We start from the raw sequence: 56,253 nt of genomic DNA, 5'->3' as shown, positions 1-56,253 counted from the left end.
CCCCCTACAAAGAAAGTTAATACGCTTGAAGCTATTTTCATTTGAGCCATGTTGATTTCTTGGCCTTGCAACACAAACTCATTTTGAAGGCGCTCAAAACGAACATTATCAAAATTTCTTCTTTTGAAAAACACTCGTTGCATTTTTTTGAGCGGTTCAAAATGGTTTAGTTCTGCATCCACAAGCTCAAAAGCCAAGCGCCCATTCATGGTCGAGGGAATCAATTTGAAGTCTTTGTTGAGCTGACTTGAGTAGGAAAAAGAAGCACTTATTTTTCCTTTCAGATTCTGGTCGGAGACCGTCTCTTGCCCAAAATTTTCAAAACCATAAAAGACTTTTTGAACGTTGGCATTGTTGAGACGTCCTTTTGCATACAGTCGATGAATCGCTTGGTTGAAGTTATCGATGCCTCCTGTCACCTCAAAAGTTCCTCCAAAAGCATTCATTCGCACATTTTCACATCTGATAGCTTTTTCACTAAGATATACTTTGCCCTTTACGTTTTCGGCCTGAAAATTTCGATAATGTACTTTTTTAGCAAGCAACAATGTCTTCAACTCTAAATGAGAAAGGATTTTGTCTACCAATTGCGTAAAAAACTTTCCATTGCTTCTTCCTGCATGTTTATAGTTACGAATCCAGTCAAGTCCCAAATCAGGGGTAAATACGGCGATATCCCCTATTACTTTACCCGTAGAATTAAAAGCATAAGGCAGTAACCCTTGCACCTTACCACTCATTTTTATTTGGTTTTTTTGATGCTTTAGATGTAAGTATGATATTTCGACCTTCTTACCATTAAAACGCATCCCACTATTCATTCCACTAAAACTAAGACGGTGAGGGAGATACACAAAAGCCCCATTTTCAAGCTTGGCATGACCGTCAAGTTTGCCATTGAGTTGTTTGGTATTGGGGTCAAAAATAGGATTCATACTTCCTTCATAGCAGTAATCTACCCATACATTGCCCGATATTAGTTTGAAATTACGCTCATCAATCAAGTCATTGCATTCTTTCAACTGTGCCCTAAAATTCCCCTCCATCACCAGCATTGGCTCATCCAAATCTGATACTGTAAAAGCAGTATTCATCGGAATCACCCCATTAAATAAGGCACTTACATTTTTTGCGACAATGTGCGAATTCTGATTGCCAATGGGCAGCAAAGAATCTACTTGATTTGTAAAGTGCCCCGTCGCTATTACTTCCGACAAAGGTCCAATAGGGCTTTGGTATTCGAAAGTATGGGTTTGAAAATCGACCACCACCAATGGGTCAGTACCTCTTTGACGTAGAGGAGCATCTAAGTATACGTGTCCTGTTACAATGGGTAAAATTTCAAATTGGCTTATTTTTTTTTCCAACGTTTTAGGCAAAATAGCCAAAGCGCGAGGCGCCGCGATGGTATCTGTATCTATTTGAAGTTTGAGATGCCCTTCCGACGAAAAATCTACACTACCTTCCAAAGAAAATACATCTTGAAAAACATGCACCGAAGACGGTAAAACTTCTAGGACAGAAATCTCAGGGTTAAATACCAGTTCTAAGGCCAAGGTAGTTTTTTTATTTTCTAAAAAAGCCCCCCTTTTTACATTGAAAGCCAGTCCCTCAAAATAAACTTCTCCTTTGAGCTTCATTCTCCAAAGAGAATCTATTTGAGAAAACTTATTGGCGAGGTCTTCAGCCGTAAAGCCAATTCTTTGATTTTTAGGGGAATTTTGTAGCGAAAACGCTACATCTTTCAAACAAACCTCCTTTAAATTGCCGAAAATTTGGCGTAGCATAGGAGACTGCGAAGAAACCTGAGTGGTATCTAGAGAATCTATCTGACTAAAAACACTTAGATTACTGTAGCCATTTCTGTCCACAAAAACAGAAATTTTTCCTTCTTTTAAACAAACAGAAGTAATTTTCAATTCTCTACTTAAAAGCTTACGGGCGTCTATTTCAAGCGTAAGCTGCTCAAGTGATAGCAACTTCGTTTGATGACGTACAAAAGCCGTATCTTGCAATTGAACTCCAAACAACGAAAAAGTAAATCCTATACCATTGGCAAAAGGAGTAAAACCAAAATCCTTGATGCTCACTCGTCCATTGATATGCTGATTGGCTTCTTTGACAATGTAGCGAAACAAATCATCACGGTATTGATATGCCCACATACCTATCCCACTTATCAAAACCACGAAAGCTCCAATAAGGTATAAACTTATTTTGAGTATTTTAGGAATAGCCATAGCTTATCAAAAATAACATTCCAATATACGTTAGTTTTTCTTTTAAAAATATCATACCAAAACAATGCAATATCGAAGATTTGGAAAAACCGACTGGCAAGTAAGCGAAATCGGTTATGGCATGTGGGGCTTAGCGGGCTGGACAGGCTCAGAAGAAGCCGAGTATAACACCGCCCTCAATCGTTCAGTAGAACTGGGGTGTAATTTTTTTGACACCGCTTGGGGCTACGGGGCTGGTTTAAGTGAACAAATACTCGGCAAAATTGTAAAGCAACATGCAGACAAACGTCTGTACATTGCAACCAAAATCCCACCAAAAAACTTTAAGTGGCCTTCTAAACCAGAATTTAGCCTCGACGACTGTTTTCCCGCTAGTCATATCATTGAATACACCGAAAAAAGCCTCAAAAATCTGGGAGTCGATACTATCGATTTACAGCAGTTTCATGTATGGGAAGACCATTGGGCACAGCGCGAAGAATGGCAAAATGCCATTGAAAAGCTAACTCGCGATGGCAAAGTGCAGCATTGGGGAGTAAGTGTGAACCGTTGGGAACCTGACAACGTTCTCAATACCCTCCGTACGGGAAAAATCTCCGCAGTGCAAGTCATTTATAACATCTTTGACCAAGCTCCCGAAGACAACCTTTTTCCGCTTTGTAGAGAGCTAGATGTGGCGGTCATTGCGCGCGTGCCCTTCGATGAAGGTACGCTCACAGGGACATTCACCAAGGACACGAAGTTTCCGGCAGATGATTGGCGGAGTACTTACTTTGTGCCCGAAAATCTCATTTCGAGCGTCGAACACGCTGATGCACTTCGCCCGCTTATTCCTTCTGGAATGAATATGCCTGAAATGGCACTACGATTTATTTTGGCCAACAATGATGTAGCCACTACCATACCCGGTATGCGTAAAGTTCGGAATGTAGAAGCCAATATGGCCGCAAGTGACGAACGGCTTCTACCCGAATCGCTACTAGAACAACTTAAAACACATCGTTGGAATCGTAGTCCTACAAGCTGGAGTCAGTAGTATTTCCACTTTCTGAGCCGACAAAAGAAGTTTATATCGACTTTTTTTGTCGGTTATTTTTTGCCTTTCCACCCTATCAAAAACACCCCCAGTAGCACCAGCAATGTACCTAAGATTTGGGGTATTGAGATATTTTCATCTAGGATATAAGTAGCCAAAAAAATTGTAAAAATAGGCCCAATACTGGCAATAATAGACGCATTGCCCGAGCCGACTCGTTTGATACCTTCGGCAATAGCAAAAGTAGGCAATACCGTCACCAAGATAGCCATCGTAATACCAATCCAATAGACTTCGATTGGATAATGCCAAATTTGGAAACGATTGACGATAAAACAATGTATCAACACAGGCACAGTAGCCGCGATAAGAGCGTAAGTCGTAAACTTTTGGGGGCCCACTTGCGGAATAATTTTATCTCCTCCTACCAAAAACAATGAGTAAGCCAGACCACTACAAATCACCCAAAACGCACCTAAAAACAGGTTTGTTTGTTGGGCAGAGTCAATATTTTCAAAAAAAGCTAGCAAAATACCCGAATACGTCAATCCCAAAGCGAGGAGCTGAAGTTTAGAAACAGGTTTTTGACGAAAAAAAGCATTGATAAGCAACACAAAGGTGGGGTAAATAAAAAGCAGAATTCGTTCAAGGCTCGCAGTGATGTAGTTGAATGCCTCAAAATTGAAAAAACTAGCTACATAATACCCCATGATTCCCAATATCGATACCCACCCCCATTCGCGAAGAGAGAGCTTTACATTTTGCTCTCGAGCCGCCAATCGCCACGCTATAAATAGATATATGGGGAGCGAAAAAACCATCCGCAATGTTAGTAAGGAAATAGAGTCTATGTTATATCGAAACGCGAGTTTGATAAAAATACCTTTCAACGCAAAACAAAATGCCGCAAAGAAAACCAAAAAAGCACCTAACCAGTAATACATTCGAGTCATATCAACTAAACCAAAAATGATTTAACTTTGGTTCTTGCTTTTTGAAAAGGAGCCATTTGTCAGATAGTATTTTCAAGAAATTTTCTACCTTGGGAAGTAGTCTATGTATTTACAAAAATCATCAACAACATGAAAGCAGTATATTTAGTATCAGCCGTCCGAACTCCCATTGGTAGCTTTGGAGGAAGTTTGTCGGGAGTTTCGGCTACACAATTAGGAGCTACCGCCATCAAAGAAGCCGTATCGCGCGCCGGGATTGAGCCCGCTTTGGTAGAAGCCATTTATATGGGAAATGTAGTATCGGCCAACTTGGGTCAAGCTCCCGCCCGCCAAGCTGCTTTAGGGGGTGGCTTAAGCAAAAATGTAACATGTACCACTATCAACAAAGTATGCGCCTCTGGCATGAAAGCCATCATGATAGCCGCTCAAGATATCATGCTCGGGCAAGCCGATGTCATCGTAGCAGGTGGCATGGAAAACATGTCACAAATCCCTTTTTATCTTGATAAAGCGCGTTTTGGAGGATATGGCTATGGCAATGGGACGTTTATCGATGGACTAGCCAAGGATGGCCTTACCGACGCCTATAGTGGCATGGCTATGGGAGTATGCGCCGATGCTACTGCCCAAAAATATCATTTTAGCCGTGAAGAGCAAGATGCTTTTGCGATTGCGTCTTATCAGCGTAGTGCTGCGGCTTGGGAAGCGGGTTATTTTTCAAAAGAAGTAGTACCGGTACAAGTTCCCCAAAAAAAAGGAGAACCCGTCACAGTTTCTCAAGACGAAGAATACAAGAATGTAAAATTTGACAAAATCCCTTCTTTGCGCGCTGCTTTTAGCAAAGAAGGAACCGTAACCGCCGCCAATGCCTCTACTATCAATGACGGAGCCGCCGCTACCATCTTAATGAGCGAACAAAAAGTAAAAGAATTAGGTGTAGAACCGCTGGCAAGGATTGTGGCTTTTGCAGACGCAGAGCATGAGCCAGAGTGGTTTACCACTGCGCCTACCGTAGCTGCGCCCAAAGCCCTGCAAAAAGCTGGCTTGACCGCGTCTCAAATCGATTACTTTGAAATCAACGAAGCTTTTGCGGTAGTTGCGTTAGCATTTATGAAAGAAATGGGAATCTCGCATCAACAAACCAACGTCTTTGGCGGAGCGGTATCTCTAGGGCATCCTCTTGGCTGCTCAGGTGCTCGGATTATCGTAACTCTCCAAAATGTACTGACTCAAAAAGGAGGGAAATACGGATTGGCCGCTATCTGCAACGGCGGCGGCGGTGCCTCTGCCATGATTATCGAAAACCTTTAATAAAAGCACAAAAGTCAGATGAAAAACGCTTGTATCTCGTCTGACTTTTTATTTTTAACAATCTAGTGAAAAATCGTTATTTTCTTATTTACAAACCTTTCGGGATGCTTTCACAGTTTTCGGCTGAAGGAGATAAACTCACTTTGGCCGATTTGCCGCATGAGTTCTCAAAAGATATTTATCCGGTGGGGCGTCTTGATGCTGATAGCGAAGGTTTGTTGTTGTTGACCAATGATACTAGCCTCAATCATCGTCTACTCAACCCCAAGTTCAAACATCAGCGAACCTATTTTGTACAAGTAGACGGGCAGATTAATAATGAGGCTCAAGAAGCGCTAAAAAAAGGAGTTACGATTTCGATTGATGGAAAGCCCCACCACACACAGCCCGCCAAGGTACAACTGTTGGTAGTTCCTCCACCTTTACCAGAACGTGTACCTCCGATTCGGGTTCGACAAAACATTCCTACAAGTTGGATAGCACTTACCTTATATGAAGGCAAAAATCGGCAAGTTCGTCGTATGACTGCTGCCGTGGGGTTTCCTACGCTTCGTCTTGTACGCTGGTCTATCGAAGACATCAAACTTGGTAATCTCCAACCCGCCGAAGTATTGGAAGTAGAAAAAGAATGGCTTCTTAAAAAGCTAAAAATCAACCAAGTATAAAATAAAGCTGCCTACTTTTTGAGTTTTTTTCTTTGATTTAAGCCAAAATACCGAACTCTTGTAGATGTTTTTCCATTTCTTGCTGCATTGCTTTGGCTTCTGCTGCTGCTTTTTGCGGAAAATCAACCCCTGAAGAAGCATATATGATACTTCTAGCGGCATTTACTAGCAGGCCACAGTCTTTGTTCATTCCATATTTACACACCTCCTCCATACTCCCTCCTTGTGCCCCTACTCCCGGAATCAACAAAAAATGATTGGGCGCTAGACGGCGTATTTGCTTTAGCATCGGCGCTTTGGTCGCTCCTACCACATACATCAAGCGGTCGGCGCCGGCCCATTGCTGAGATACTTTAATAACCCGTTCAAACACAAACTCATTTTCATGGTCTAGCACTACTTGGCTATTCATAAGCCCCAAGTCGTCCTCATCGTTTCGTGTCAGTCTAGGATTGAGCAAGTTCATCTGAAAGTCGGCACTGCCTTCATTGGAAGTCAAAGCCAACAATATCACCCACTTATCCTTAAAATCTAAAAAAGGAGTAACCGAATCGCGCCCCATGTAGGGAGCTACTGTGATACTATCAAAAGACATTCCCGAAGAGCTTTTATCAAAAAAAGCCTGTGCGTACAACGAAGATGTATTACCAATATCCCCTCTTTTGGCGTCAGCAATAGTAAAGCATTCTTTGGGAATATACCCTAAAGTTCGTTGAAGGCTATTCCACCCACGCGGCCCAAGTGCTTCATAAAAAGCGATATTGGGTTTATAAGCTACCGCATAAGGTGCTGTAGCGTCAATGATTCTTTTGTTAAATTCAAAAATGGCATCAGGTTCACGCAAGATGTGTTTGGGTATTTTTTTTAAGTCAGGGTCAAGCCCCACACACAGAAATGATTTCTTACGCTTGATTTGTTCAATGAGTTGTTCGCGGGTCATGTTTATAGGGTAGTAAGTTCAGACTTGATAAGAAATAAACTACACCACAATATTGACTAAGTGGGTAGTATCATTTTCTTTTTCCAAAGAAAAACGCTTGGTAGGATAGTCATAATGAAGCAAATACAACCCTAAATTGGTATGCAAATAATCATCCATTTGATGGAGAGGTTTTTCAAACAAGGTAGCCAACAACACCCTCATAGCTCTTCCGTGCATAGCTACCAAAATGGTACGTTCTTCAGGTCTTGATAAAATCAAATCAATCACCGGAAGCTGTCGATTTTTGACATCGACGGGACTTTCTCCACCTTCGGCCTGCAAGTCAATTTTTCCTCCTTGCCAACTTGTTACTAATTCGCGATAGTAGTCATTGTCCATACTAGTAGGCGTACGTCCCTCTCTTATTCCCCAACTAATCTCATTAAGGCCTTCATAGGCTTCATGAGGTAAGCCTCTATCCAAAAAACCCCGAACGCTCTGCACTGTTCGAATGAGTTTAGAAGTATAAATTTTATCAAAATTCAGGTGCTGATAGGCTTCATAAAAAGCGTTAGCTTGTGCATGACCTAGGGCATTAAGCTCGGCATCTATGCCACTTCCTTGCACTACGCCGCGACGATTGTAGTCAGTTTCGCCATGACGAATGAGGTAAATAGTTTTAGAAGACAATTTGTTAGGTAGGTTATATTTTATAATAATTTTGACTCTCATTACAAAATTACCCCTTTTCCCGATGTTCAACAAAAATATTACCATCGAACAAATCCAGCAATGGAATAAAAATACCATTGCAAATCAGCTAGGTATCGAATATGTAGAAATAGGCGAGGATTTTATTACGGCCAAAATGCCCGTGGATCATCGTACTCATCAGCCTTTCGGGCTTTTGCACGGGGGTGCTTCCGTAGTGCTTGCCGAAACCCTCGGGAGTGTGGCTTCCTTCCTGACACTTGCACCTAATTCGGGTCAGCAAGCGGTAGGTCTTGAAATCAACGCCAATCATATCAGAGGCGTCAAAAGTGGATGGGTATACGGCACTGCTACGCCTATGCATATAGGGCGGAGTACCCAAATATGGGAAATCAAAATCACCAATGAAGAGGGGAAATTGGTATGCGTGAGTCGGCTTACGATGGCGATTATATCAGCAAATTAATGCCGTTTTTTGTAAAAATACTTTCTAAGTTTAAGGCACCCCTAATTCTTAGAAAGTCTTTTCATTACAACTCCGCCACATTAAATCGCACTTGTATACCTCCTGCTGTGGTAGCCCTACGGTACGAATTGAGTACATAAGGATTGTTGAAAGTTCGGTCAAAATAAAACTGAATACTCCACAATTTGCTCACGGTATAGTTGACTTGCGGGCGTAGTTGGAAGTTATAATTCCCCATGATAGCCGTAGGAGGCTCATCAAAGCGACGCTGAACCGTACGAGTATCTCGGATAGTGAAATTACACTGAAACAAAAGGTCGTTTTTGAGTTTTTTAAATTCCCCGTTGATTCTGAAAGGAATCCGTACGTTGTTGCGCGTAAAACCTACTGTAGCCGTAATATCACGATTAAACATTTCGGCCAATTGAGCATTTGATAAATTGAGCGAAATCGTTCGGTCTTGGTTATAAGTAAGACGCAAATCGATTTTGTTTTGAGTACGTGCTCGGAACCCAATCAATGGAGAAAACCGTTCGGCAAGCGTAATGGTACTCATTACAAAAATAGGGATAGCATTGTTGCCTTCTCCTCCCAACAGCGCCAACTGATAATCACGGTTGTCGAGCGTGAGGTACTGAGTATAGGCTTCGTTGTAGTCCAAAGCAGAAGTAAAATTACCAACACTGTAGGTAGATTGGTAGCTATGCTCCAAAGTAAATGCACTGAAGATTTTTTTGAAAAAAGGAATCTGCGACAATCCGCCATAATCTACCCGCCAGTTGGGCAATGGAAATCCAAGGAAGGGGTTGGTTCTTACTTCATTAGCATCCTTGCCATTATAAGCCGCAAAAAATGCTGCAATCAGTACATCTTGAGAGTTGAGGTTATACTCAACATTGTCTGGCTTCCCTTCCCTTGTATTTAACCTGTTTAGCACGATTGCTCTATTGGCTTTAAATTGGTCAAAAATAGGTGACGAATTGTCTTTGTTGATTTTGGCAAAGGCCGTTCTGAAAGACATGAAAGACATTTGAAAATTACCGCTTCTTACTGGGCTTTGAACTCTATAGGTAGTTCGGTCGGTAGAGTCAGTGACGCGATAAAACATACGGTATTCATCGCCTCGCTTGAGTTGGGCATTGATTTGTATTTTAAAATCTTTGAATGGCTCCAAACGCGTATTGATTCTAAACAAGCGACCATCGGTCTGCACAAAAGGCACATTAAGCATGGTACTTCTGGTCAAATCTCCCTTTGCGGCTGCGTCGTACAAAACATTAGGACTCTGACTACCCAAAATAAAATGAGTCAAAGACGTGACTTTTGTACCCTCAAGTCCCCATATACCTTGACTTCCAGGCAAATACCCAGGCAACATCGTTGTTTTTTGGATAGTATAATCCACATCTATTCCGCGTACTGTCATCAGTAAGCGAGTGAGATTTTTCAACAATTTACTTGGTTCTCGCGCCACATCTTCATCGTCGCCCGGGCTACGAGCAAAGTTTTTGCGAGGAGGCGAAGGATTGTTGGCAAATCTTAGATAACGTAGTTTGTTGTATAATTTCACAAAATCTACTTTCCCTCTTATGGATTGTTCTCTTCCATTTCGAATGCTATTTCCCAAAAGATAGTTATCAGTATCCGTAAGGCGATAGCCCCCCGCAGTAAAAGCTGAACTTTGATTAGAGGTATTTGTATTGTAGGTAGCATTGTTTAAACCACTACTATTCAACCCATCTGTACCACTGTACAAAGAAGAAGAGAATGAAGTAATAGGCGAAAACTGATAGTTGATGTTGTGGTTATAATCAGCCGTCATCCAGTCGAGGAGGGGAATTTTTTCGAGCGGAAGTCTATAAGTCAGTTTTATCTTTTGGTCATAATTTTTCATCCGACCAAAACTTCTGAAGTTACGCCAAACCGAATCTCTTTTGATTTCAGTATCAATATTTCCAAGAGGCTCATCTATCACAGCGTTGGCTAAAGCGCTGTAGGTTAGAACCACATTTTTGGTCAAGTTCCAGTTGAGATCATAAGCTCGATTGAACAAGAAATATTTTTCAAACAAAGGATATTGACCCACATCTGAAAGGTCTCCACTGCGATATTGCGTACGAATAAAACTACGGTCGGCATCAAATCGTATTGCTATCTGAGTGGGCAAAAGAGAAAGATTAAAATCTTTAAGTAGCTCTAAATAGGGACGGTCAAACCCTTTGATATTTCGTAATGGTTCCCAAGGCCGCTGAGGGAAGCCATATTGGTATACAATTCCTCCCCGATATTGTCTTTGAGTATAATCAGCAATCATACTACTGCGGCGTGTTTGCTCATTGTACGCATACGTAAAAGCAAAGTTTTCAAAATCCCAGAAATGCCGCTTAGCGTTAGGATTTGTTTTGGTTTTACGAACATTTGAAAAGTTAAACCCTCGTCGTTCGGCCTTTTCGATAGCAGCGTTTTCGAGTTGTAATCGTCGGGGGTCATTTTCGGCGTAATTAGCCAACGACATCGCCAAAGGTGTATCAGGGTCGTAGGGATTGAAATGAGGGCTGATTTGCTTAATATCATAATTGACATATAGCGGAATTTTGAAGCCCCACTTTTCATCCAACAATTTATCTAATGCTATAGCCGATGAAATACTAAACTCGGTGGTATTGTCGCGAGAGCGGTCAGCGAGTTTTTGTTGGACTCCCCCAAACCCAAAAGTAGTCCATTTTCCAGCCATTTGGACGGTAGCAAAATCAGCTAATTTAATATCTGCCCGCGCAATGGCAGCCGTTCCAGACTGATTATCAAACCCTTGTACATGAAGTTCATTGACCCATATACAAAAACTCTGAGAAGACTGATCTACCGAACGTGGATTGCGCATTCCAATCATAATCACCATCACATTGCTCAAATCTGGTCGCCCCACTACCGTAATCCGGTATACTCTTCCTAGATTGTCCGTTTTTGTAACCGTATAAGGAGCACTCAATGAAGGATTAGGCTGACGGTCTCTTTCGGCTTTGGCCTCTATCAACCAAGGGATTTCGACATCAATTTCATTTTGAGCAGGCCACACCTCCTCCGGAATATCTCTGTTGGGCAGTGTAGGTTGGAGGTTTGTTACTTCTATCTCGTAATAGTGCTCTGTCACATCTGTTCCCAACCGCATGAAAGCCGATACCTGCCCGTTCTCTACGCCGTGCATGTGCACATACATTTTGAGCCGCTCGCGAAAAAGTAAATTTTGACTCTGCACATTTTTGAAAGCTGCTCGAGAGTCACCATCACGCAAATCAGTTACACACAAGCTCATCGCCTGCTCGTTGAGAGGGCGCTGATTAGGAGTGGTAAAGTCTACATCCCGCTGTACTCCGGGAGGAACCGTATAAATGTACCTTTGAGCTTTGGGGTCAGTAGGAGCTGTTCCATTTTCTTCTACACTTACCGTGGCTATCTTAAACTGCGCATCATAAGGTTCGGGTACTTCCTGAAGGCCACGCGCATTGAGGTCACCAGTGTATTTGCGGTATTGGGTAGCCACCATCTGAAGTTGTGCAAAACGCAAAACTACCGGCTCCGCCCAACCAGTAAGGTACATTCTGATAAAACGAATAGATTTAAAGCCATTGATATTACCAACTTTCTTGGTGTATTCTCTAACAGGCACGCGAAACAAATACCAGTTAACAAAATCTCCATTATCATTTGGAGCAGTTACGACATCCACGATGTAAGGCTTGCCTACTCCCAATTGGTCTTTCTGTAAATCTATTTCGTATTCATAATAAGCTTCTTGGTCGTTGATGGTATTGTCGACGTTTAGATCTTCAATATCTGGCAAGTTAGTAGAGGCAGGAGTAATCTCACTTGTGCTATTAAACTCAGGGGTGTTGTTTTCCATACCCATGTAGTTTTTATAGCGTTCCACTATTTTTTTGTTTGCACTGTCGGCTTTGGCACTAAAATAAAACTCAAAGTCGTCGCCTGAGGGGTCAGCCAATATTTGATTGCGGGCCTCTGTCGTTAGATTGGTGGGAAGACGTTGGATATACTCGCTAAAAAAATCACGTTCCTCCAAACTACTTAACCCATCTAGCCCAATGTCCTGCTTGGCACGGGCTTCTGGCTCATTGGTAAAGGCATTGATGATATATTGCTGACGCGTCGAATATCCCCAAGCCGTTTCGGCTACATTGGATGGTTGGTCTGGAGTGGATGTGGCTACTTTATCTACCAGAGGCAGCCCATTTTCAAAATCATAGCGTCCGTTTTTGATTACATCTTCCGAAATCTCCCCTAAGTTGAAGTAAAGTTTTCCGCCAGTGGTGTTATTCCGATTTACAATACCATCCTTAACCACTCCATTGGGACCTTCTTTGAAAGGATCCATCAGCCAAAACTCCACAATTTCGACATTGGCATTGTCAAAATCTACATCAGAACCGATAGCCCGCGTTATCGCCCCAAAATTATTGCGTGGATTACGAAGCAAGCCATTGGCATCTAAATCGGTAGTGTAATTGTATATCCCTCTTTCTTGTGGGAAATAAGCTATGTCTAAGATACTTTCTGGAAGATTAACCAAATACTGTCCTCTTCCTTTAAATATATCTTGAGGCCGAAAAAGACGCTCGTAAAAATTGTTAAAATCCTGAGGCGTAATATTTTGTGGTCGCTGACGCAATCCCGCTTGCGCTTGCGGCGAAAAAGATATATCAATTGTATAAGCCGAAATTTTAGCACGATTATAAGCGTATGGGAGTGGGTCAGTAGGCGTACCTTGAGGGAATTGCGCTGGCGTAGCTCCTAATCGCCAACGGTTGGGCTGACGTGTAAGGTCAAACTGCGTACGAGCCGCCTCAAAATCGTCAATGTAAATTCGGTTTCGAACTTGCGGATGCAAACCAGCAAACGATTGTGCCACCTCTCCCTGAAACTGCACACTTGATATTTCTTTGGTTTCGAGCAAAGGGAGCTTATCAAGCAGTTTTGTCAACAACCGAGACTCTTTGCGAAACGTCAAATCTGCGCCAATGATTGAGTTACTGACGGGGTCGTTGCCCAAAGAAGCGCGGGTCAAAAAACCAGGCGGCGTTTCTCTCAACCTCATAGCAGTTACGCCTACTTGCATATCACGGTTGACGGTGTAGTTGAGGCGTGTTCCGAGCAGTGTCCTGATTTGATTTTGAAACAAATCAGGCTGCTCGTAGCATATTTCAATATCACGGCCGGAGTTAGTGACGCTTTCATTGATGATACGTACCGCTCCCGATTGCCCCTCTACACTATAGTCAATACCTTGCTGTAGCTGTACGCCACCTGCTCTTACTGTTACAGATTTGTCGGATACTCCAAAGGGTAATTGAACCGTAGAACCCCCTGCGGCTCCTTGAAAAGAGCCTTTCAGAAAATATTTATTTTTTTCAGTAATCTGCTGTGCGTCAATCTGTGTACTCCGATAAAGCTCATTAAAAATATACTTATTAGCCAAAACTTCCTGCCCTACAAACTGTTTAGCAAGGTTAGTACCAAATGGTTCCAAAACCGGGAATATTACTCGTCCCATACGGCTATCTATCGTGACTCCTTCAATAAAATCGAAGTTTCCATCTCCCACGGGATTTCTTTGGCTATCAAAGACAGGGTCATTTAAAGAATTGAGTCTATCAAGTCCCATTACCTTCACCAATGGGATATTGGCAATAGGCCCTTCTTGTAGGTTAGGATTGTCAATCCCTGTTAAATCATCTTTATAAATGACTCTCAGCTGAAAGTTTTGTTTAGCAACCTGAGTGGTATTCAATGAATAAATGTTTTTCATCATCAAATTCCACATAGGATGAGCCGTGTTATTACGAATCGTTGAAGACTTCAATAGTTTAAGTACCAAAACTTCATCATCGCGACGAGATTGATAATCTTCGGTGAGCTCTCCTACTTTGTATTTTTGGCCGTTGAAGGTGTACTCATAGGCTACTGCCAATATTTCATCGTTGCGTAGAGGCGTTAGCAATGATATGTAACCCAGCTCAGGCTGAAACTTATATTCACGTTCGGAGAGTTTACGCGCTCCACGTAACAGGTCATAATCCGTACCCCGCTGAAGATTGTAACGGCTATCAAGCGCAAAGCTTGTTTTATCAGCTTCTCGGAGTTCGCTATCAGTGGTCACTTTTGCAAACAACCCATTGCTTCTATTATTGATAGGTTGGTTTGCTGAGATTGGTTGCAAGTTTGGATTGGTGGTATTGGCAGGAGTAGATTCTCCTAAGTCCGAAAAACCGACTATATTACGTAGTGTCTCGGTATTGTTTGTACGGTTGGTGACGTACACTTCTAGACGTGTGACTGTTATGCCCGACATAATCATGGGCAAGTTACCAAGCCATCTTTCGTAATTATTTCTAAAAAAGTATCCTAGAAAAAAGTGTCGGTTTTCGTCATAAGCATCAGCCCGAATCTCAAAAGCACGGTTTTGAACGCCACCTCGCAAGGTAATACATTGCTGACGGCTACGCTGCTGAGATGCTACTACTGTAGCTGTTAAACGTCCAAAGCGTAAATCAACTTTTGCGCCAAATAGATTTTGAACTCCTGGAATCAACTGAGAAGGCAATTGCCAATTGACATTCCCCGCCTGCACCCCTTGAATGATACTCTCATTTTCAGGAATATAACTCTGAGGGCCGAACCCCTGACCAAAAGTACTATTTTGGCCTAGTCCTCCTACGCCCGTTTGGCCCATTCCCGGTACATTGGGTACATTGGGAGTGGTAGGTAAATTAGCCTTCCCGGGGCGGTAATCCAATTTGAGTTGGTTTTCAAAGTTGAAGCTCGACTTAGTATCGAAATTAGTCAACATCCCAAGTTTATCTCCAATCTTTCCGTTGAAGTTGATGTTAATTTGCTCATTAAATAAGAAGTTGGTCTGATTTCGTTGCCGAATCGGGATATTAGGATCTTGGTTTTTTTGGTTAATTACTCCAAAATCTAACAATACGAAACCATTGGGTTTGAAATCGACAATATTACTTCCAAAAACCCGATCAAATCCTGGAGGCAAATCCAATTTAGGAAGAAGTCCTCTAGCCCCAAGTGCTCCTTTACCATCTTGCTTGGCTGAGTATTCGCGACGTAGATATTCAAAAACTCGCTTATCTTGTAGTTTTTGAAAGTCTTCATAACTCATCGTCAATGGATTACGATAATTCAGGGGAGGCAATTTAGTATCTCCAATGCGTTCATAAACCGACATACGACCCGTAGAATCTAAGCGAAATTCATTGGAGAGGCTTTTGGGGTCGCGCAAATAAAGCGATGAACGTGAGGGTACATAGTTAAACCGATTACCAAATCGATCCATCCAAGTCGAGTACAACAGTCTGCGGCTTTGGCGATTGCTATGACTGGTATCGGGCGTAGTGGTTCGTCTATTGGTAGGTTGTGACTGAGCCACAGCCTCTTGGCTAGTCAGCCATAGAAAGCATGACAACCCAAAGATAGCGAATGATGTTATTGAAATAAGGTATAGGTTTTTGTTAATAAGGCCCACGATTCTTCAACGGTCAGCGTACTCAAATCCTTAACGGCTAAAACCTTGCCAATCGTCTTTGAGTAGAAAAAAAATTTTATTGAAAGTGAGGTAAATATAGGAAGCCACTTTCTAAAAACGCAATTTGTGGGCAAAAAAGCCATATTTAGCCCCATTTTGCTCCTAAAAATATTTACGCTATTTTCTTCAAAAACAGTAGGCTATTATTCCTTTGTAGTATTCCTTAGAGATTAATTATCCCCAATTTTCTAAAACATTCTGATTTTTCATTTGATTTAATAGTAGAAAAAGGCGTTACATTTCTCTTTGTTGTCCATCCCAGCATCTAGCTTCTTCGTACATTTGCATCATGGAATCACTAAAAAACGACTTACTTCTGCGTGCCGCACGCGGAGAACAAACCGAAAGAGTACCGGTTTGGATGATGCGCCAAGCAGGGCGTATATTGGCCGAATACCGCGCAGTGCGCGAAAAAGCCGGAAGTTTTATTAAACTCGCTACCAATCCCGAGCTAGCCGCCGAAGTGACGATCCAACCCGTGGATTTGCTAGGGGTAGATGGTGCCATCATTTTCTCAGACATATTAGTCATACCCGAAGCGATGGGGCTTCCTTATGAAATGGAAGAAAAGAAAGGGCCTGTATTCCCTAAAGTAGTGCAATCAGTGGCCGATATTGACAGTCTACGTATTGCTGAACCTGAAGCTGATTTAGCCTACGTACTGGACGCTATCAAAATCGTAAAACGAGAACTAGATGGCCGCGTCCCTCTAATCGGATTTGCCGGAGCGCCATTTACTATCTTCTGCTATATGATTGAGGGAAGAGGCTCTAAGACTTTTTCAGTGGCAAAAAAAGCCTTGTACGCAGACCCTGAATTTTCGCATAAACTATTACAAAAAATCACCGATAGCACGATTGCTTATCTAAAAGCTCAAATTGCCGCAGGAGCCAATCTTGTACAAATTTTTGACTCTTGGGCGGGTATTTTATCACCCGCTCAATACCGCGAGTATTCACTACCTTATATAAAACAGATTTGCGATGCCATTTCAGAAGCACCAGTGACAGTTTTTGCCAAAGGAGCTTTTTTTGCCCGTCAAGAAATCGGTAATCTCAATTGCTCTGTAGTTGGATTAGATTGGAATATGGATCCTACCGAATCACGAATGTTGGTACCAAACAAAACTTTACAAGGCAATTTAGATCCTTGCGTTTTGTATGCTTCCTATGACCAAATTAGGAAAGAAGTCCGTAATATGATTGAAGCATTTGGAACTCAGCGCTACATTGCAAATCTGGGTCATGGTGTTTATCCAGATACCAATCCCGACAAAGTAAGATGCTTTATCGACACCGTTAAGGAGTTTGCAACCACATCGGCTTTATAATTAACTTTTTTTAACGTACCCTGAGCACACTTACCCAAGTTTGGAATCGTTTTTGTATTAGTGCTTTGTATCATCCCAAACCCGTTTAAAGCTATGAAAGAATGTGTGGTAGTGATTCCAACTTACAACGAAATTGAAAACATCGAAGCTATTGTCCGTAACGTATTTAGCTTGGCACAGCCTTTTGATATTTTAATTGTTGATGACGGTTCGCCAGATGGTACAGCTTTGAAAGTAAAACAACTCCAAAGTGAATTTAGCGGTCAGCTTCATTTGCTTGAGCGCAAAGGCAAACAAGGGCTAGGTACGGCCTACATTCATGGTTTCAAATGGGCGCTCAAAGAAGGGTATCGATACATGTTTGAAATGGATGCCGATTTTTCTCATAATCCCAACGACCTCGTACGCCTTTATGAGGCTTGTGCTGTCGAAGGTCATGATGTCGCTATCGGTTCACGATATATCAAAGGCGTAAATGTAGTCAATTGGCCAATGGGCCGGGTATTGATGTCTTATTTTGCGGGCGTATATGTTCGTTTTGTAATGGGAGTCGATATCATGGATCCTACTGCGGGTTTTATTTGCTATAAGCGTGAAGTATTACAAGGCATTGGATTAGACCATATTAGATTTGTGGGCTACGCTTTTCAAATCGAAATGAAGTTTAATGCTTGGAAATATGGCTACAAACTCACCGAAGTGCCAATTATTTTTACTGACCGTACCAGAGGAGAATCCAAAATGTCGACAAAGATTTTCAAAGAAGCAGTTTTGGGTGTTTTGTATTTAAAAATACGTAGTTTTTTTAAAACCTATATCCGTCATAATGAACCCCAACCGATCAAGATTTTACAAGTGACCGAAATGGTATAGTAAAATACAGGGTTAGGGAAACAAAAAAGCCTCGTTTGTGATGAACGAGGCTTTTTTGATAGAAAGGCTTTTGTCTCCAAAACTACAGTACTACTACTGAATTTTCTTCGTTAGATACACCGCTAGGGATATATTTATCTGCCGCTTCGTCGTTGGTCCAAGTAGCACCGTCAATCAAATAACGGAAAGCGTATTCTTTTCCAGTTTCTAATTCTACAGTAGCTTTGTATGAACCATCTTTTTGTTTTTTCAATTTTGTAGCGGCCTCAGTAGCCCAACCATTAAACTCACCCAATACTGCAACCTCTTTCGCGTCAGCCACTCTATCAGCAGAAAGTGAGAACGTTACTTTACAAACAGGTTTGCTTTTCAATACTTGCTTTGCAATCGCCATAGTGTTTTTTGGTTATTTTGGTTTGCGCCACAAAGATATAAAATAAATACAATTCAAGTCAATGAATACCAATTAGTTATATATTAATATTCTTTCAATAGTACAACAAAAAACTTCATCATTACAAAATTTACCTAAAATAGTACACTTTTGTAATAGATTCAAAATCAGTTTTCGAACTCCATTTGAGCATTTACTTGTTGTACTCGATTGTTCATAATTGTCGCAATACTATAGGCTCGATATTTCACTTCTTGTGCTTTGTCACCTTCAAAAAGGTCATCTACATTTTCAAAAAAGAGCGCCAACCAACGATCAAAATGGACGGGTGTTAGGGTATGTTTTTGGGTCAATCTAAAATGAGGAGGCATAGGTCTGCCTGCATAATTGAGCGTACCAAACAATATTCCTTCCCAGAAATCATACATTTTAGGCAGATGTACATCCCAGTCTACCTGAGCTACTTCATCAAAGATAGGTCCCAATTCAGCATCTTGACGAATTTTTTGGTAGAATTGATTCACCATCAATTCTACATCAGCGCGAGTTTCGATTAGTTTTGGCATAGTGTAAAAACAAAAGTTTTACAAAATAGGTGCCTCACTTACATTTCTCCAATGACAAAAATCAGTCCATTTGCTCACACAACTGTTGTAGCTGCTTGGCTGTCATTACCCCTACTATTCTGCCCTGCAATTGAAGATTTTGGTCAAAAAGCACCATAGTGGGGAAAGTGAGTTTGCCCTGCTCAGTGCCTAGCACTTCGGCTAGTTCGTGTATTCCCGTATTTACGCCAGTAGGCTTAAATTTATATTTTCTATTTAAAAACACTAAAGACTTGGTTTCTTCAGCATTTAGCGACAGGCAATAAAAATCCTTGTTTAAAGCATCAGCAAGCAATGGCTCTTTGAATGTTTTGGTTTCCATTACCTTACAGTATTTGCACCAATCAGTATGTATAAATACCAACAATGGTTTTCTTTCTTTCCTCAAACTATCACTTAGATGCTCAAAAGAAGTCCATTGCACAGCTTGAGCCTTGGCAGAATGGTTGCCAAGGCTCAAGCTACAACAAGCTACTATTATAATCCAGCAGTATTTTTTCATTTAAACAGATTGTATCTTACACCTGCAAAAGCCCGAATGCCTTGATTGGGAGCATATACATACGAAGGGTCGAATGTCAGTGCATACGGATTGTTGGGGGTGGGTACTACTTGTCCATTGTCGTCAAAGGTGACTCCTTTATCAAAAGGATCAAAAGCTCTTGCAATCGCATCTTTGGTAGGCGTAAAGTTTAGCAAGTTTTTGACCCCACCGTAGATTTCGAGACCATTGTTAAATTTCTTGGTAAGTTGGATGTTTTGTATACTCCACCAAGGCGAATACTCCGGGCGCGGGTCTAATGGCCCAAGCACGGGCAATTTCATAGGGCCATAAAGATTTCCAGTATAATCTACAGATAGACCAATCTGTTGAAAACTATACGATACCGACCACACTCCTGTAAATTTCTCGGTGAGCAATTGAGTCATTTTTACCAAATTGCCGGCGCCATCATCTTCTCTCTGAAACACATCCATGGCTGTTGCTCCTGTCATCACTTTCAGACCATTAGCCAAAGAAAAGTCTATATTTAGAGATATTCCTTTCGAAACCGCATTTCCCGCTAAATTGCTATAAATGATTTTGTTGGGGTCGGTTAAATAATCAGGGATGATACGGTTGTTGAAAAAGGTATAAAAAGCAGTAGCATCAAGCCCAACAAAACTGCCATTTGACAAAAAGAATTTGCGCACATAGTTTAGGTTTCCATTCCACGAACGCTCAGGTTTGAGTTCTTCCGTAAATTCTACTTTTCTAGCTCCTGTGAGGGCGGCATGATCTTCTGTAAATACATTGGCTACTCGATAACCATTTCCAAAACTAGCTCTCAACACATTTTTCTTGTCTGCTGAAGTCCATTTATAATTAAGGCGAGGGGTTAAGATACTTCCATGGATAGAATTATAATCATAGCGTAGCCCGAGCAATAATTTATGATTGGCAGAAAGCGAAATCTCGTCTTGGGCAAAGATACCTGGCAATACTACTTTTGAAGGAGCATTGACATTGTCAAGGCTTGTAGCAGGAGTACTGTCATCATAGTAAGTATAGCGCAAAGCCGTACCAACTAGCAAGTCGTGCTTTTCTGCTATTTTTTTATCCCAAGTAAATTGACCAAACCCGATATATTGCTGAGCTGCAAAAGGAGTAGTACCATAGTAAGAATCTTGATTGTGACCATTGGCCGAAAATTGAAAAGTGATTTTTTCGCGAATAGGCAATTGATAAGCACCGATTACCTCCCAACGCTTGGTATAAATACTTTCCGCATAGACTTCATTGCTGCCACGGTCTTTGGGCGTCCATTGCATTTGTCCTCCCCAGCGATTTTCATAAACATAGCGTCCGCCAATCGAAAACACGCGATTGTCTTTACGGTCAAAACTAATTTTATTGAAAAGAGAAATGCGATTTTGGAGGGTAATATCCGTAAAACCATCACCATTCTTATCAATAGGTCGTTGGAAATTGAAGTAGTTCAGCCCAAATAAAGATTGAGCTTTTTCTCCTACTTTATATTTTACCCCCAAATCTGTATTAAATTCGGACCAAGAAGTACCCATTACATCAGCCGATACCAAGGGCGCAGATGAAGGCTTCTTCGTAATTACGTTGATAAGCCCTCCAACGGCTTCCGAACCATACAATGTAGAAGCTGGGCCTTTGACTACTTCCACTCGTTCAATGAGCGCACTTGGAATCCCACTCAAACCATATACCGTAGAAAGCCCCGATACAATAGGCATTCCGTCAATCATAATCATCGTATAAGGCCCTTCTAGGCCATTGATGTGGATATCGCCAGTATTACATACATTGCAATTAAGCTGCGGGCGGATGCCATTGATATTTTGTAAAGATTCAAATAAATTGGGGACGGGATTTCTTTTAAAAAACACCGGCGTATAAATCTCAACGGGTACGGCACTTTCAAGTTTAGAGACTTCTTTCATAGTACCTGTCACTACCACCTCCGCTAGTGAATTTTCTAATTCTTCTCCTTGTAACGTAAGTTCCTGAAAAAACTTAGCTTCCGACACCGTTACCGATTTTGTGATATTTCGATAGCCAATAGCCGAAATAATCAATTGATAAGTCCCGTATTTAATGTTTTTGATTTCAAAAACTCCTTGTTCGTTGGTGGTTGTACCGTATTGAGTACCCTTAAGAGCTGCGGTTGCAAACTCCAGCGGTTTTCCTTTGACCGTTACAGTTCCTCGTATGCTTCCAGTTTGAGCAAAGGCATAAAATTGTACTAGCGCCAACGCCAGCAGTAGATATATTTTTTTCATTGAATTGTGTGCTAAATATTGATAATGATGCGTATAGCTCGCTATGCCAACACTACATACCTAAAATCATAGGCATATATGCAAAGCATAGGACGCTTTTTTAGACCTAAAATTGATTGATTAAAAACGGCAAACAATTAACAAAAAAGCACAGGAGGCCCGCGAAGAGAGAAGTTGCCAAAGAAAGGCGTACGATAGGCCGTTAATAGGTAGTATGAATTAAAACTTGGGAAAAATACTTGTATAATTTTTACGGCTGCCAATGCCACCGACAATGTCAACCCCACAAATGATGCATTGCTAAACGAATCTAACAAAAACAGCTCATTGGAGGTGTGATCGTTTGGCTGAAAAGGCGAATTGGATTGACCCGCTTTTTTATAAGGGTGAGCGTGGGTAATGACTTTTCCGCTCGAAAGCTTGTGCGCATGCCTAAATACAATACCATTCAAAAGCATCAAGGTAAAAACTACCAAGAAGCCTTGAGCTATTGATTGTCGTATGCGTTGGCTGAGAAGCATTTATTGGTACATTATTTCGTAAATTTAACTATGTTCTTTGAGAAAAAGTTTATGGTTACAAAATAATTACCAAAAACTACGAAATTTGTGAAGAACCTAAAACCATTAAATCATTTTACATGGAAATTTTTGGATTTTCAGTACTTACGCTTGCCAAGCTGCTTGTTACTGCTTTCAATGGTATTCTTTTTACCCAATCTGGGCTCGATAAAGTCTTTCATTATCAAGGCAATTTGGACTACTTCAAAGAGCATTTCAAAAAATCTCCTTTGGCTCCTACCGTGGGTTTGCTGATGCCTGTTATTACATTTCTTGAAACCTCCGCTGGACTTATTTCACTGAGCGGCACACTTTTGATATTGCTTGGCAGTTCGTGGGGGCTTACAATATCCGCTTATGGATTAAGTATCGGTGGGATTTCTATTACTTGTTTATTTTTTGGTCAGCGCATGGCTCAAGACTATGCTGGAGCCGCTGGTTTAGTTCCCTATTTTTTAATGACCCTTTTAGGAATCGTCCTACATGCTTTTTAGAATATCATTTCCAATTAGCCCGCTTAGTTTTCCAATTGCTTTTGACTACAGCAGTATTGACAGCCGCTGCTTGGTTTGATTGCTGAGCTTGATGGAGTAAATACCCAACCAATGCGGCCGCTATTTGGGCTTCTTCTGAGTTTACAGATTTACGTAATACTTCAGGTGTAAAATAATATTTGACAAAATGTGTGTCAAAATTGCCCGAACGGAAGGCGTCATGCTCCATCACAAATCGGCAAAAATCAAGGGTAGTCTGGACGCCACTAATCTGGTATTCGTCAATCGCCCTTATCATTTTTTCAATCGCTTCTTCGCGAGTAGAAGCGTAAGAGATGAGTTTTGCAATCATAGGGTCATAATAAATCGGGATAGCCATTCCTTGCTCAAATCCATCATCTACTCTCACACCATTGCCTTGAGGACGCACGTAGGTTTGTAATGTACCGACGTCAGGCAAGAAATTATTAGTAGGGTCTTCGGCATATACCCTTATTTCCATGGCATGTCCATTAATTTTCAAATCTTCTTGCTTGATTTCTAATGGACGCCCTTCGGCTATATAAATCATCTGACGAACTAGATCCACGCCTGTAATCATTTCGGTTACGGGGTGCTCTACTTGCAGACGTGTATTCATTTCGAGAAAATAAAAATTGAGTTTATCATCTACGATAAATTCAACTGTTCCGGCACCATAATATCCGCATGAGCGTGCTACATCTACGGCACATTGCCCCATTGCCTGTCTGATTTCGGGCGTAAGACAAGAAGAAGGGGCTTCTTCCACAACTTTTTGATGCCTCCGCTGTACCGAGCACTCTCTTTCAAACAAATGAATGATGTTGCCATGCTTATCTCCCAAGACTTGTATCTCGACATGCCGAGGAGAAGCCACGTATTTTTCAACAAACACTGCCCCGTCTCCAAAAGCTGAAATAGCTTCGCTTACGGCACGTTCCATTTGTTCATCAAATTCTTCTTCATTTTCTACAATTCGCATGCCCTTGCCTCCCCCTCCAGCACTTGCTTTAATCAACACAGGATACCCAATATCAGATGCTATTTTTTTGGCTTCTGTTCTGTCTGTTACGGCATCTGGTGTACCGGGTACCATCGGAATATTGTACTTGGCTGCCGCTCTTTTGGCAGAAAGCTTATCGCCCATGATTTCGATACTGTGGGCAGACGGCCCCACAAAAAGAATACCTGCGTCTTTTACCATTTGCGAAAACTTGGCATTTTCTGATAAAAACCCATAGCCTGGATGGATTGCATCTACATTAAGGGTTTTACATACTTCGATGATTTTATCCCCTCTTAGATATGACTCAGACGAAGCAGCAGCCCCGATACATACTGATTCATCGGCATATCGTACATGCAATGCCTCGCGGTCAGCTTCACTATAAACTGCTACCGTTTGAATTCCCATTTCACGAGCAGTACGCATCACCCGTAGCGCGATTTCGCCCCGATTGGCGACCAGAAGTTTTTTGATAGTGGCCATGTTTTTATGATAAAAGACACCGAAAGTTACAACTTATCGTTTATTACATTAAATTTATGTTGGTAAAACAATATAGTTAGATGAGAAAGATCATTGCTCTTTTAGGTTTGGGGTTGTTGTTTAACCACTTTGAGGCCAATTGCCAACAAGTAAACGTCATCAAATGGCCGGAAGTACAAGAAGTTTTGACGACCTCTTCCGATACTACGTATGTGTTAAACTTTTGGGCAACTTGGTGTAAACCTTGTATCAGTGAACTTCCTTTTTTTGAAGAAGTTCACAAAAAATATAAAAACAAAAATGTAAAAGTAGTATTGATTAGCATGGATTTTGTGAAAGACTTGAATACGAGGGTCATACCATTTGTAAATCAGCGCAATCTTAGTACAAAAGTGTGGCTTTTGAATGAACCTGACGCCAATGAATGGATTGATAAAATAGATTCAACTTGGTCAGGAGCCATTCCTGCCACTCTAATTATTAATAACTCAAAAAAGAAGAAAGTATTTTTTGAACAAAAATTAGATTATGACCGTTTGGTGAAAGAACTCTCTGATTTTCTGTGACTTTTCATAAAATATTTATCAAAATTTCAAATCATCTAAATATCATGAAAAATAAGTTTTGGCTGGCATTAGTAGCTATTTTGGCATTAGGCATGGCTACTACTTTATTTTTTCGTTCACAACTCGCCCAAGCCTCTCCTAATGGCTATGGTATCGGGGCCACTGTTGCTAATTTTACGCTGCAAAATGTGGGAGGAAACTCCGTAAGTCTGGCTGATTATAAAGATAAAAAAGGGGTCATTGTGGTATTTACGACCAATCATTGCCCATTTGCAAAAGCTTATGAAGAAAGAATCATAGGACTAGATAAAAAGTATGCATCTCTTCAATTTCCAGTGATTGCCATAAACTCCAACGACGCTTCAGATTATGAAGAAGATTCTTTTGATAATATGAAGAAAAGAGCTAGCGAAAAAAGATATTCTTTCCCATATTTACAAGACATAACTCAAGCCGTAGCAAAGGCATTTGGCGCAACTCGTACGCCACATGTATTTGTTTTAAAAAATGAAGGAAGTAAATTTACAGTACAATATATTGGTACAATCGACGACAATTATCAAGACCCCACGAGCGTTACAAAACGCTACGTGGAGGATGCAGTTAATAATATCCTAGCGGGTAAGCCCGTGGTAGTAACCCAAACCAAAGCCGTTGGCTGCGCGATTGGGTGGAAAGATGCTTAAATGCAGTTTGGTTGTCTTTTATTTTTACAGTCGACAGTAAGAAGAAAGGTCCAGTTTATTCTGGACTTTTTTTATTTACTCAGTATCGCCCATTTCCAAAGACCCAATTTAGCTAAACAATATCGGCCCGAAACTCTCAATACCCCTAATCCGTATTTCATACTTCTTTGAAAATTGATAGAGGAAGCCTCATCGAAGTATTTGGTAGGGCACGTTACTTCAGCTATCTCATATCCTGCCCAGAATATTTGGGCAATCATCTCATTATCAAACACAAAATCATCATCACATTTATGAAAAGGGACATTTTTGAGTACTTCCCCCGAAAATGCTCGATAGCCAGTGTGGTATTCAGACAATTTTTGGTTCATTAATAAGTTTTGGGCAAACGTCAGAAAACGATTTGCGATGTATTTGTACATAGGCATACCTCCCTTGAGAGCGCCTTTTCCTAAAATTCGTGAACCAAATACGACCTGATATAAATCATTACCGATGATTGAAATCATAGCCGTCAGGAGCAGGGGAGTGTACTGATAATCAGGATGAAGCATAATCACAATATCACCGCCCAGTTCTAATGCTTTGGTGTAGCAAGTTTTTTGATTACCACCGTAGCCTTTATTTTTTTCGTGTCGGATTACATGTCTTATCCCGAGTTTTTTAGCTACATCTACGGTATTGTCGGGACTTGCATCGTCGACTAGAATCACTTCATCTACCAAATCAAATGGAATCTCTTGGTAAGTTTTTTCCAAGGTAAGGGATGCCTTGTAAGCGGGCATCACAACAATTACTTTTTTGCCTTTGTACATTTTTAGGGCTTCGTAATGCTTAATAATTGACTTATGAAGCCGCAAAAGTAATGTTCTTAAGCTATGATTCCCAACTACTTTTAAAACTTTAGTAGGTTAGCGTCATTTCTTTTATTTAAAGATTTTACAATATTTTGCTCTTACAGGCCTTGATAGGCCATCTATTGATACTTTGATTTGACTAATTGTCTTTGTAAGGAGGAGTGAGGTCTCTCTCTCCATTGCAATCTTCAATTATCTCAATTCATTGAAAGTGAGGTGTTTATTTTTCTATCAAAAACCAAACTTTCAACTTCTTTTTGTAAGATATTTTTTTGATTTTCAAAAAGTTACTATCTTTGCATCCCGTTTTAGAAACAAGCATCATAATATTATAGTAGATACAGAAATGAAAAAAGGCATTCATCCAGATTACAGAGAGGTAGTATTTTGGGACTTAGCCACAGATGATAAGTTTGTGACTCGTTCTTGTGCTCCTACCAAAGAAACTATTGAGTTTGAAGGCAAAACCTATCCTGTGTTCAAGGCTGAGGTAACTTCACAATCTCACCCATTCTATACAGGCAAAAACACCTTGCTTGATACGACTGGGCGCGTTGATAAATTCTTCAAAAAATACGGAAAGAAATAATCAGCTTTTGGTTTTTCGTCACAAGGGAAAGATTGCTTTAAGTAATCTTTCCCTTTTTTTATGATATCTTCTTCAATAGCTGGAGCATCCCTAAGCCAATAAAAAACCATCCTAAAATTTGATTAGGATTGATATTGGCTAGCTTAGCTAAGATTGCTTCTCGAAAACGGCTAGTTAGATATGCTACCCCTACCAATAGCCCCAAAGCGCCAAAAGCGGTTCCTAACACAAAAGAAAACTGTTCGCTAAAGTGCTGGATATGAAGCCACGAATAGCCCTGAAATTGTAACAATACAACAAGCCAATAAGGAAAAAGTTGGGGATTGAGCACACCTACCAAAAACCCCTTCAAAATAAGAGATTGATTGACAAGACTAGACGAAGGAGCTTGAGAAGGATTATTAGGTTTTCGTAGCATTAAAATTCCCATTAAAATCAAAATGGGGATAGCTAACCATTCTAAATAATACAAAACCCGTGGATGTGTATTGAACCACATTCCAAACCACACCGCTGCTGCCGCATACATCATTTCTGGTAAACACCCTCCTATTGCCACCCATATTCCTGCTTTGAGGTGTTGCCGGAGTACGGTTTGTATCACAGACATATTGACTGGCCCAAGTTGTAGTGAGCCGACAAAACTAATAACTGAGACTACGAAAAAAATCAGAGCAGGTTTTTCCATAAAAGCCTAACAATTGCTATCAGGATGTCAATCTGCATAAGGAGAAGGACTTACGGCAGTCCATCCCCCGTCTACTACCAACGATTGCCCCGTGATATGCCCCGCCAAAGGAGATACTAAAAATAATGCCGCATGAGCAATATCTTGAACGGTCGCGGGAGTACCTAGCGGTGTAATTTTTCCCCAAGTATCGTTATAATTAGGATCTTCGGCAGTACGCTCCGTCATAGTTGCACCAGGCGCAACTGTGTTTATGGTGATTTTGAATGGTGAAAGTTCAATTACAAGGCTTTTAGCAAGCATTTCGAGAGCTGCTTTCGTCATTCCGTAGGCGGCTAGGTATTTGTGAGCTTGGTGACCCGTTACAGACGACATTAGCAGCACTCTTCCCCCAGAAGCTTGCTTTCTCATTTGAATAGCTCCCGCCTGAGTTAAAAAGAAACTCCCCCTCAAATTCAAATCTAATAGTTTTTGTAGAGATTCTGGTTGATATTCAAAAAAGTCCCCAAAAGTAGTGATACCTGCGTTAGCGATTATGATATTGAGTTGACCAAATACTTCTACGGCTCTGTTGACCATAATCCGCACAAAATCCACATCTGCGGCATTTCCAGGCATTCCTATGCATCTTTCGTGGTTTATGAGTTTAACGGCCTCTTGAGTAAGATGTGTATCCAAGTCGTTCAGAACAACCGATGCCCCTTGTGCTACTAATTGTTTGACAATCTCCAATCCAATCCCTTGACCCGCCCCTGTTACGATAGCAACTTGATTACTAAAAATAAACTGTGTGTACATTATGCGTTGTTTGGTAGTTTTATTCTAAGCTACTAGAATATAAGGAGAGACTTAATCTTTAGGCGTTTTTTTACTCCACCAGCTTGCTAGCAAAGAGCCGGTAATGTTCATTATTGGGCCAAAAAGAGCAGGTGCCAACCCCACAGTAGCTACTTTACCCATTTGCAAGGCAATACCTGAAGCTAACCCCCCATTTTGTAATCCTACCTCAATAGCTACTGTTCTACAGTCTTGTTCGGGTAGTTTTAGAAGTTTACTACTCCAATATCCTAGCAAGTAGCCACATAAGTTATGAATGAGAGTACATATCACCAACACTCCTCCAACTTTCAATAAACTCTCACGCCCTGCGGCCGTGATAATACAAATAATAAGCGCAATTCCTGCCATTGAAACCAAAGGCATATATTTATTTAAAAAATCGGCTTGATGTCTAAATAAGCGATTGACTAATAAACCAAGCCCAATTGGTAAAATAATAATCTTCAAAATTTCAATCATCATTTTGAAGAAATCAACCTCAATAAATGCTCCTCCTAGAAGCTTCATTAATAAAGGCGTAAGCACTGGCGCTAACAGTGTTGCTAATGAAGTAATAGTCAACGAAAGGGCAACATTGGCCTTTGCAATATAGGCCATTACATTAGAAGCAAGCCCACTCGGAGAACAACCTATCAAAATAACACCCGCTGCTATTTCGGCAGGAAATTCAAACAATGTAGCTAACGAAAAACCTATCAATGGCATAATTGTAAATTGACATAGAATGCCAATCAATACACTCTTGGGTGATTTTACTACTGCCTCAAAATCTTTGGGGCTCATAGTAGTCCCCATTCCAAACATAATGATTTGAAGCAAAGGAAGAATAAGACTTTTGAGCTGAAAATCACCAATTTGGGTAAAAGGAGCGGGATAAAACATAGCCAATGTAGCAGCTACTACAATCGACAGTGTATAAAGATAATTTTTCATGAGAAAGTTAAGAACTTAGAAAGTTTTTATGGTTACTTCGGTAAGTTCTTTTAAAAGCAACTCGGCGCTTAAATTTACCAAGCTACCAAACAAAAAGCTCCCCAAATGTAATTTAGGGAGCTTTTTAGCAAACAATTTGAGTATTAGGCCTTAAACAGCTTCACAAAATCATCAAACAAATAACGTGAATCGTGAGGTCCAGGAGAAGCTTCTGGGTGATATTGTACCGAAAACGCTGGTTTGTCTTTGCGACGAATTCCTTCTATCGTTTTATCGTTCAAATTAATATGAGTCACCTCTACATCAGGGTGGGCCTCGATTTCAGCTGGACTTACCGCAAAACCGTGGTTTTGAGAAGTGATTTCAGAGAGTCCTGTTTGAAGATTTTTGACAGGGTGATTGAGTCCTCTATGACCTTGGTGCATTTTAAAGGTAGAAATCCCACTAGCAAGACCCAAAATTTGGTGTCCTAAACATATACCAAACAATGGCTTATTGGTATCTAAAAATTGTTTTACGGTTTCGACCGCATACGGCATTGCAGCTGGATCCCCTGGCCCATTGGAGATAAAGAATCCGTCTGGATTAAACGCCATTACTTCCTCGAAAGATGTTTTTGCGGGAAATACTTTACAAAAGCAGCCTCGTTGCACCAAATTTAAGAGGATACTCTTTTTGATTCCATAATCCATCACTGCAATCCGATATTTTGCAGTAGCTTCATCACCCATGAAGTACACATCTTTTGTACTTACAATGGATGACAATTCTAGCCCGTCCATACTAGGAACATCTCGAAGGTGCTCCCGCAATGTTTTTTCATCCAAAATTTCGGATGAAATGATAGCATTCATTACTCCCTTTTGTCTTACATGACGAACCAACTGACGAGTATCTACATCACTGATTCCGACAATGTTGGCACGCTCAAAATAAGTTTGAAGAGAAAAATCCGCAGTTTTACGAGAATAAATCTGAGAAAACGAATTACAAACCATTCCGCTAATTTTAATTGAGCTGGATTCTTCTTCATTTTCTAGCTGTACCCCATAGTTTCCGATATGAGAGGTAGTATTTATGACGATTTGCCCAAAGTATGAAGGATCCGTGTAGATTTCCTGATATCCGGTCATACCTGTGTTAAAGCAAATCTCCCCTCCCATGGTGCCAATTTTACCTAGTGCAGTCCCTCTAAGGGCTGTCCCATCTTCCAGAAGTAATAATGCAGGTTGTCTAGAACTCATTTTTTATTTAGTAATTGAGAATTGTTGCTACAAATTTCAAAAAAAAGGGGCTAAACTTTCGTTTAACCCCTTCTGTATTTTAATTTTTCTTCATTTATTTTTATTCTTTAGGAGAAAAATTATTCTTGACCAGCGTTTAATTCGTCTTGCCAAGTTTTCAATTCATCAAATTTGCCGTCACGAGCAAGGGCAGCTTGTTGGGGCCAAGTAGCTGGACTTTTCGAACCAATACCAGCCTCAGACACAATTTTCTGAATGTCTTCAGGAGTTGTATCTGCAAGTTGAGCAAAGGTACTCACACCTGCGCTAACTAAAGCAGCAGCAATTTTAGGTCCAATACCCTCGATGATCTCTAAATCATCAGTGGCTTCAGTAGCAGCTTCCTCAGTAGAAGGAGCTTCTTCGATTACAGTAGGTGCAGCTTTTACTTCTACAGCAGAGGTTTCTGGCTCATCTTGAGAAGCAGCTTTTTTACCTCCGCGACGGCTACGACGAGTTTTAGCAGCTTTCTCTTCAACTGCTGTTAGAAGAGTTTCGTTAAAGTCAACTAGCTCAATCAAGCATATTTCAGCCGCATCTCCTTGACGAGTACCCAATTTAATGATACGAGTGTATCCACCGGGACGGTCAGCGATTTTGTCAGATACAGTACTGAAGAGTTCTTTGATAACCTCTTTTTCAGGGATATAAGAAAAAACAATACGACGATTGTGGGTATTGTCTTCCTTAGCACGTGTCAAAATTGGTTCTACAAATTTTTTAAGCTCTTTTGCTTTTGCCAAGGTAGTTTGGATACGCTTGTGCAAAATCAACGATGCAGCCATGTTTCGCAACAAAGCACTACGGTGCGATGAGGTACGACCTAAATGGTTGTCTTTTTTACCGTGTCTCATTGGTTTGAGTTTGAGATTAGCTTCGAGCGGCGATTTACGCGCTTCAGAATACTAACCGGTGAAATAATTTGTTAAAAATAAACTAAGATGTGCGAACACATCTTATGTTAAATAAACATTAATCCTCGTCTAAGCGGTACTTCGCAACGTCCATACCAAAAACAAGGTTTTTCTCTGCCACAAGTTGTTCCAATTCTGTTAAAGATTTTTTACCAAAATTACGGAACTTCATCATGTCAGCTACTTCTAATTTGACAAGATCACCCAGCGATTTGATGTCGGCTGATTTGAGGCAGTTGTATGCCCGCACAGACAAATCAAGGTCGGCAAGAGGTGTTTTCAAAAGCTTACGCATACGAAGCATTTCTTCATCTACTTCGCTTACTTCATCATTTTTCTGAGTTTCAAACGTCATAGTTTGGTCAGAGAACAACATGAAGTGTTGAATCAAAATGTAAGCAGCTCCTTTCAAAGCTTCTTCAGGGTGAATAGACCCGTCGGTAGTTACTTCAATGAGCAGTTTTTCGTAGTCAGTTTTCTGTTCTACACGCGTGTTTTCAACGCTATACTTAACATTTTTAATGGGCGTATAAATCGCATCAATAGGAATGTGCCCTATCGGCAATTCCATGTTGCGCGGTTCGTCCGCAGGTACATATCCACGACCCTTCTCAAGGATGATTTCCATCTCAAAAGTAATCTGGTCGTCGATGTGGCAAATAACTAAATCGGGGTTTAAAACCTGAAACGAAGAAGTAAACTTAGCAATATCGCCAGCGGTTACGACTGATTGGTTCTTAACACTTACCGTGATTTTGTTATCAACCAATTCCGAAACCTTTTTAAAGCGTACCATTTTAAGGTTCAGCACGATTTCGGTAACATCTTCCACCACCCCTTCAATTGAGGAAAACTCATGAAGTACACTGGGGAATTTTACACTAATAATAGCGTACCCCTCAAGTGATGAAAGCAAAATACGGCGCAACGCATTTCCGATTGTTACGCCAAAACCTTTTTCAAGAGGCTTGAACTCAAACAACCCGTGAAAATCGTCGGCTTTTTCCATTACGACTTTGTCGGGCATTTGGAATGCTAAAATAGACATAGGATTAGCAGTTTTTTTAGAGTCCGAAGTGTGGCAATAAGCCAAAAAAGTATGTTTTACTAAACATACAAAAACAAAACCCTTGACGTGGAATCCCACCCCAATGGGTTTTGCAATACTTTAAAGTTACTTCGAGTACAATTCGACGATGGCTTGTTCGTTGACGTTCTCAGGAATCTGATCGCGTTCTGGATACTGAACAAACTTACCAACCATTAAAGAGTTATCCCATTCAAGCCAGTTAAAACGCTTAGCTGCCGCTGTACGTGCAACCAAACTAGCTGTAATAGCCTCGAGTGATTTTGATTTTTCACGTACTCCAACTACTTGCCCTGGGCGAAGCGAAAATGAAGGAACGTTTACAACCTCACCATCAATAGTGATGTGCTTGTGAGTTACTAACTGACGAGCGGCGCGGCGAGTGGGAGCGATACCCAAACGATACACTGTATTATCCAAACGTGCTTCGCACAATTTGAGCAAGTTCTCACCAGTAATACCTTCACGTACTGCTGCGCGGTGAAACAAGTTACGGAATTGGCGTTCCAAAATACCGTAAGTATATTTCACTTTTTGTTTTTCTTGTAGCTGAAGTGCGTACTCTGACTTTTTGCTACGGCGACCACGGCCATGCTGACCGGGAGGATAGTTTTTCTTATTCAACGCCTTGCTTGGTCCCATGATGGGTTCACCAAAACGGCGTGAAATTTTTGACTTTGGACCTGTATAACGTGCCATTTGAATTGAATTAATTTAAACACAAAAATTACCGTATGAACAATCCTGCAACCCCAGTGTCCAAATTGCGGATTGTCCTTACGGCTTTATAAAAACTTAGTAATTATACTCTTCTACGTTTGGGGGGACGGCAACCATTGTGAGGTAGTGGAGTAATATCTTTGATAGTTGTTACTTCAATACCCACGTTTTGTACGGTACGAATCGCCGATTCACGACCAGAACCAGGACCTTTAACAAACACCTCAGCTTTACGCATTCCTAGGTCATACGCTACTTGAGCGCAGCTTTGAGCTGCTGTTTGTGCAGCATAAGGAGTATTTTTCTTAGAGCCTTTGAAGCCCATTTTACCAGCAGATGCCCAAGAAATGACTTGCCCTGACAAATTGGTAACTGAGATAATGATGTTGTTAAATGAAGCTTTGATATGGACTTGGCCAACTTGCTCCACCTGTACAACGCGTTTTTTAGCTTTATCTTTACGCTTATTTTGAGCCATTTTATTATTCAGGTTGAATGTTATTAGTCATTTGTATCGTTAATTAAAATCAACTACTAACAAATAACTTTTAACTCAATTACTACTTAGTAGCTTTTTTCTTGTTGGCCACTGTCTTACGTTTTCCTTTACGCGTGCGGCTATTGTTTTTTGTTCTTTGACCACGTACAGGCAATCCTTTACGATGGCGCAAACCACGATAGCAACCAATATCCATAAGGCGCTTGATGCTCAACTGAATTTCTGAGCGAAGAGTTCCTTCTGTGTTATATTCACCGTTAATGATCGCCCGGATAGCGTTCGCTTCCTCATCAGACCATTCAGCTACTTTTTTGTCTAAATTAACTCCGGCTTTCTCCAATATTTTACGAGAAGAGCTACGTCCGATTCCGTAAATATAAGTTAACGAAATTTCACCGCGTTTTTTATCCGGAATGTCAACACCTGCAATACGTGCCATATCTTATAATTATCCTTGTCTTTGTTTGTACTTGGGATTTTTCTTATTGATAACGTAAAGTTTCCCTTTACGGCGAATCACTTTACATTCAGCACTGCGCTTTTTAATAGACGCTTTAACTTTCATTGTTGTATTTGATTTTGGATTTAAGATTTTGAAACAATAGAATTTCTTAAAAAAGTATTCTAAAATTCGCTATCTACCATCAAGTTACTGTTATTTATATCGGTAAATTATCCGAGCTTTAGACAAATCATAGGGTGACATCTCTAATTTGACTCGGTCACCTTGCAAGATTTTAATGTAATTCATTCTCATCTTACCCGAAATATGGGCGATTACTTCATGCTTGTTTTCAAGTTGTACTCTAAACATAGCATTTGATAATGCCTCTACAATAATTCCATCTACTTCGATAAGTCCTTGTTTTGCCATATACAGCTTTTTGGTAAGAAAGTTAGACGCTTACCATTAACGTCGTGTTTTCGGTTACTTCCTCTATATATTTAAACGTGGTCAAAATCTCGGCTTTCCCTTTTCGTACCAATACAGTATGCTCAAAGTGAGCGGCAGGCTTACGGTCGGCAGTACGTATTGTCCATCCGTCTTTTTCCTGCACTACTGTACGCTTCCCAAGGGTTATCATAGGTTCTATGGCTATCACAATCCCTTCTTTTAGCTTTGGTCCTTGACCTTTCTTTCCATAATTAGGAACCTCGGGACTTTCATGAAGGTTTCGGCCTACGCCATGCCCCACCAACTCTCTAACCACACCATAACCAAAACGCTCAACGTATGACTGAATAGCAAACCCTATATCTCCTACACTTTTTCCTTCTACCGCTTGTTCTATCCCCAAATAGAGCGATTGCTTTGTACGTTTTAGCAGATTCATTGCTTCTGTACTTACGGTACCAACAGGGTAAGTATAAGCACTATCGCTGTGAAATCCGTGCAATTTTACGCCGCAGTCGATTGATATTACATCTCCTTCTTTCAACACATATTGGCTAGGAAAACCATGTACCACTGTTTCGTTGAGAGATATGCAAAGCGAAGCTGGGAATCCGTTATACCCCTTAAAAGAAGGTATACCTTTATTGTCTCTTATATATTCGTCTGCTATTTTATCTAATTGCTTAGTAGTAACCCCTGGTTTTATCCATTTAGCTACCTCAGCATGCGTTTTTCCTAATACTTGTGCGCTTTCCTTAATCAGTAAGACTTCTTCTTCTGATTTTAGAAACATCATCTTTGACATTAGGCAGCAACTGTTTCTGTACGACCTTTTACACGTCCAGATTTCATCAAACCTTCGTATCTCTTCATCAAGAGATAGCTTTCAACCTGTTGGAGTGTATCCAAAACAACTCCCACAAGGATAAGCAATGAAGTACCACCAAAGAATTGAGCAAATTCACGAGTCATACCGGTCAAACTTGCCAGAGAGGGTAGAATAGCTACAACTGCTAACAAAATACCGCCTGGTAAAGTAATCCGATCAAGAACAGTTGCAATAAAATCCGATGTTGCTAAGCCAGGTTTAACACCCGGAATAAATCCACCTCCACGTTTCATATCGTCTGCTATCTGCTGCGGGTTAATTGCAATTGCAGTATAGAAGAAGGTGAAAACAATAATTAACGTTGCAAAGAGGCCATTGTACTGCCACGTCGTATAATCGTTAAATATAGTTGCAATAGAACTAGCGAAGTCACTTTTTTCCGCGAAAAGCCCTGCGACTAAAGAAGGAATAAACATCAATGCCTGAGCAAAAATGATAGGCATTACTCCCGAAGTATTGAGCTTAAGGGGAAGATATTGTCTTTGACCTCCCATTACTTTATTACCTACTACCTGTTTGGCATATTGAATAGGGATTCGGCGAACGGCCTGTGTCAGTGCTACTGCAAACATTACTACTAAGAATAAGGCTACTATTTCCAGTACAAAAATCAAAGCCTCACCTGAACCTCTTGAAGATGCTTCCTGAAAGATCGCTTTGGGAAAACGAGAAACAATACCAATCATAATAAGCATCGAAGTGCCGTTTCCAATTCCCTTGTCTGTAATTCGTTCGCCTAACCACATACAGAAAATGGTACCAGCTGTAAGAATAAACACAGACGAAATTGTAAACGAGGCTCGACTGATTAGTAATGCATCTGTCGAGATCGTTGTTTGCAAATAGCTAATCGATTGTGCAATAGTTACAAAAATTGTAAGTACTCGCGTGATTTGGTTCAGTTTTTTCCGCCCAGACTCACCTTCCTTCTGCATTTTTTGGAAATAAGGCAGAGCCATTGTCAAAAGCTGGATAGCAATTGACGCAGAAATGTAAGGCATAATACCTAGCGCAAAGATTGAAGCTTTGCTAAATGCCCCCCCTAAAAAGGTATCTAGTAACCCTAATAGGCCACCGGTATCGATGTTAAGCTTTGCTTCGTCTACGCCGGGTAGCACAATATAATAACCTAATCGATAGACTGAAATCAAGAGAAGAGTGTAGAGAATACGATTTCTCAACTCTTCAATTGAAAAGATATTTTTTAAGGTCTGTATAAACCGTTTCATGCGTTTTTAGATTTACCTGTGAAAAAATCAGGCAAAGTTACAAAAATCTTTTGAAAGATTACAAAGTAACTGCTTTTCCACCTGCTTTTTCAATGGCTTCGGCGGCTGTTTTAGAGAAAGCGTGCACTTTTACTTCTACTGCAGCTTTCAATTCACCGCGATTAAGTACTTTCACTAAATCTGTTTTAGAAATTAATCCGTTGCTCAAAAGCACTTCTGTATCAACTAAAGCCACGTTAGTTTTTTCTACTAATGCTTGGATTGTATCCAAATTAAGTGCTTTGTATTCTACACGGTTTATGTTCTTGAAACCAAATTTAGGAACACGTCTTTGGAGAGGCATCTGTCCACCTTCAAAGTGGCTTTTTTGACTGTAACCAGAACGTGACTGCGCCCCTTTATGTCCACGAGTAGATGTTCCGCCCATTCCTGAACCGTGACCTCTACCTAAACGTTTTTTTGTCTTTACCGAGCCTGCGGCTGGTTTTAATGAGCTAAGATTCATTGCCTGTAAGGGAATGGTTAAGTGTTAATTGTCTAGCAGTCATAGAAAAGTACAACCAAACAATTAACTTCTTTGTTAAATCTCTTCGACTTTCACTAAATGATCTACTTGACGAATCATACCAGAGATGGCCGGATTCACTTCAATCTCAACGCTACTGCTGATTTTACCAAGGCCTAAAGCTGTCAGTGTACGCTTTTGGCTCTCAGGTCGACCAATTTTGCTTCTAACTTGTGTAACTCTTATCTTTGACATTTTCGTAAAAGATTATCCATTAAAAACTTTGGCCAACTTCACCCCACGTTGGAAAGCTACTTGATGAGGAGCTCTCATTTTTAGTAAGGCATCGATAGTTGCCTTTACCACATTGTGAGGATTTGAAGAACCTTTTGATTTCGCTAATACATCATGCACTCCTGCTGCCTCTAAAACAGCACGCATCGCACCACCTGCAATTACTCCAGTACCAGGAGCGGCAGGTTTTACAAAAACCAAACCACCACTAAACTTACCGTGCATTTCGTGAGGTACTGTACCTTTGAGCAAAGGAACTTGTACGAGGTTTTTCTTCGCATCTTCGATTCCTTTTGCGATAGCGTCGGTTACTTCGTTAGCTTTTCCTAAGCCGTAACCTACTACACCTTTGCCGTCACCGACGACAACGATTGCTGAGAAGCTAAAACGGCGACCACCTTTTACTACTTTAGCAACGCGATTGATAGCGACTACCTTTTCTTTAAGGTCAGCCTCATTATACTTCACAGGTTTAATACTGTTTGACATATCTTATTAGAATTTGAGACCACCCTCACGAGCGCCGTCTGCCAATGCTTTAACTTTGCCATGAAACAAATAACCATTACGGTCAAAAACAACCGTGCTAACACCTGCAGCAATAGCTTTTTCGGCTATTTTGAGTCCTACTTGTTTAGCGTCTTCTGTATTTACACTTGACTTATTTGTGTCAAGTTCGTAAGATGAAGCTGCTGCCAGAGTGAGACCTTTTGTGTCATCTATTATTTGCGCATAAATTCGCGCATTTGATCTGAATACAGAAAGGCGTGGTTTTTCTGATGTACCATTTACCTTTTTCCGAATCCGGTACTTGATGCGCTGTCTTCTTTCGCTTTTTACTGAAGCCATGATTGCTTACTATTTTTCAGATTACCGATTACTTCTTAGCAGCCGCTTTACCAGCCTTACGTCTAATCTCTTCTCCAACAAAACGAATACCTTTACCTTTGTAAGGTTCAACTTTGCGGAATGAGCGGATTTTAGCTGCAATTTGACCTAAAAGTTCTTTGTCTATACATTCCAAAAAAACTTTCGGGTTTTGACCCTTCTCCATTGTTGCTGTTATCTTTACTTCAGATGGTACAGCAAAATAGATTCCGTGAGAATAGCCAAGGCTCATTTCTAGCACATTGTTATTGACAGAAGCTTTGTAACCTACCCCTACAATTTCAAGTTGTGCTTTATAGCCTTCACTTACACCCGTCACCATATTGTTGATGAGTGCGCGATAAAGGCCATGCATTGCCTTGTGACGTTTTTGTTCGGTAGGGCGGCTAACTACTAGTTCAGTTCCTTCTACCTCTATTGTAATATCTCTATCGATTGCACGGCTCAAAGAACCTTTAGGTCCTTTAACTGTTACAATGTTTTCATCTGACACCGATACTGTGACGTTTGCTGGTAGCGTAATCGGCTTTTTTCCTATACGTGACATGTTCTTTCTATGTTTTTATCAGTAAACGTAACACAATACTTCTCCACCCACGTTCAAGACGCGAGCTTCTTTGTCAGTCATTACCCCTTTCGAGGTAGATACGATTGCAACACCTAAGCCGTTGAGTACGCGAGGCAATTCGGTAGCACCCGAATATTTACGCAAACCTGGTTTACTTACACGTTGCAAATCAACAATGGCCGACTGCTTTGTTACGGGGTTGTACTTCAAAGCAATCTTGATTGTACCCTGAGGGCCGTTATCCTCAAACTTATAGTTTTGGATAAAGCCTTTGTCGTAGAGTACTTTCGTTATCTCCTTCTTAATGTTAGAAGCAGGTATTTCCACAACCCGGTGCTTCGCCCTTATGGCGTTTCTGATTCTCGTCAGATAATCTGCTATGGGATCGGTTATCATTTCTCTACTGATTTGTTGCTACCCTTCCGCAAAAGGGCTGCAAAGTTACGGAATTGATTTTTAAAAACAAAAGAGGTTTACCAACTTGATTTGGTTACGCCGGGAATTTTCCCTTGGGATGCCATTTCACGAAAAACTACGCGACAAATCCCAAATTTACGCATATACCCTCTAGGACGCCCTGTAAGACGGCAACGGTTGTGCAAACGTACCGCTGATGAGTTGCGGGGCAATTTGTCCAAGCCTTCGTAGTCTCCAGCTTCTTTGAGTGCAGCACGTTTGGCGGCATATCTTGCAACCAACTTCTGTCTTTTCAATTCTCTTGCTTTTACGGATTCTTTAGCCATTTCCTTATTTATGAAAAGGATTTTTATTTCTTACCTTTTACGAAGGGCATGCCAAGGGCTTTTAGAAGCTCATAGCTCTCTTCGTCAGTTTTTGCGGTTGTTACAAACGTAATATCCATACCTGAAATCTTGTTTACTTTGTCAATCTGAATTTCAGGGAAGATAATTTGCTCTTTAACACCAAAAGTGTAGTTACCACGTCCGTCAAAGCCTTTATCGCTGATTCCTTGGAAGTCACGAACACGTGGCAAAGCGATAGAATTCAAACGATCTAAAAACTCGTACATACGATCTCCGCGAAGAGTAACTTTAACACCGATTGGCATTTTTTCGCGAAGTTTAAAGTTTGAAATCGCTTTTTTAGAAATTGTAGGAACAGCTTTCTGCCCAGCAATGATGGTAATTTCTTCTAAACCAGCATCTATCAATTTCTTATCAGCTACAGCAGCACCAATTCCTTTGTTGATTACAATTTTCGACAAACGAGGCACTTGCATTACCGATTTGTATTGAAACTTCTCGTTCAATTGCTTGACGATATCGTTCGAATATTTTTCTTTTAATCTCGGAGTTGCCATTTTTTTGATTTAGTGGATTTCCGACCCACTTTATAGATTGTGTTTCTTACTTTAGGCTACTTTTAATATGCCAACTATTTAGAAGAGTCTGGAATAAACTGACCAGTCTCTTTCGAATAGCGTTGTAGCTTTCCTTTGTCGTTGAGCTTACGGCCAATACGTGTAGGCTGCCCAGTAGCAGGATCAACCAACATCAAATTACTGATATGAATCGAACCTTCCGTTTTTTTAAGCTCACCTTGAGGATTAGCGGCAGTAGGCTTTATGTGCTTTGTTATCAAGTTTACACCTTCTACGATAGCACGTTGTTTTTCTACCAACACTCTCGTGACTTTGCCTGTCTGACCCTTTGAGTTACCTGCAATTACCTTTACCGTATCGCCGGTACGGATGTGCAGCTTGGGTTGTTTGTTGTATTTTCTTTCCATTGCTTCTTATAATACTTCAGGTGCCAATGAAACAATTTTCATAAAGTTTTTCTCACGCAATTCGCGAGCAACAGGGCCAAAGATACGAGTACCACGTGGCTCGTCTTGGTTGTTGAGTAATACTACGGCATTGTCCTCAAATCGAATATAAGAGCCATCTTTACGACGGATTTCCTTTTTGGTACGAACAACAACGGCCTTAGAAACAGTACCTTTCTTAATGTTGCCCGAGGGAATTGCCTGTTTAACTGTCACTACTACTTTATCGCCAATAGAAGCGTAGCGCTTGCCAGTACCACCCAATACACGGATTACGAGTACTTCTTTTGCTCCACTATTATCAGCGACAGACAGTCTTGATTCTTGCTGTACCATTGTTATTTCGCTTTTTCAATGATTTCGACTAATCTCCAACGCTTATTCTTGCTAAGTGGGCGAGTTTCCATGACGCGAATTGTATCGCCAATGCCACACTCATTATTTTCGTCATGCACCATCAACTTGGTCGTTTTTTTCATAAACTTACCATATTTGGGGTGCTTAACTTTACGCTCGACCGCAACAACGCAAGATTTTTCCATCTTGTTGCTTACGACGCGGCCTATTCTGACTTTGCGTAAATTTCTTTCTACGGTTGTTTGTGCTGCTGCCTCCATTGTGTCGGTTATTTTACAATTGGGGTCTCCTGACCATTATTACGCGCTTACGGCCTTGTTTTTAGCCGACAACTCCGTCTTCAACCTAGCAATCAGACGGCGCGTATTACGAATACGCATCGGATTTTCAATAGGAGATACGGCGTGAGCAAACTTCAACTTAAGTAGGCGATCTTGCTCTTCCACAAGGGTTTGTTGCAATTGCTCTACACTTAGCGCTTTTATTTCACTATTTTTCATTTGACTAATGCTTATTCTGCTTCTTGATGATCGCGACGAACTACGAATTTAGTCTTCACAGGTAATTTTTGTGCCGCTAATCGAAGGGCTTCGCTTGCTAATTCAAGTGAAACTCCAGTAGCTTCAAACAAAATGGTTCCTGCTTTAACAGGGGCTACCCAATATTCAGGAGCACCTTTTCCTTTACCCATACGAACCTCAAGAGGTTTTTTGGTAATTGGTTTATCTGGGAAGATACGAATCCATACCTGACCTTCACGTTTCATTGCACGAGTAACGGAAATACGAGCTGCCTCAATCTGGCGAGCTGTAATCCAGCCCGGTTCGAGCGCTTTAATGGCAAACGTACCGAAAGCGATCTGGTGGCCACGAGTGGCCATACCTTGTTCAGACCCTTTGCTTTTTTGTTGTTTGCGGAACTTGGTTCTTTTCGGTTGTAACATGGTTCAGCAGTATTAGTAGAGCCTTTTAAGCTCTTTGCTTTCGATAATTACTTTTTCTTATTGCGATTATTGTTACGGTTTTTTCCACCGTCACGATCACCTCCTCTACGACGGTCGCCACCTTCACGGTCACCACCACCACGACGACGATCGCCTCTTTCTCCTCCACGTTCGTTGCCTCCACTACGTTCTGCTGAGGCAGCGCCACCGCTCACAGGAGACAAATCACGCTTCCCAAAGATTTCACCTTTGAATACCCAAACCTTGATACCGATTTTACCGTATACTGTCAATGCTTCAGAAATAGCATAGTCGATATCAGCACGTAAGGTATGAAGAGGCACTCGGCCTTCTTTGTATTCTTCTGTACGAGCCATTTCTGCACCACCAAGACGGCCAGAAATACGTACTTTAATTCCTTGAGCACCCACTCTCATTGCCGACGAAATCGCTTGTTTCATCGCACGACGGTAAGAGATACGGTTTTCTAATTGTTGAGCGATTGACTCTCCTACCAATTTAGCATCTATTTCTGGACGCTTAATTTCGTAGATGTTGATTTGGATATCTTTACCCGTAATCTTCTTGAGTTCTTCTTTGATTTTATCAACCTCGTTTCCACCCTTTCCGATTACAATCCCTGGACGGGCAGTGTGAATCGTCAAAGTGATGCGTTTCAAAGTACGTTCAATTACTACTTTTGAAATAGCGCCTTTTGGAATACGAGCGGAAATATATTTGCGAATCTGCTCATCTTCAATCAGCTTGTCAGCAAACTCACGTCCACCGTACCAGCTTGATTCCCAACCACGGACGATACCGAGTCGCAGACCTACAGGGTTAACTTTCTGTCCCATTCGTTATTGAAATTTTAGGCTTCTTGTTGGATTAATTGTGCAGCATCATCTACCACGATAGTGATATGATTTGAACGTTTGCGAACGCGATAAGCACGCCCTTGTGGAGCTGGGCGTAGGCGCTTTAGCATGGCGCCACCGTCCACAAATATCGTTTTAACGACCAAATCAGCATCCTCAAGTTTAGCGCCTTCGTTGAGTTGTTGCCAATTGGCTACTGCCGACATCAACACTTTTTTCAAAACCGGAGCAGCAGCCTGTGGCTGATACTGCAAAATTGCTAGCGCACGGCTCACTTTCTGACCTCTAATCATGTCAGCCACAAGGCGCATTTTGCGAGGTGAAGTGGGTACGTTTCTTAATATAGCTCTTGCTTCCATTTTCTTTCAGAAAAACATTAATTGTTATCTGTTAATAGTTATGTGGAATAAAACCAAACAATGGCTAACCATTAACTAATAACTTATCTCTTTCCTTTGTCTTTTTTTGCAATGTGTCCGCGGAAGTTACGAGTAGGTGAAAATTCACCTAGCTTATGCCCTACCATGTTTTCGGTTACGTACACAGGAATGAATTTATTCCCATTGTGTACCGCAAAAGTATGACCAATAAAATCTGGAGAGATTGTACTGCGTCTTGACCAAGTTTTAATAACTGATTTTTTGCCAGAACCATTCATGGTGTCGATTTTGCTCTGAAGGCGAAAATCAATGTATGGCCCTTTTTTTATCGAACGTCCCATTTATCTTCGATTATTTTTTACGTTTGCTAATGATCAAACGGTTTGAATACTTTTTAGGAGTACGGGTCTTTTTACCCTTTGCGTACAAACCTGTACGTGAGCGTGGGTGACCTCCTGAGGCACGGCCTTCACCACCACCCATAGGGTGGTCGATTGGGTTCATTGCAACCCCACGAACGCGAGGACGAATACCTAACCAACGCTTACGACCAGCTTTACCTAAGCTTACGTTCATATGGTCAGCGTTAGATACTGAACCTACAGTAGCGATGCAAACTGATAAAATCATGCGCATCTCACTTGAGGGCATACGCAATACTGCATACTTACCATCCCGTGCAACTAATTGAGCGTAAGTACCAGCACTACGTACCAATTGTCCTCCTTTACCAGGATGTAGTTCAACATTATGAACAATGGTACCGATTGGCATTGAGCTTAAAGGAAGCGCGTTGCCTACTTCTGGTGCTACACTTGAGCCAGAAACCACGGTCTGACCTACTACGATGCCTTGTGGAGCAATGATGTAGCGTTTTTCACCGTCTTCATATTGCAATAGAGCAATACGTGCAGAACGGTTAGGATCGTACTCTACTGATAATACCGTAGCAGGGATATCAGTTTTGTTACGCTTAAAATCAATGATACGGTACATGCGCTTATGGCCACCGCCAATGTAACGAGCTGTACGACGACCTTGGCTATTGCGTCCACCAGTTTTTTTGATGGGGGCCAACAGACTTTTCTCGGGCTTGTCGGTTGTTATCTCGTCAAACGACGGAGCCGTACGAAAGCGTTGACCGGGTGTTGTTGGTTTGAGCTTAATGACTCCCATTGTTTTGTTCTGTTATTTGCTACTTCAACGATTATTAAACAATTTCGGCGTAGATATCAATCACTTCGCCTTCTTTTAGAGTCACTATGGCTTTTTTGTACGTTGAAGTAATACCACTAATTGCTTTACCACGTGACATTCTAGTTTTTTTACGACCAATAACGCGCATTGTATCTACGCTTGCTACGTTTACACCATACATTTTCTCGATGGCTTTAGCAATTTCTATTTTATTGGCAGTTTTTGACACTTCAAATACATACTTACCCAAATTACTGAGTGTAGTAGCTTTTTCGGTCAATATGGGTCTCTTGAGTACACTCATTGTCTTACTTGTTCAAAAGATTTTCTAACTTCGACACAGCCGTTTCACTTATCAACAGCACCTCAGCATTGATGAGATCATAAGTATTTACTTCATCTGCAGTGGTGATATTTACCTTTGGGATATTACGTCCTGACAAATACACGTTTTTGTCATTAGCAGGCAAAATAAGAAGGGTCTTCTTATTTGAAAGCGAGAAAGCAGACAAGAGCGCTAAGTATTGTTTTGTTTTGGGTGCTTCAAAAGTAAAGTCCTCAATCACAGAAATACCATTTGCTTTTGCTTTTGCAGAAAGTACAGACTTACGCGCCAGTACCTTCACTTTCTTGTTTAGTTTGAAGCTATAATCGCGAGGTCTTGGACCAAATACACGACCACCACCTACAAACACTGGCGACTTGATTGAACCAGCACGCGCGCCTCCAGTTCCTTTTTGGCGCTTGATTTTCTTTGTTGAGTACGAAACTTCTCCGCGCTCTTTTGATTTGTGTGTACCCTGACGTTGGTTAGCCAAATACTGCTTAACGTCCAAATACACAACGTGCTCATTTGGCTCAATGCCGAAAACTTCATCGGCAAGGGCTACTTTTTTGCCCGTATCTTTTCCTTTTATATCTAATACTGAAAGTTCCATTGTCTTAATATCGGATTGAACAGTTCACCGTAGCTATTAATTACTTCTCGATGATTACAAAAGAATTCTTCGCACCCGGCACCGAACCACTAATAACGACGAGATTCTGCTCAGGAATGACTTTCAACACTTTAAGGTTCTGAACCTTAACGCGATTGTTACCCATTCGACCTGCCATACGAAGCCCTTTAAATACACGAGAAGGGAATGAGCAAGCTCCAATCGAACCTGGGTGACGTTGGCGGTTGTGCTGACCGTGCGTTTGGCCACCTACACCTCCAAAACCATGACGCTTAACTACCCCTTGGAAACCACGCCCCTTAGCAGTACCTACAACATCAACAAAATCACCTTCAACAAATACCTCTGAGAGAGTCAACGTTTGTCCGAGCGAAAGGTCTTGAGTAAATTCTTTAAACTCAACCAATTTACGCTTGGGTGTTGTCCCAGCTTTCTTGAAGTGACCCGCGAGCGGCTGGGTCGTGTGTTTTTCTTTTTTTTCTGCAAAACCGAGCTGGATAGCTGAGTATCCATCGGTTTCATCGGTTTTAACTTGCGTAACGACACAAGGACCAGCCTCAATTACAGTACACGCCAGAGCCTGCCCGTCCGCAGTGTACACGCTTGTCATCCCGATTTTTTTTCCTATTAAACCAGACATCTTTTTGATTTACAGCAGGTTATAAAATTTATTTTACAAAATGGACTGCAAAGGTCGTGAATTTATTTTAACAATCCAAGTACGTTTTATTTGATTTCAAAAAAAAAGTCAGATGCGAATACATCTGACTTCTATCTTAAAGATAATACTCTTATTTAAGAGGGCTTATCTTCAGTGAATTCAGATGCGGTTTCCTTTCGGACCTTCACCCAACCTATATTTTATTTTGAAACTAAAAGGCGTCTTTCTGAAAAGGCTTGCAAAGGTCTGAAATTCAAGCTGCAAAAGCAAGCATTTTGCAAGAAATTTTATAAAATAATTTTATCCTTTTACTTTTGTCACAATAAGCCCTTTCATACAATATATATTATCGCACAATTTGGTGTATTAGCATCGCCACAATTTTCGTTATGTAATAAATGTACGAGGTGAGGTTAATAAAGCAGTCATAACATGAAAGTTCGTTGGTTCGTATTCTTATTTCTTATTTTTTTTGGACAAGTACTTATAGCTCAGACGAGTAGATCCAGCCGACTCTATCGCAACGCTCCTGCTTTTGGAAGCATGAAGCTTAGTTTCGGCGGAGGGTTGTCTTATTACTTAGGAGATATGAGAGCCAAAACCGATTTGAGATTCATTGAGCCACATTTAGCGGTGGCTTTATTGTATAGGTTATCTGAGCACTTTTCGGCTAGAGGGGAAGTAAATCTATATAGACTTTCGGCTAAACAAGAAGGCGGCCCTGTGTGGTACAACAATCTTTCTTTTCGTTCCACTAATCCTGCTGCCTATGTAGGTCTGCAAGCTGATTTGTTTGGATTTCATACAGAACGCTTTGTGAAGCCATATCTATTTGGGGGTATAGGTATAACGTTTATCAATCCCAAAGCTTATTATCAAGGAAAATGGTATAGCTTACGCCCTCTCCAAACAGAAGGTGTAACTTATAAGCGGCTTGTAGGAATTGCGCTTGTAGGAATTGGCGTTTCATTCAAATACAATGACCGCCTGGGTTTCGCAGTGGAGTTGAGCGACAACTTTGCTAATTCAGATTATTTAGATGATGTCAGTACCAATTATCCAGACCCTACTGGAATGTCGGAACTTGCCTTGGCATTGTCTGACAGAAGATCCGAACTTACGAATCTTCCTACTGGTTATTCTCCACGCAACGAACCTGGTAATCAAAGAGGTAATCCTAAAATCAAAGATTCATACGGATTTTTATCACTACGAGCCGAATATCTCATCGGTAGTCCAATGAGACGTGCAGAACGTCGCAAACTAAAATGTTATTACTAGTTACTTTTTTAGAAAACTGTTGCCCTCCTAATTTCTGCCCACAACCTGTTGCTTTAACGTAGGCAATGCTATCATATTACCTATGGTAGGATAAAGGTAAACTGGTTCCATTGGCAAATGCAGTAATCAACGTGGTGTATTTCTCAAAAAGCTCATTCATTTTATCAGGTCAAAGACTTTTATTATTGTCCTTGTATTTAGCATAATACACAGGATTATCAGCGATATATCTAATAAGAGCCCCATTGGTTCTCACTACAACTAAGGATAACGCCCTTCAAGAATTGTTGATCAGTGCTTCATTATGGTCTCAAAGAATCCAAATCAGTTTTTTGATGGAATGATTTCACAATAGTTAGGCTATATTTAAATTCTGCTTTTTATATTTTAATCACTATCAAAATTCTTTATGAAGCATATTCTTTTGATGGATGGCCCCGACCACAAAGGCCTCATTTATGGTGTCACCCATATTTTATACAATCACAATCAAAACATCATTAGTCAGGATGAATATGTGAGCCCTTCAGGGCAATTTTTTATGCGTACGGAGTTTGAAGGAGAAGGGGACCCTCAAAAAATAATGAAAGACCTTTTGAGCTTTCTACCTGACGGATTAAACTTTCGTCTGAACCCTAAGAAAAAAAAGGAAATCGTCATTTTGGTTACGAAAGAACATCACTGCTTGGGCGAATTGCTTATTAGATACGCTTTTGACGAATTAGACGCTACTATATCCGCCGTGATTAGTAATTATAATCATCTTCAAAGTTTGGTAAGTAAGTTTGGGATTCCCTTTCATTTTATATCCCACGAATTTCGGACTCGACCCGAACACGAAGAAGCTATCCTACGGACTCTTGATATATATAAGCCAGAGTACCTTGTTTTAGCTAAATACATGAGGGTGCTTAGCCCTACGTTTGTACAACAGTACCCCAATCAAATTGTCAACATCCATCATTCTTTCTTACCGGCTTTTATGGGAGCAGCTCCTTACCGGCAAGCCTACGAAAGAGGTGTAAAGATTATCGGAGCAACGGCTCATTTTGTAAACGATAATTTGGACGAAGGGCCTATTATAGCTCAAGATGTAAAAGAAGTTGATCATCGTTTTACGGCAGTTGATATGGCCACGTTGGGCAAAGACACTGAAAAACTTGTATTGTCAAAAGCACTAAAATTGGTGTTCAATGATCGAGTATTTATCCATGGCAACCGAACGATTATTCTTTAGACGCTTTCTCTATCTCCAAAAGTCAGCTTTCTAATCCCGTCTTTATTACAACAAAATCAACATAAAGTCTAATAGCGCTAAAATATTATCTAGGTTTCAGTATCTTGCGTGTCATTTTTAACCCCCTTCACTAACCTATTGCTTGCACTATGCAAAAACTACAAACCCTCGACTATTTAGTTTTCCTTTTTTATTTTATCGTTGTGGCTGGCTATGGCTATTGGATTTATCAGCGCAAAAAATCCCAAGAAGCTAGTACTACCGACTTTTTTTTGGCAGAAGGCTCGCTTACTTGGTGGGCGATTGGGGCATCGCTCATTGCTTCAAATATCTCGGCTGAACAATTTATTGGGATGTCGGGCAATGGTTTTTCGATGGGATTGGCAATTGCTACCTATGAGTGGATGGCAGCAGCGACTCTCTTGGTAGTAGGGATATTTTTTATGCCCATCTATTTAAAAAATCGCATTTTTACCATGCCTCAATTCCTCAATCAACGTTACAATACCACTGTTAGCCTTATTATGGCTATTTTCTGGCTGTTTTTGTACGTGCTTGTCAACCTTACTTCTATCCTATTTTTAGGGGCATTGGCGGTATCCACTATTTCGGGCATTGATTTTACGGTCTGTATGTGGGGGTTGGCTATTTTTGCCATATTCATTACAGTTGGGGGCATGAAGGTGATTGGGTATACCGATGTGATTCAAGTATTCTTTCTGATTTTGGGAGGTCTGGCTACTACTTATTTAGCTCTGGATTTGGTATCGAATGAGTTTGGTGTGTCGGGTATCTCTGCGGCTTTTAGTACTATGCTCGAAAAATCCGAGGATCACTTTCACATGATTTTTAAAGAAGGACATCCTCATTATATGGCTTTACCGGGCCTAACGGTATTGATTGGAGGAATGTGGATTGTAAACCTCAATTATTGGGGATGTAATCAATATATCACCCAACGAGCTTTGGGAGCCGACCTCAAAACTGCCCGTGAGGGTATCCTTTTTGCTGCATTCTTAAAACTACTAATGCCTATTATTGTGGTTTTACCGGGTATTGCGGCTTACACTCTTTATCAAAAAGGGTTGTTTCAAGTAGAAATGTTAGAAGGAGGAGAGCTCAACCAAGACCGCGCTTATCCTGTACTACTCAATTTGCTTCCCGTTGGCCTCAAAGGTCTTTCTTTCGCAGCCTTAACGGCGGCCATTGTGGCCTCCCTTGCCGGAAAAGCCAATAGTATCTCCACTATTTTTACATTAGACATTTACAAAAAATACATCGGGCCTGAGGCTGATGAGAAAAAATTGGTTTGGATAGGCCGGATCACTATTGTAGTTGCAATGATATTGGCTATTATCATTTCACCCTACATGGGTATCGATAAAAAAGGTGGTTTCCAATTTATTCAAGAAATGACTGGCTTGGTATCGCCTGGCGTTTTTGCCGCATTTTTGTTGGGTTTCTTTTGGAAAAAAACCAATTCGGCGGGTGCCCTTTTTGCAATTGTTGGCGGGTTTTTGCTGGCCTTTTCAATGCACAACAACTGGCTACCCGGTATAGACTGGACTACTGTACCATTTTTAGATCGTATGGGTATCGTGTTTCTGATTTGTGTAGCCGTGATGATTGTACTAGGGTTGTGGCAGCCAAGCCATAAAGGCCTCTCAATTGACTCTTCTATGTTTAAAATCAAAGGCTCTTTTGCGGTAGGTACTGCGGTAGTGATTGTGATATTAACTATTCTTTATACCGTATTTTGGTAGTAACACTTTGTTGCAGTCAATACTCATTTACCCCTGCCAAAGCAGGGGTATTTTTTTTATATTTTAAACCTTTTATGGCTATATCTTTCTAATCGGAGTCACGTTTAATGTAATCAACACATGAGCGCTATCCAACATCAACGTAAAATCCAGCATCTTTTTTGGAGAGCAGGATTTGGAGCTACTCCTCAAGAAATCAAGAAGGCTTTCTCTAAAAGCATTTACCAAATTGCGAAAGACATAGTAGACGAGAATCATCCAAGCACCCCTCTTCAGGAAGTACCGCTGGAAAGAGATTTTGATTACAAAAATCGAAAAAGAGAACTTAAGAATGATAGTACATCAGCAAATGTTGATAGAAACACTCAGCTAAAAGCCCTCATAAAAGAACGGCGAGAAACCATTGGCAATCTCAATAATGCTTGGTTTTTTCGGATGGGACATGAAACCAATGGCTTACGCGAAAAAATGACCTTCTTTTGGCACAATCATTTTGCGTGTAAAAGTAGATCCGCTCTTTTTCTTCAACAACAAAACAATACTTTACGAAGCAAGGCATTAGGCAAATTCGGGGATTTACTGCTGGCAGTTTCTCAAGATGCAGCGATGCTTCAATTTCTCAACAATCAGCAAAATCGCAAAAAAAGTCCCAACGAAAATTTTGCTAGGGAAGTAATGGAGCTTTTTACACTAGGAAGAGGGCATTATTCCGAAAAGGATATTAAAGAAGCTGCACGTGCTTTTACGGGCTGGGGTTTTAATCGGGACGGCGAGTTTGTATTTCGCAAGTTTTTTCATGATGAAGGAGTCAAAACAATTTTTGGAAAATCAGGTAATTTCAAAGGGGAAGAGGTCATTGAAATGCTACTCTCAAACCCTCAAACTGCCTATTTTGTGTGCACAAAAATATATCGATATTTTGTCAACGAGCGCATCAATGAGAATCATGTAAAAGCAATGGCCAAACGCTTTTTCCATTCCCAATACGACATCAAGGACCTAATGGGTTTTGTTTTCACTTCTGAGTGGTTTTATGATTCTGCCAATATTGGAACCCAAATCAAATCTCCAATAGAGCTTTTAGCAGGAATGCAGCGCAGCCTTGGCGTGGAGTTTGAAGACAAAGGTGCCATTTTATATACTCAAAAAATATTAGGCCAAGTACTTTTCAACCCTCCTAACGTGGCTGGATGGCCGGGCGGCAAATCTTGGATTGATAGCTCAAGTCTTTTGGCACGAATGCAACTTCCAAGAGTATTATTTCGCAACGAACGCATTGATTACAACGTAAAAGATAGTGGCGACGCAAACGAAGAAGTTATCAAACAAAAAAACAAATTTGTGGCGTCTGTCAATTGGGAGGTGTTATGTAAACCCTTCCTCGGTGTTAATGAAAATGAACTTGGAAGAGTATTGGCATCCTATTTGTTACAGGTGCCTATAAATGATAAAACCATCCATAAACTAGGCGAAAAGATCAAAGGCAACGATCAAACCGAAATTATCCAAAAGTGGGTGGTATCATTAATGAGTTTACCAGAATACCAACTCTGCTAAGTTCGTCGTTTATTTTTAACTGTATACCATCCACCAAACCATTTGATTATGAAACGTCGTGAATTCTTAAAAAACTCCGCTTTCGTTACTACGGGGTCTTTACTCATTCCTCAATTTCTGAAAGCTTACGAAAGACAGCATTTGGACTATACTCCTTCTAATGAAAAAGTCCTCGTAATCATCCAGCTATCTGGTGGAAATGACGGTTTAAATACGGTCGTACCCTATCAAAATGATATTTATTATCAAGAACGCCCTAGCATTGCAATCAAAAAAGAAAGTGTGCTGCGCCTATCTGATGAAATCGGTCTCAATCCAGCTTTAGACAAAATTAGGGGTTTGTATGATAATGGCTTGGTGTCGATTATTAACAATGTAGGTTATCCTAATCCAGACCGCTCTCATTTTCGTTCGATGGATATTTGGCAAACTGGAAGTAGCTCCGACCAATACCTTTCTACAGGCTGGGTGGGTCGCTACCTAGATGCTCAATGTAGTGGCAAATCGTGTCTTCCTCATCAAGCTTTGGAAATTGATGACACGCTAAGCCTTGCTCTAAAAGGTAAAAACGTAAATGGTTTGTCTCTTCAAAATCCTGAAAAACTATACGCCCAAACTCAAAATGCTTTTGTGAAGTTAGTGGCTGATTCGACTCCAGCCTCCCATCACGAAAACGTTGAATATTTATATAAAACCCTAGCTAGTACCGTATCTTCTGCAGCGTATGTGCATAGTAAATCAAAAATTTCGAAATCACGTTTCATTTACCCCACTACCGAATTAGGGAAAAGTTTAAAAACTATTTCCGAACTTATTTTAACCGGCGTTAGCACAAGCGTTTATTACGTTTCTTTGTCTGGTTTTGATACGCACATACGCCAAAATGACCAACAAGACCGGCTATTACGTCAATACGCCGAGGCAGTCGATATTTTTGTCAATGATCTCAAAGCTAACCAACGTCTTGATGATGTGATGGTATTGACATTTAGTGAGTTTGGCCGACGGGTAAAACAAAATGCTAGTAATGGTACTGACCACGGCACCGCCAATAATGTTTTTTTGATTGGAGGGCCAAAGAGAACGAGAAGCATATTAAACGAGGCACCTAACTTGACAGATTTAGACAATGGAGATTTAAAGTATTCAATAGATTTTAGGCAAATATACGCCTCTCTTTTAGACGACTGGCTCAAAACAGATTCCAAACTAGTCTTAGGGAGTGAGTTCAAACCATTAAAGTTATACTAACAAAAAAGCCTTTCAGTGTAATGAAAGGCTTTTTTGTTGTGTGGGTACTTTCAACACTTTTACCTACATTTGGTTTTCCCAACTAAAAAAATGATGCTCACATCTACTGATTCTATATTTGATATATTTACAGACCTTGGTGCTACTCTGGTTATTCCGAAAGAAGAGTTTATTGAGAAAACTAAAAAAATTAAAGCTTTTATATTTGATTGGGATGGGGTGTTCAATGATGCCACCAAAAATGAAAATGGCAGTAGTAATTTTAGTGAAGTAGATTCTATGGGCACCAATTTGCTGAGGTTTGGATGGTGGCTGTCCACAAATGGTCAAATGCCTTATGTAGCTATTATTTCAGGAGAACGTAATGTTTTTTCTTTTCAACTCACACAGCGAGAGCATTTTCATGGGTGTTATTATAGGATTAAGCATAAAATAGCGGCTTTGGAACACTTCATGGCTAGCTATAACCTAACTCTTGACGAAATAGCTTTTTTTTTCGATGATGCTTTAGACTTGTCTATTGCGGAGAAATGCGGGCTTAGAATCATGATACGTCATCAAGGAAACCCACTTTTTCAAAAATACGTTGTTGAAAACAATCTTGTAGACTATATTACAGCCCAAGAAGGCGGAAATTTTGCAGTACGCGAAGGTTGCGAGCTATTATTAGGGATTAAAGGTGTTTTTGATGAAACCATCGCCAAAAGGCAACTTTTTTATCCTGACTATAATCAATATTTAACTCAACGCCAATCCATAAAAAGTAACCTTTTTACTTTGATTGAAGGAGCATTTGAAGCTCAAAATTTTTAATCTATGAATATTCAAGATAATAGGCTTAAAACAGGAGATGGGGGAATTATTCTAACAAGCGTAGAAGATTTACTCAACTGGTCGCGTCTTTCATCATTGTGGCCAATGGGTTTTGGACTTGCTTGTTGTGCCATTGAAATGATGGCTTCCTATGCGTCAAACTATGATTTAGAACGTTTCGGAATTTTTCCAAGGCCATCACCTCGTCAGTCAGATGTAATGATTGTAGCAGGAACCGTAACCTTCAAAATGGCCGATAGGATTCGCCGTTTATATGAACAAATGCCCGAACCTCGTTATGTGATTTCGATGGGTAGTTGTTCAAATTGCGGAGGACCTTATTGGGAACATGGCTACCACGTAGTAAAAGGCGTGGATCGTATCATTCCGGTAGATGTGTATGTTCCGGGCTGCCCACCCCGCCCCGAAAGTCTTATTGGAGGGTTTCTTAAATTGCAGGAAAAAATCCGGCAAGAACACCCTCTTGCTCCACAATTGTTAATAGAAATGGAAAATGAATAAAATAAATGTAGAAGACATTCATCAAGTGATAGAAGCAAAATTTGGTACAGAATCAGCCACTATTATCAATCCTCAATCTCTCCAACCTATTTTGCTAATACCTTCCTCGCACTTATTAGAGATATGTCAATTTTTAAAGGATGGTAAAGATCTTTTTTTTGATTATTTAGCATCTATTACAGCCATTGATAATGGCCCCGACAAAGGCAATATAGATGTACTCTATCACCTAACATCTATTCCCTACCAACGAAACTGCATCCTTAAAGTTAGAATATCTAGAGAAATTGAAAAAGCCACTCTCCCTAGTGTAAGTAAGATATGGCAAACTGCTAATTGGCATGAAAGAGAAGCTTTTGACTTAGTAGGAGTTGTTTTTGAAGGACATCCAGATTTGCGTCGAATTTTGCTTCCTAATGATTGGGTAGGCCACCCACTTCGGAAAGATTATCAAGAAGAAGAATTATATCATGGCATAAAGGTAAAATTCTGAAAATCAGTGAATTGAAAATTTTTCTTGACATAATCAAAAAAAATGCTATCATTCGCAACATTTTTGATAAGAAAATCGTTGGAATGGCAAGTTTTCTTGGTTTTTAAACCTTATTTTAAAACTAATAAAAGAAATTAAGTATGTATTGGACACTCGAACTAGCCTCTTATTTAGAGGATGCCCCTTGGCCAGCAACCAAAGATGAATTAATTGATTTTGCTATTCGCACGGGAGCGCCATTAGAAGTTGTTGAAAATTTACAAGAGCTTGAAGATGATGGTCAACCCTATGAAAGTATTGAAGAAATTTGGCCTGATTATCCGACCAAAGATGATTTCTTCTTTAACGAAGACGAATACTAAGAAAGCCCCTTTTTGGGGCTTTTCCTTTTTCTTATAATTTAGATATTTTTTGTGGGTTGTTGTTGGTAGCAAAAAAAAGCAGTTCCTTTCAGGGGAACTGCTTTAGTTATTAATATCGTGGCGGCTACCTACTTTCCCGGGTGTTATCCCAGTATCATCGGCGGAGCGGGGCTTAACTTCTCTGTTCGGAATGGGAAGAGGTGAACACCCACCCTGTAACCACCATCAAGACCTTCGTGACTAATCACTATTTTCTTTGGCTATTGCTCAAGTCATTGACATTGGAAAGAAAGATACAATAAATATTTATAAAGAAGATATTGGGCAATTAGTACTGCTCAGCTTTGATGTCACCATCTTTACACCTACAGCCTATCAACGTCATCGTCTATAACGTCCCTTATGT

Annotated in this window: 64 protein-coding genes and 2 rRNA genes (1 of these 66 only partly in view); 19 read left to right on the top strand and 47 right to left on the bottom strand. The window is 40.7% G+C overall.

The features are described 5' to 3' along the window. On the bottom strand, positions 1–2,240 hold the 5' portion of the coding sequence (locus tag G563_RS0100335; protein WP_028663529.1) for an AsmA-like C-terminal region-containing protein. 199 nt of this gene lie to the left of the window's left edge; only the first 2,240 of its 2,439 coding nucleotides appear in the window; its start codon is at positions 2,238–2,240; its stop codon lies beyond the left edge, outside the window. A 64-nt stretch (positions 2,241–2,304) separates the two neighbouring features. Here G563_RS0100335 and G563_RS0100330 point away from each other — a divergent pair, with 64 nt between their 5' ends. Beyond that, positions 2,305–3,276 carry an aldo/keto reductase gene (locus G563_RS0100330; RefSeq protein WP_028663528.1) on the top strand — a complete coding sequence of 324 codons (972 nt, stop codon included), beginning with the start codon at positions 2,305–2,307 and terminating at the stop codon, positions 3,274–3,276. Between the two features lie 53 nt (positions 3,277–3,329). Here G563_RS0100330 and G563_RS0100325 read toward each other — a convergent pair whose 3' ends face one another. Continuing rightward, the gene (locus G563_RS0100325) at positions 3,330–4,220 is read right to left on the bottom strand and encodes a DMT family transporter (RefSeq protein WP_229598420.1); all 891 of its coding nucleotides are present in this window, start codon (positions 4,218–4,220) and stop codon (positions 3,330–3,332) included. A 138-nt stretch (positions 4,221–4,358) separates the two neighbouring features. On the opposite strand from G563_RS0100325, the gene G563_RS0100320 reads away from it, so the two are divergent. Beyond that, positions 4,359–5,540, top strand: a complete 1,182-nt coding sequence (locus tag G563_RS0100320; protein WP_028663526.1) for a thiolase family protein — start codon at positions 4,359–4,361, stop codon at positions 5,538–5,540. Between the two features lie 104 nt (positions 5,541–5,644). Next, complete coding sequence (locus G563_RS0100315) at positions 5,645–6,205, top strand: pseudouridine synthase (RefSeq protein WP_037325770.1); 561 nt, start codon at positions 5,645–5,647, stop codon at positions 6,203–6,205. Between the two features lie 37 nt (positions 6,206–6,242). On the opposite strand, the gene pyrF is transcribed toward G563_RS0100315, so the two are convergent. Together pyrF and G563_RS0100305 are read right to left on the bottom strand one after the other, a co-directional pair. Continuing rightward, complete coding sequence (gene pyrF / locus G563_RS0100310; protein WP_028663524.1) at positions 6,243–7,145, bottom strand: orotidine-5'-phosphate decarboxylase; 903 nt, start codon at positions 7,143–7,145, stop codon at positions 6,243–6,245. A 39-nt stretch (positions 7,146–7,184) separates the two neighbouring features. Further along, entirely contained in the window at positions 7,185–7,817 is a 633-nt protein-coding gene (locus tag G563_RS0100305) for a histidine phosphatase family protein (protein ID WP_028663523.1), read from the bottom strand. 64 nt (positions 7,818–7,881) lie between these two features. Between G563_RS0100305 and G563_RS0100300 the strand changes: the two genes are divergently transcribed. Beyond that, positions 7,882–8,304, top strand: coding sequence for a hotdog fold thioesterase (locus G563_RS0100300; RefSeq protein WP_028663522.1), 423 nt, complete (start codon positions 7,882–7,884; stop codon positions 8,302–8,304). A gap of 64 nt (positions 8,305–8,368) precedes the next feature. On the opposite strand, the gene sov is transcribed toward G563_RS0100300, so the two are convergent. Then, positions 8,369–15,760, bottom strand: a complete 7,392-nt coding sequence (gene sov, locus G563_RS0100295) for a T9SS outer membrane translocon Sov/SprA (RefSeq protein WP_229598419.1) — start codon at positions 15,758–15,760, stop codon at positions 8,369–8,371. Positions 15,761–16,205: 445 nt separating this feature from the next. Here sov and hemE point away from each other — a divergent pair, with 445 nt between their 5' ends. Further along, complete coding sequence (hemE, locus tag G563_RS0100290; RefSeq protein WP_028663520.1) at positions 16,206–17,246, top strand: uroporphyrinogen decarboxylase; 1,041 nt, start codon at positions 16,206–16,208, stop codon at positions 17,244–17,246. Positions 17,247–17,339: 93 nt separating this feature from the next. Further along, positions 17,340–18,119: a polyprenol monophosphomannose synthase gene (locus G563_RS0100285; protein ID WP_028663519.1), complete on the top strand. Its 780-nt coding sequence runs from the start codon at positions 17,340–17,342 to the stop codon at positions 18,117–18,119. 82 nt (positions 18,120–18,201) lie between these two features. On the opposite strand, the gene G563_RS0100280 is transcribed toward G563_RS0100285, so the two are convergent. The 5 genes from G563_RS0100280 to G563_RS33320 form a co-directional block, all read right to left on the bottom strand. Beyond that, on the bottom strand, positions 18,202–18,513 hold the full coding sequence (locus G563_RS0100280; protein ID WP_028663518.1) for an isoamylase early set domain-containing protein: 312 nt from the start codon (positions 18,511–18,513) through the stop codon (positions 18,202–18,204). A gap of 167 nt (positions 18,514–18,680) precedes the next feature. Continuing rightward, positions 18,681–19,079, bottom strand: a complete 399-nt coding sequence (locus tag G563_RS33330; RefSeq protein WP_037325722.1) for a group III truncated hemoglobin — start codon at positions 19,077–19,079, stop codon at positions 18,681–18,683. Positions 19,080–19,140: 61 nt separating this feature from the next. Then, positions 19,141–19,620 carry a thioredoxin family protein gene (locus tag G563_RS36605; protein WP_051210660.1) on the bottom strand — a complete coding sequence of 160 codons (480 nt, stop codon included), beginning with the start codon at positions 19,618–19,620 and terminating at the stop codon, positions 19,141–19,143. Next, positions 19,617–21,911 (bottom strand): TonB-dependent receptor, encoded by a 2,295-nt coding sequence (locus G563_RS0100265; protein WP_028663517.1) that lies wholly within the window; start codon positions 21,909–21,911, stop codon positions 19,617–19,619. Before G563_RS0100265 ends, G563_RS36605 begins: the two co-directional genes overlap by 4 nt. Positions 21,912–22,048: 137 nt before the next feature. Next, the gene (locus G563_RS33320; protein WP_157584987.1) at positions 22,049–22,432 is read right to left on the bottom strand and encodes a DUF8478 family putative metalloprotein; all 384 of its coding nucleotides are present in this window, start codon (positions 22,430–22,432) and stop codon (positions 22,049–22,051) included. A 119-nt stretch (positions 22,433–22,551) separates the two neighbouring features. Here G563_RS33320 and G563_RS0100255 point away from each other — a divergent pair, with 119 nt between their 5' ends. Continuing rightward, entirely contained in the window at positions 22,552–22,965 is a 414-nt protein-coding gene (locus G563_RS0100255) for a hypothetical protein (RefSeq protein ID WP_028663516.1), read from the top strand. Between the two features lie 4 nt (positions 22,966–22,969). Here the strand turns inward: G563_RS0100255 and accC are convergent, their stop codons facing one another. After that, complete coding sequence (gene accC, locus G563_RS33315) at positions 22,970–24,475, bottom strand: acetyl-CoA carboxylase biotin carboxylase subunit (protein ID WP_037325719.1); 1,506 nt, start codon at positions 24,473–24,475, stop codon at positions 22,970–22,972. Positions 24,476–24,555: 80 nt separating this feature from the next. On the opposite strand from accC, the gene G563_RS0100245 reads away from it, so the two are divergent. Together G563_RS0100245 and G563_RS0100240 are read left to right on the top strand one after the other, a co-directional pair. Then, positions 24,556–25,041: a redoxin domain-containing protein gene (locus G563_RS0100245; protein ID WP_037325717.1), complete on the top strand. Its 486-nt coding sequence runs from the start codon at positions 24,556–24,558 to the stop codon at positions 25,039–25,041. A gap of 44 nt (positions 25,042–25,085) precedes the next feature. Continuing rightward, positions 25,086–25,727 carry a thioredoxin family protein gene (locus G563_RS0100240; RefSeq protein ID WP_028663514.1) on the top strand — a complete coding sequence of 214 codons (642 nt, stop codon included), beginning with the start codon at positions 25,086–25,088 and terminating at the stop codon, positions 25,725–25,727. Positions 25,728–25,798: 71 nt separating this feature from the next. On the opposite strand, the gene G563_RS0100235 is transcribed toward G563_RS0100240, so the two are convergent. Further along, entirely contained in the window at positions 25,799–26,542 is a 744-nt protein-coding gene (locus tag G563_RS0100235) for a glycosyltransferase family 2 protein (RefSeq protein WP_028663513.1), read from the bottom strand. A gap of 388 nt (positions 26,543–26,930) precedes the next feature. Here G563_RS0100235 and G563_RS0100225 point away from each other — a divergent pair, with 388 nt between their 5' ends. Continuing rightward, a complete protein-coding gene (locus G563_RS0100225) occupies positions 26,931–27,173 on the top strand; it encodes a type B 50S ribosomal protein L31 (RefSeq protein WP_028663512.1) in 243 nt (80 codons plus the stop codon). Positions 27,174–27,231: 58 nt separating this feature from the next. On the opposite strand, the gene G563_RS0100220 is transcribed toward G563_RS0100225, so the two are convergent. From G563_RS0100220 to rplC, 33 genes are all read right to left on the bottom strand, one after another. After that, entirely contained in the window at positions 27,232–27,861 is a 630-nt protein-coding gene (locus G563_RS0100220) for a LysE family translocator (RefSeq protein ID WP_028663511.1), read from the bottom strand. Between the two features lie 27 nt (positions 27,862–27,888). Then, entirely contained in the window at positions 27,889–28,659 is a 771-nt protein-coding gene (locus G563_RS0100215) for an SDR family NAD(P)-dependent oxidoreductase (protein ID WP_028663510.1), read from the bottom strand. Between the two features lie 51 nt (positions 28,660–28,710). Beyond that, positions 28,711–29,634 (bottom strand): bile acid:sodium symporter family protein, encoded by a 924-nt coding sequence (locus G563_RS0100210; RefSeq protein WP_028663509.1) that lies wholly within the window; start codon positions 29,632–29,634, stop codon positions 28,711–28,713. A gap of 143 nt (positions 29,635–29,777) precedes the next feature. Next, positions 29,778–30,878, bottom strand: a complete 1,101-nt coding sequence (gene carA / locus G563_RS0100200; protein WP_028663508.1) for a glutamine-hydrolyzing carbamoyl-phosphate synthase small subunit — start codon at positions 30,876–30,878, stop codon at positions 29,778–29,780. 119 nt (positions 30,879–30,997) lie between these two features. After that, positions 30,998–31,771, bottom strand: coding sequence for a 50S ribosomal protein L17 (gene rplQ, locus G563_RS0100195; protein ID WP_028663507.1), 774 nt, complete (start codon positions 31,769–31,771; stop codon positions 30,998–31,000). 118 nt (positions 31,772–31,889) lie between these two features. Beyond that, entirely contained in the window at positions 31,890–32,879 is a 990-nt protein-coding gene (locus G563_RS0100190; RefSeq protein WP_028663506.1) for a DNA-directed RNA polymerase subunit alpha, read from the bottom strand. 126 nt (positions 32,880–33,005) lie between these two features. Continuing rightward, positions 33,006–33,617 carry a 30S ribosomal protein S4 gene (rpsD, locus tag G563_RS0100185; RefSeq protein ID WP_028663505.1) on the bottom strand — a complete coding sequence of 204 codons (612 nt, stop codon included), beginning with the start codon at positions 33,615–33,617 and terminating at the stop codon, positions 33,006–33,008. 103 nt (positions 33,618–33,720) lie between these two features. Continuing rightward, the gene (rpsK, locus tag G563_RS0100180; RefSeq protein WP_028663504.1) at positions 33,721–34,116 is read right to left on the bottom strand and encodes a 30S ribosomal protein S11; all 396 of its coding nucleotides are present in this window, start codon (positions 34,114–34,116) and stop codon (positions 33,721–33,723) included. Positions 34,117–34,198: 82 nt separating this feature from the next. Then, positions 34,199–34,576: a 30S ribosomal protein S13 gene (rpsM, locus tag G563_RS0100175; RefSeq protein WP_028663503.1), complete on the bottom strand. Its 378-nt coding sequence runs from the start codon at positions 34,574–34,576 to the stop codon at positions 34,199–34,201. A 9-nt stretch (positions 34,577–34,585) separates the two neighbouring features. After that, entirely contained in the window at positions 34,586–34,702 is a 117-nt protein-coding gene (gene rpmJ / locus G563_RS37515) for a 50S ribosomal protein L36 (protein WP_028523604.1), read from the bottom strand. Between the two features lie 90 nt (positions 34,703–34,792). Next, positions 34,793–35,011: a translation initiation factor IF-1 gene (gene infA, locus G563_RS0100170; RefSeq protein ID WP_013927416.1), complete on the bottom strand. Its 219-nt coding sequence runs from the start codon at positions 35,009–35,011 to the stop codon at positions 34,793–34,795. 22 nt (positions 35,012–35,033) lie between these two features. After that, the gene (map, locus tag G563_RS0100165; protein ID WP_028663502.1) at positions 35,034–35,828 is read right to left on the bottom strand and encodes a type I methionyl aminopeptidase; all 795 of its coding nucleotides are present in this window, start codon (positions 35,826–35,828) and stop codon (positions 35,034–35,036) included. Positions 35,829–35,836: 8 nt separating this feature from the next. Continuing rightward, on the bottom strand, positions 35,837–37,150 hold the full coding sequence (gene secY, locus G563_RS0100160) for a preprotein translocase subunit SecY (RefSeq protein WP_028663501.1): 1,314 nt from the start codon (positions 37,148–37,150) through the stop codon (positions 35,837–35,839). 58 nt (positions 37,151–37,208) lie between these two features. After that, positions 37,209–37,655: a 50S ribosomal protein L15 gene (rplO, locus tag G563_RS0100155; protein WP_028663500.1), complete on the bottom strand. Its 447-nt coding sequence runs from the start codon at positions 37,653–37,655 to the stop codon at positions 37,209–37,211. A 75-nt stretch (positions 37,656–37,730) separates the two neighbouring features. Continuing rightward, positions 37,731–37,910: a 50S ribosomal protein L30 gene (gene rpmD / locus G563_RS0100150; protein ID WP_028663499.1), complete on the bottom strand. Its 180-nt coding sequence runs from the start codon at positions 37,908–37,910 to the stop codon at positions 37,731–37,733. A 12-nt stretch (positions 37,911–37,922) separates the two neighbouring features. Next, complete coding sequence (rpsE, locus tag G563_RS0100145) at positions 37,923–38,438, bottom strand: 30S ribosomal protein S5 (protein WP_013927421.1); 516 nt, start codon at positions 38,436–38,438, stop codon at positions 37,923–37,925. Between the two features lie 6 nt (positions 38,439–38,444). Beyond that, the gene (gene rplR / locus G563_RS0100140; RefSeq protein WP_028663498.1) at positions 38,445–38,798 is read right to left on the bottom strand and encodes a 50S ribosomal protein L18; all 354 of its coding nucleotides are present in this window, start codon (positions 38,796–38,798) and stop codon (positions 38,445–38,447) included. Positions 38,799–38,826: 28 nt separating this feature from the next. Further along, complete coding sequence (gene rplF, locus G563_RS0100135; RefSeq protein ID WP_028663497.1) at positions 38,827–39,384, bottom strand: 50S ribosomal protein L6; 558 nt, start codon at positions 39,382–39,384, stop codon at positions 38,827–38,829. 18 nt (positions 39,385–39,402) lie between these two features. Next, positions 39,403–39,801 (bottom strand): 30S ribosomal protein S8, encoded by a 399-nt coding sequence (gene rpsH / locus G563_RS0100130; protein ID WP_037325715.1) that lies wholly within the window; start codon positions 39,799–39,801, stop codon positions 39,403–39,405. Positions 39,802–39,878: 77 nt separating this feature from the next. Further along, a complete protein-coding gene (gene rpsN / locus G563_RS0100125; RefSeq protein ID WP_028663495.1) occupies positions 39,879–40,148 on the bottom strand; it encodes a 30S ribosomal protein S14 in 270 nt (89 codons plus the stop codon). A gap of 23 nt (positions 40,149–40,171) precedes the next feature. Beyond that, positions 40,172–40,726 carry a 50S ribosomal protein L5 gene (gene rplE, locus G563_RS0100120; RefSeq protein ID WP_028663494.1) on the bottom strand — a complete coding sequence of 185 codons (555 nt, stop codon included), beginning with the start codon at positions 40,724–40,726 and terminating at the stop codon, positions 40,172–40,174. 74 nt (positions 40,727–40,800) lie between these two features. After that, positions 40,801–41,154 (bottom strand): 50S ribosomal protein L24, encoded by a 354-nt coding sequence (gene rplX / locus G563_RS0100115; protein ID WP_028663493.1) that lies wholly within the window; start codon positions 41,152–41,154, stop codon positions 40,801–40,803. Between the two features lie 6 nt (positions 41,155–41,160). Beyond that, on the bottom strand, positions 41,161–41,529 hold the full coding sequence (rplN, locus tag G563_RS0100110) for a 50S ribosomal protein L14 (protein WP_028523592.1): 369 nt from the start codon (positions 41,527–41,529) through the stop codon (positions 41,161–41,163). A gap of 2 nt (positions 41,530–41,531) precedes the next feature. Next, entirely contained in the window at positions 41,532–41,810 is a 279-nt protein-coding gene (gene rpsQ, locus G563_RS0100105) for a 30S ribosomal protein S17 (protein ID WP_028663492.1), read from the bottom strand. A 39-nt stretch (positions 41,811–41,849) separates the two neighbouring features. Then, complete coding sequence (gene rpmC, locus G563_RS0100100; protein ID WP_028663491.1) at positions 41,850–42,050, bottom strand: 50S ribosomal protein L29; 201 nt, start codon at positions 42,048–42,050, stop codon at positions 41,850–41,852. A gap of 11 nt (positions 42,051–42,061) precedes the next feature. Then, positions 42,062–42,493 carry a 50S ribosomal protein L16 gene (gene rplP, locus G563_RS0100095; protein ID WP_028663490.1) on the bottom strand — a complete coding sequence of 144 codons (432 nt, stop codon included), beginning with the start codon at positions 42,491–42,493 and terminating at the stop codon, positions 42,062–42,064. A 47-nt stretch (positions 42,494–42,540) separates the two neighbouring features. Next, a complete protein-coding gene (rpsC, locus tag G563_RS0100090; protein ID WP_028663489.1) occupies positions 42,541–43,350 on the bottom strand; it encodes a 30S ribosomal protein S3 in 810 nt (269 codons plus the stop codon). 14 nt (positions 43,351–43,364) lie between these two features. Then, positions 43,365–43,730 carry a 50S ribosomal protein L22 gene (gene rplV, locus G563_RS0100085; RefSeq protein ID WP_028663488.1) on the bottom strand — a complete coding sequence of 122 codons (366 nt, stop codon included), beginning with the start codon at positions 43,728–43,730 and terminating at the stop codon, positions 43,365–43,367. 83 nt (positions 43,731–43,813) lie between these two features. After that, positions 43,814–44,092 (bottom strand): 30S ribosomal protein S19, encoded by a 279-nt coding sequence (rpsS, locus tag G563_RS0100080; RefSeq protein ID WP_028663487.1) that lies wholly within the window; start codon positions 44,090–44,092, stop codon positions 43,814–43,816. A gap of 10 nt (positions 44,093–44,102) precedes the next feature. Next, the gene (rplB, locus tag G563_RS0100075) at positions 44,103–44,927 is read right to left on the bottom strand and encodes a 50S ribosomal protein L2 (protein WP_028663486.1); all 825 of its coding nucleotides are present in this window, start codon (positions 44,925–44,927) and stop codon (positions 44,103–44,105) included. Positions 44,928–44,961: 34 nt separating this feature from the next. After that, a complete protein-coding gene (gene rplW, locus G563_RS0100070; protein ID WP_028663485.1) occupies positions 44,962–45,252 on the bottom strand; it encodes a 50S ribosomal protein L23 in 291 nt (96 codons plus the stop codon). A 4-nt stretch (positions 45,253–45,256) separates the two neighbouring features. Then, positions 45,257–45,886, bottom strand: a complete 630-nt coding sequence (gene rplD, locus G563_RS0100065) for a 50S ribosomal protein L4 (protein ID WP_028663484.1) — start codon at positions 45,884–45,886, stop codon at positions 45,257–45,259. A gap of 40 nt (positions 45,887–45,926) precedes the next feature. Then, positions 45,927–46,547 (bottom strand): 50S ribosomal protein L3, encoded by a 621-nt coding sequence (gene rplC, locus G563_RS0100060; protein ID WP_028663483.1) that lies wholly within the window; start codon positions 46,545–46,547, stop codon positions 45,927–45,929. Positions 46,548–47,000: 453 nt separating this feature from the next. Here rplC and G563_RS33310 point away from each other — a divergent pair, with 453 nt between their 5' ends. From G563_RS33310 to G563_RS0100015, 9 genes are all read left to right on the top strand, one after another. Beyond that, positions 47,001–47,849, top strand: a complete 849-nt coding sequence (locus tag G563_RS33310; RefSeq protein ID WP_037325713.1) for a hypothetical protein — start codon at positions 47,001–47,003, stop codon at positions 47,847–47,849. 409 nt (positions 47,850–48,258) lie between these two features. After that, positions 48,259–49,086, top strand: a complete 828-nt coding sequence (gene purU / locus G563_RS0100050) for a formyltetrahydrofolate deformylase (protein ID WP_262506101.1) — start codon at positions 48,259–48,261, stop codon at positions 49,084–49,086. 149 nt (positions 49,087–49,235) lie between these two features. Further along, positions 49,236–50,849, top strand: coding sequence for a sodium/sugar symporter (locus G563_RS0100045; RefSeq protein ID WP_028663481.1), 1,614 nt, complete (start codon positions 49,236–49,238; stop codon positions 50,847–50,849). Positions 50,850–50,969: 120 nt separating this feature from the next. Further along, positions 50,970–52,406, top strand: coding sequence for a DUF1800 domain-containing protein (locus G563_RS0100040; RefSeq protein WP_028663480.1), 1,437 nt, complete (start codon positions 50,970–50,972; stop codon positions 52,404–52,406). 48 nt (positions 52,407–52,454) lie between these two features. Next, entirely contained in the window at positions 52,455–53,657 is a 1,203-nt protein-coding gene (locus tag G563_RS0100035) for a DUF1501 domain-containing protein (protein WP_028663479.1), read from the top strand. A gap of 90 nt (positions 53,658–53,747) precedes the next feature. Then, positions 53,748–54,470 (top strand): phosphatase, encoded by a 723-nt coding sequence (locus tag G563_RS33305; RefSeq protein ID WP_229598418.1) that lies wholly within the window; start codon positions 53,748–53,750, stop codon positions 54,468–54,470. Positions 54,471–54,473: 3 nt separating this feature from the next. Further along, on the top strand, positions 54,474–54,992 hold the full coding sequence (gene nuoB, locus G563_RS0100025) for an NADH-quinone oxidoreductase subunit NuoB (RefSeq protein WP_028663478.1): 519 nt from the start codon (positions 54,474–54,476) through the stop codon (positions 54,990–54,992). Next, a complete protein-coding gene (locus G563_RS0100020; RefSeq protein WP_037325712.1) occupies positions 54,985–55,485 on the top strand; it encodes an NADH-quinone oxidoreductase subunit C in 501 nt (166 codons plus the stop codon). The genes nuoB and G563_RS0100020 overlap by 8 nt, the downstream gene beginning before the upstream one ends. A 140-nt stretch (positions 55,486–55,625) precedes the next feature. Continuing rightward, the gene (locus G563_RS0100015) at positions 55,626–55,847 is read left to right on the top strand and encodes a DUF2795 domain-containing protein (RefSeq protein WP_013927448.1); all 222 of its coding nucleotides are present in this window, start codon (positions 55,626–55,628) and stop codon (positions 55,845–55,847) included. A gap of 115 nt (positions 55,848–55,962) precedes the next feature. On the opposite strand, the gene rrf is transcribed toward G563_RS0100015, so the two are convergent. Next, positions 55,963–56,074 (bottom strand): 5S ribosomal RNA (rrf, locus tag G563_RS0100010). Between the two features lie 81 nt (positions 56,075–56,155). Beyond that, positions 56,156–56,253, bottom strand: a 23S ribosomal RNA gene (locus G563_RS0100005); the annotation flags it as partial.

It is taken from the genome of Runella zeae DSM 19591 (genome assembly GCF_000423565.1).
GTDB classification, from domain to species: domain Bacteria; phylum Bacteroidota; class Bacteroidia; order Cytophagales; family Spirosomataceae; genus Runella; species Runella zeae.
Note: the sequence above shows the minus strand (reverse complement) of the source record. Positions and strands in the feature narration are given on the sequence as shown.

What these genes read in the sequence shown, in the direction of transcription:
- purU (WP_262506101.1), top strand. Translation starts at nt 48,259, where the DNA reads ATGAAGCATATTCTTTTGATGGATGGCCCCGACCACAAAGGCCTCATT.
- G563_RS0100045 (WP_028663481.1), top strand. Translation starts at nt 49,236, where the DNA reads ATGCAAAAACTACAAACCCTCGACTATTTAGTTTTCCTTTTTTATTTT.
- rplP (WP_028663490.1), bottom strand. Translation starts at nt 42,493, where the DNA reads ATGTTACAACCGAAAAGAACCAAGTTCCGCAAACAACAAAAAAGCAAA.
- G563_RS0100255 (WP_028663516.1), top strand. Translation starts at nt 22,552, where the DNA reads ATGGAAATTTTTGGATTTTCAGTACTTACGCTTGCCAAGCTGCTTGTT.
- rpmD (WP_028663499.1), bottom strand. Translation starts at nt 37,910, where the DNA reads ATGTCAAAGATAAGAGTTACACAAGTTAGAAGCAAAATTGGTCGACCT.
- G563_RS0100280 (WP_028663518.1), bottom strand. Translation starts at nt 18,513, where the DNA reads ATGGCGATTGCAAAGCAAGTATTGAAAAGCAAACCTGTTTGTAAAGTA.
- G563_RS0100330 (WP_028663528.1), top strand. Translation starts at nt 2,305, where the DNA reads ATGCAATATCGAAGATTTGGAAAAACCGACTGGCAAGTAAGCGAAATC.
- carA (WP_028663508.1), bottom strand. Translation starts at nt 30,878, where the DNA reads ATGAGTTCTAGACAACCTGCATTATTACTTCTGGAAGATGGGACAGCC.
- rplB (WP_028663486.1), bottom strand. Translation starts at nt 44,927, where the DNA reads ATGGGAGTCATTAAGCTCAAACCAACAACACCCGGTCAACGCTTTCGT.
- G563_RS0100245 (WP_037325717.1), top strand. Translation starts at nt 24,556, where the DNA reads ATGAGAAAGATCATTGCTCTTTTAGGTTTGGGGTTGTTGTTTAACCAC.
- G563_RS0100190 (WP_028663506.1), bottom strand. Translation starts at nt 32,879, where the DNA reads ATGTCTATTTTAGCATTCCAAATGCCCGACAAAGTCGTAATGGAAAAA.
- pyrF (WP_028663524.1), bottom strand. Translation starts at nt 7,145, where the DNA reads ATGACCCGCGAACAACTCATTGAACAAATCAAGCGTAAGAAATCATTT.
- rpmJ (WP_028523604.1), bottom strand. Translation starts at nt 34,702, where the DNA reads ATGAAAGTTAAAGCGTCTATTAAAAAGCGCAGTGCTGAATGTAAAGTG.
- infA (WP_013927416.1), bottom strand. Translation starts at nt 35,011, where the DNA reads ATGGCAAAACAAGGACTTATCGAAGTAGATGGAATTATTGTAGAGGCA.
- rplE (WP_028663494.1), bottom strand. Translation starts at nt 40,726, where the DNA reads ATGGCAACTCCGAGATTAAAAGAAAAATATTCGAACGATATCGTCAAG.
- G563_RS0100225 (WP_028663512.1), top strand. Translation starts at nt 26,931, where the DNA reads ATGAAAAAAGGCATTCATCCAGATTACAGAGAGGTAGTATTTTGGGAC.
- rplN (WP_028523592.1), bottom strand. Translation starts at nt 41,529, where the DNA reads ATGGTACAGCAAGAATCAAGACTGTCTGTCGCTGATAATAGTGGAGCA.
- G563_RS0100015 (WP_013927448.1), top strand. Translation starts at nt 55,626, where the DNA reads ATGTATTGGACACTCGAACTAGCCTCTTATTTAGAGGATGCCCCTTGG.
- rplR (WP_028663498.1), bottom strand. Translation starts at nt 38,798, where the DNA reads ATGGCTTCAGTAAAAAGCGAAAGAAGACAGCGCATCAAGTACCGGATT.
- G563_RS0100265 (WP_028663517.1), bottom strand. Translation starts at nt 21,911, where the DNA reads ATGAAAAAAATATATCTACTGCTGGCGTTGGCGCTAGTACAATTTTAT.
- G563_RS0100240 (WP_028663514.1), top strand. Translation starts at nt 25,086, where the DNA reads ATGAAAAATAAGTTTTGGCTGGCATTAGTAGCTATTTTGGCATTAGGC.
- G563_RS0100315 (WP_037325770.1), top strand. Translation starts at nt 5,645, where the DNA reads ATGCTTTCACAGTTTTCGGCTGAAGGAGATAAACTCACTTTGGCCGAT.
- rplW (WP_028663485.1), bottom strand. Translation starts at nt 45,252, where the DNA reads ATGAGTGTACTCAAGAGACCCATATTGACCGAAAAAGCTACTACACTC.
- rpsM (WP_028663503.1), bottom strand. Translation starts at nt 34,576, where the DNA reads ATGGCACGTATTGCAGGTGTTGACATTCCGGATAAAAAACGCGGTGAA.
- rpsN (WP_028663495.1), bottom strand. Translation starts at nt 40,148, where the DNA reads ATGGCTAAAGAATCCGTAAAAGCAAGAGAATTGAAAAGACAGAAGTTG.
- accC (WP_037325719.1), bottom strand. Translation starts at nt 24,475, where the DNA reads ATGGCCACTATCAAAAAACTTCTGGTCGCCAATCGGGGCGAAATCGCG.
- rplV (WP_028663488.1), bottom strand. Translation starts at nt 43,730, where the DNA reads ATGGAAGCAAGAGCTATATTAAGAAACGTACCCACTTCACCTCGCAAA.
- G563_RS0100320 (WP_028663526.1), top strand. Translation starts at nt 4,359, where the DNA reads ATGAAAGCAGTATATTTAGTATCAGCCGTCCGAACTCCCATTGGTAGC.
- nuoB (WP_028663478.1), top strand. Translation starts at nt 54,474, where the DNA reads ATGAATATTCAAGATAATAGGCTTAAAACAGGAGATGGGGGAATTATT.
- G563_RS0100235 (WP_028663513.1), bottom strand. Translation starts at nt 26,542, where the DNA reads ATGTACAAAGGCAAAAAAGTAATTGTTGTGATGCCCGCTTACAAGGCA.
- rpmC (WP_028663491.1), bottom strand. Translation starts at nt 42,050, where the DNA reads ATGAAAAATAGTGAAATAAAAGCGCTAAGTGTAGAGCAATTGCAACAA.
- rplD (WP_028663484.1), bottom strand. Translation starts at nt 45,886, where the DNA reads ATGGAACTTTCAGTATTAGATATAAAAGGAAAAGATACGGGCAAAAAA.
- G563_RS33330 (WP_037325722.1), bottom strand. Translation starts at nt 19,079, where the DNA reads ATGCCAAAACTAATCGAAACTCGCGCTGATGTAGAATTGATGGTGAAT.
- rplC (WP_028663483.1), bottom strand. Translation starts at nt 46,547, where the DNA reads ATGTCTGGTTTAATAGGAAAAAAAATCGGGATGACAAGCGTGTACACT.
- rplO (WP_028663500.1), bottom strand. Translation starts at nt 37,655, where the DNA reads ATGAATCTTAGCTCATTAAAACCAGCCGCAGGCTCGGTAAAGACAAAA.
- rpsH (WP_037325715.1), bottom strand. Translation starts at nt 39,801, where the DNA reads ATGATAACCGATCCCATAGCAGATTATCTGACGAGAATCAGAAACGCC.
- rplQ (WP_028663507.1), bottom strand. Translation starts at nt 31,771, where the DNA reads ATGAGACACGGTAAAAAAGACAACCATTTAGGTCGTACCTCATCGCAC.
- G563_RS0100220 (WP_028663511.1), bottom strand. Translation starts at nt 27,861, where the DNA reads ATGGAAAAACCTGCTCTGATTTTTTTCGTAGTCTCAGTTATTAGTTTT.
- rpsQ (WP_028663492.1), bottom strand. Translation starts at nt 41,810, where the DNA reads ATGGAGGCAGCAGCACAAACAACCGTAGAAAGAAATTTACGCAAAGTC.
- rpsD (WP_028663505.1), bottom strand. Translation starts at nt 33,617, where the DNA reads ATGGCACGTTATACAGGTCCAAAGTCAAAAATTTCACGCCGTTTTGGT.
- rpsK (WP_028663504.1), bottom strand. Translation starts at nt 34,116, where the DNA reads ATGGCTCAAAATAAGCGTAAAGATAAAGCTAAAAAACGCGTTGTACAG.
- G563_RS0100020 (WP_037325712.1), top strand. Translation starts at nt 54,985, where the DNA reads ATGAATAAAATAAATGTAGAAGACATTCATCAAGTGATAGAAGCAAAA.
- G563_RS33320 (WP_157584987.1), bottom strand. Translation starts at nt 22,432, where the DNA reads ATGCTTCTCAGCCAACGCATACGACAATCAATAGCTCAAGGCTTCTTG.
- G563_RS0100210 (WP_028663509.1), bottom strand. Translation starts at nt 29,634, where the DNA reads ATGAAAAATTATCTTTATACACTGTCGATTGTAGTAGCTGCTACATTG.
- G563_RS0100040 (WP_028663480.1), top strand. Translation starts at nt 50,970, where the DNA reads ATGAGCGCTATCCAACATCAACGTAAAATCCAGCATCTTTTTTGGAGA.
- secY (WP_028663501.1), bottom strand. Translation starts at nt 37,150, where the DNA reads ATGAAACGGTTTATACAGACCTTAAAAAATATCTTTTCAATTGAAGAG.
- rpsS (WP_028663487.1), bottom strand. Translation starts at nt 44,092, where the DNA reads ATGGGACGTTCGATAAAAAAAGGGCCATACATTGATTTTCGCCTTCAG.
- rplF (WP_028663497.1), bottom strand. Translation starts at nt 39,384, where the DNA reads ATGTCACGTATAGGAAAAAAGCCGATTACGCTACCAGCAAACGTCACA.
- rplX (WP_028663493.1), bottom strand. Translation starts at nt 41,154, where the DNA reads ATGGAAAGAAAATACAACAAACAACCCAAGCTGCACATCCGTACCGGC.
- rpsE (WP_013927421.1), bottom strand. Translation starts at nt 38,438, where the DNA reads ATGTCAAACAGTATTAAACCTGTGAAGTATAATGAGGCTGACCTTAAA.
- G563_RS0100325 (WP_229598420.1), bottom strand. Translation starts at nt 4,220, where the DNA reads ATGTATTACTGGTTAGGTGCTTTTTTGGTTTTCTTTGCGGCATTTTGT.
- G563_RS0100285 (WP_028663519.1), top strand. Translation starts at nt 17,340, where the DNA reads ATGAAAGAATGTGTGGTAGTGATTCCAACTTACAACGAAATTGAAAAC.
- G563_RS36605 (WP_051210660.1), bottom strand. Translation starts at nt 19,620, where the DNA reads ATGAAAAAATACTGCTGGATTATAATAGTAGCTTGTTGTAGCTTGAGC.
- rpsC (WP_028663489.1), bottom strand. Translation starts at nt 43,350, where the DNA reads ATGGGACAGAAAGTTAACCCTGTAGGTCTGCGACTCGGTATCGTCCGT.
- G563_RS33310 (WP_037325713.1), top strand. Translation starts at nt 47,001, where the DNA reads ATGAAAGTTCGTTGGTTCGTATTCTTATTTCTTATTTTTTTTGGACAA.
- G563_RS0100215 (WP_028663510.1), bottom strand. Translation starts at nt 28,659, where the DNA reads ATGTACACACAGTTTATTTTTAGTAATCAAGTTGCTATCGTAACAGGG.
- hemE (WP_028663520.1), top strand. Translation starts at nt 16,206, where the DNA reads ATGGAATCACTAAAAAACGACTTACTTCTGCGTGCCGCACGCGGAGAA.
- G563_RS33305 (WP_229598418.1), top strand. Translation starts at nt 53,748, where the DNA reads ATGATGCTCACATCTACTGATTCTATATTTGATATATTTACAGACCTT.
- G563_RS0100035 (WP_028663479.1), top strand. Translation starts at nt 52,455, where the DNA reads ATGAAACGTCGTGAATTCTTAAAAAACTCCGCTTTCGTTACTACGGGG.
- G563_RS0100300 (WP_028663522.1), top strand. Translation starts at nt 7,882, where the DNA reads ATGTTCAACAAAAATATTACCATCGAACAAATCCAGCAATGGAATAAA.
- map (WP_028663502.1), bottom strand. Translation starts at nt 35,828, where the DNA reads ATGATGTTTCTAAAATCAGAAGAAGAAGTCTTACTGATTAAGGAAAGC.